The sequence below is a fragment of the Chryseobacterium sp. A321 genome, from assembly GCF_054489265.1.
The window spans coordinates 403701-461371 of the sequence record NZ_JBTMWZ010000001.1; the positions used below are offsets into that span (position 1 = coordinate 403701).

A 57671-nucleotide genomic window follows, 5' to 3' on the forward strand; every position below is an offset into this window, starting at 1 on the left:
AGCTTCGTAGGGCGTAGAAATAATTCCCGCATCTAACTCACCAGACTTTAATCCTTTAATGATTCCATCCGTGGTCATTTCTTTCACTTTCATTTCAATCTTTTCATGGGTAGAAAGAAAGTCAAAAATTTCTGTAGGCAGAATGTAGGTAGAAACCGTGGGGATAATTCCAAGCGTAATTTTCCCTCCTAACACATTGTTTAATAAATCGGCTTTGCTTCGTAGCTCATTGACTGCATCAATTACTTTCTTGGCTTGCACAATGATTTCAACGCCCACATCGGTCGTACGTATAGGATGGGTGGTTCGGTCAAAAACCTTCACGTCTAACTCGTCTTCGAACTTTTGAATCATCGCGCTTAAGGTAGGTTGCGTTATAAAACACGCCTGTGCGGCTTTTCCGAAATGTCGAAACTTATCTACGGCGATTAGGTACTCTAACTGTTGAATATTCATTGTGGATGTTTTAGCACTTGCAAATATAGTTGTTTTCTATGGAATCACGCCCAATTTAAGCTCGAAAAGAAGCGCTTCGAGCCTCGCCCTCGAGGCTCTTTATTTTCGACATTTATTACGCTATCGCCCTCAATTCATGATGGAATGGAAAGACTCATTTCGCTCATTTACAAGGCAAATTCACACCTCATATGAGAAAAAAATACTAATTTGCATGTTCAAACGAAAATCAGAATTTCCATGAGTACGTACGATACAATAAAACTATCAAAAAACGAGCATTACACACTTTTAACGGTCTCTCGCCCACAAAGTCTAAACGCGCTAAATTCCCAAACTATTGAAGAACTTTCGGCTGCACTGGATGAGCTCGATAAAGATTTGAATTGTCGCGTCGTTATTCTCACAGGCGAAGGCGAGAAAGCTTTTGTCGCCGGAGCGGACATCAAGGAGTTTAGTGATTTCACTACGAAGCAAGCACAAGAACTTGCGCAAAAAGGACAAGACCGTCTATTCAATAAAATTGAAAATCTTTCCAAACCCGTCCTTGCGGCTGTCAATGGTTTTGCACTAGGGGGAGGATTAGAACTTGCCATGGCCTGTCATATTCGATACGCATCCACCAATGCAAAACTAGGTCTCCCGGAAGTAACCCTTGGACTTATTCCTGGGTACGGTGGAACGCAAAGACTTCCGAAATTGGTGGGAAAAGGACATGCAAATGAACTTATTTTTTCAGCCAAAATGGTGAGCGCAGAAAAAGCAAAAGAAATTGGACTCGTGAATGAGGTTTTTTCCCAGGAAGATTTGCTTCCTCAGACGATCGCACTTGCGCAGACCATCGCGAAAAACTCGCCCCAAGGAATCTCTAGAGCCATTAAAGCGGTTAATTTATCGGACAGCTCGGAGGGGTTTGATTATGAAATCGAACAGTTTGGAGTGCTCTTCGAACTTAGCGACAAAAAAGAAGGCGTGAGTGCCTTTTTAGAGAAAAGAAAACCTAAATTTTAAATATTCTCAAACAGGAAGCTTTGGATAGAAATGAAACTATGGTAAGTTATAACAAATTTGATCTTGCATACCTTAAAATGGCACAGGAATGGGCGAAACTTTCCTACTGCCAACGCAAAAAAGTGGGCGCATTGGTGGTGAAGGACCGTATGATCATTTCGGACGGTTATAACGGTACACCCTCGGGGTCTGAAAATCAATGCGAAGATTGTGAGGGAAATACACACTGGTATGTGCTGCATGCCGAGGCGAATGCCATCCTTAAACTCGCAAGTTCGACCCAATCTGCAAAAGGTGCTACGCTTTACATTACCTTATCTCCTTGCAAAGAATGCAGTAAACTAGTCCTGCAGTCGGGCATTTCCCGAGTGGTCTACATGGACGCCTACTCCGACAACCAAGGCATTTCCTTTTTGAAAAGCCACGGCGTCGAAGTTTTACAAATTGAACGAAGCGAAATTATTAAATCTGAGTAAATGAAGTGGGAAGAGAGACTTAACGATTTTGAGCATTTTTTAAGATTCGAAAGGCAATTTTCGGACAATTCAGTCGATGCCTACCTTCGGGATTTAAAGAAGCTAAGTGATTTTGCTACGACCGAGCTCCAAGTTACTCCGGATTCGATCACCTATGCTCATCTTCAAGAGTTTTTGTACCATTTATCAAAAGAAAAATTAAGTGAGAGAACCCAGGCTCGCTGGGTCTCCTCCACGAAAGCATTTTTTAAATATTTGTTAGAAGAAGAACTTCGATCAGACAACCCGGCCACCCTCCTCGAGGGACCCAAACTAGGCCTCTATCTCCCCGACACACTTAGCTTTGAAGACGTAGAAAAAATCATGCAGGCCGTGGAACAACAAACTCCACTTGGACAGCGTAATTATTGCATTATTGAAGTTTTGTACGGATGTGGCCTACGTGTTTCTGAATTAATTGATCTCAAAATTTCAGCCATTAATTTTAAAGAAGGCTATCTAAAAGTGGTGGGAAAAGGAAGCAAAGTACGCTTCGTTCCATTGGCAGCGTACACCGCCAAACTCATTAAAAATTACATTCATGAGGTTCGCTCTACCTACAAAATCCACAAAAAATTTGAAGATCATCTCTTCCTTAATAGCAGAGGATCTTCCATGTCTAGAGTGATTGTATTTATCATCATTAAAGAACTTGCCGAAAAGGCTGGAATTCATAAAAAAATATCCCCTCACACCTTTCGACATTCTTTTGCCACTCACCTACTGCAAAACGGTGCAGACCTTCGCTTTATTCAAGAAATGCTTGGTCATTCCAGCATTACGACCACAGGAATATACACGCATCTAAAAACAGACGAATTACGGCAAGTGATTTTAGATTTCCATCCTAGAAATGCGAAATCATGAAAGGAGGGACTGAGTTTAAATATTGCCCGAATTGTGGAAACAGCAGTCTTACTTGGGATGGGGAAAAACGTTGGAGTTGTACGCAATGTCAATTTACGCTCTATCATAATTGTGCGGCCGCCGTGGCGGTCCTTATTCGCTGCGAAGATGAAATTTTAGTAACCAAAAGAAATTTGGAGCCCGGAAAAGGTTTGCTAGATTTACCCGGAGGGTTTGTCGATCCTAACGAAAGTGCAGAAGAAGCCTGCTCCCGTGAAGTGCGTGAAGAACTTAAAATCGAACTGGATCTAAATTCTCTGAAAATTCTTAAGTCGAGACCCAACGAGTATCCGTACAAAGGGATACTCTATCACACACTGGATCTTTTCGTAGAGTATCGGGTCAAAGAAAAGCCTCTATTTGCAATCGATCGGGGCGAAATTCATTCCGTGGAATGGATGAATCTACATCAATTAGACCTTACTAAGTGGGCCTTTGAATCGCAAAAAGAATTCCTGAGCACCTACATATAAATCAATTATGGCGTTTGTTCCAGTATACCTTGGAAATAATCTACAAGTAATTTCCTTTGCCTTGCATCAAGTCTGGCTTTTGGATGCTGAGCCACATACCCTGCAATAGGCATTTTACTCGCTTTTACCACTTCAATTGAATTTTCGAGCCTGTCCGTTTTCAGATCTTGATTGGCCGTCTCCCAGGTGGAGAAATTAAGGTGAGTCCTCGCTTTGTTTACATTATGCTTGATAGACCAAGAAAGAGGAGCCACGTACGCGACATTCGGATAGATAGTTTCGTTCGAATGACAGTCATAACAAGAAGTACGAAGAACGCTACGAACTTCTTTAGGTGTATTTAGAACGTGTACAAAATCTTCCGAAGCCTTCACGGGAGGATTCGTTCGGTCTACTGGAATAAACTGAATTAGTGCAAAGACAATAAGACCGTAATAAAGAATGTTTAGTAGAGTTTTTTTCATAAGGGTTGTACTCTCTGCTCTAAGGAATCGATAGGGACTTTAAGTGAGTCTGTAGTGGACTTTTCCACTGAGGGATCCAAGAGAGGGTCAGCCGGAATGTTCGGGGTCTCAGTTGACCCGGTCGTTAAATCCCAACTTTCTCGGTTCTCCCAAAGTCCTCGAATCTCGATTTGCTTCGGAAATACAAAAACGGGTTCGGCAAAGTCAAAGTTCGCAAAGTCAGCCGCATCCCAAACTCCATTTCCATTTTGATCCACTAAAATTCGCAATTGATAAGTGGCGGGTGGTATTTCTGTAAACCTATGCTCGGAGCCTTCTACCAAACGTTGGAACTTGACCACTTCGTTTTGATCAAGAAATTGAATCCAGAATTTAGACTGCGGTGCCCCCTGCAATTGAAGGACTAAGGTACCGTAATTTTCTTCCTTGTCTACTTCAAAATTAAATTGGTAGGCCTTCTCATTGGAGATATAATAAGAACTTACACTTTCTTTTGGAAGTGTTAAACTGTATTTTTTTCCGCTCTCAAAGTGGGCATCGATCTTTAATTTTTTCGGATTGATCTCATCGACAAGTGCTTTAAACTCTAGAGTCGTCATGCTGTCCACTTTTAAGGACCAATTCTGCGAATTCACAGTATCAATGGGATAATTTGAGATAATTTCAAAAGGAGAATTCGGTGGAACTACATTTCCTTTCGCATTGGAAAGTGTCATTTCATTTTGTGGATTCAATCGATAGAATAAGGAGGCTTCCCCGGTTTTATCGTCTGCCTGATAGGAAAATTTAATATTTTCACTTTGCGTAATTCCAATGTCTTCCTTACGAGCATCGAACCAGATATGGAGCGAATCCGAATAAGGCTTATAGGTGACTTTGTAATCCTTTATCCGATTGTCCAATTGAACAGAAACGGACCTTGGCTCCCCTTCAAAGAAAACAGTAAATCCACCTAGGGTTTCTTTTGTCTCTTTGTATCGGATGGGTTTCTTGCTTGGATAAAGCGTAATGGGAAGTCCTGAAATGCTTTCCTTCAAGTCAATCGTATCTTTTAGAAAAGCGACCTTTTCTTCCCCTGCGTCAAAGACTGAATTTTGATTCTCGTCTTCAAAAGCTAGCAATCGATAGATTCCTGGAGTTAGGTAGTTTAGCTCATAGTATCCGTCTGGATCTGCTTTGGTAATGTAGTAAGGCTTAGCTCGATAGTCCATAGAGTCTTTTTCTTGATAAAGACCTACCACGTAATCTGATTTTCGAGTCGGCTGAAGCTCGTCTTCCTCGCGCGTTCTAAGCATCCCATCTTTTACCTCTCCACTGATATAGGTTTCATCCAAATAATCTCCTGTAGAAAATGCATAATTAAAATAAGAAAGTACATTCCCTTCGTTTAGGTCGGTAATCGCATTTCCAAAATTCAGATTGTACGTTGTATTTTCTAGCAAGGGTTCTTCCCATTCGATAAGGACGTATTTATTTCCTAACATCGAAGGTAGAATCCTCTTGATCTTAATGGGAGGAGAAATTGTAAGGTTTCGTTGCACGTCCTTTAACGTCACGTATTCATCAAAATTAAGCTGAAGAGATTTAAGGGAAGTCGGAACGTTAATTCGGGTGGTGTCAATATTAGACCCCATAAATCGAGGTGCAAGCGAATCCTTCGCTCCTCCTACGGGGGATCCTACCCTAGCGCAGGAGGTTAGAATAAGGCTTAAACCTAAAAAGAAAAACAGCTTTTTCATGCAAATACTTTAGGCAAATTTAATCAATTATTGCTCACTTTCAACCGCCTTGCGGGGAGTCCTTATTCCCAGGGGAAATAGGCGCAATATCTTTCTTCAACTTTTCAGCTTCATAAGGGAAGTTTTCAAAGAGTGCAGATAGGGCAAGTGCGGAGTATACGCGCTGTGAAAACTTATTCCCAATAGCTATAATCGTGACTTTGGACTGAAGCAAGTGCCCAAACACAGAATTCGTTCCGTGCCACCAACCGTTGTGGTACGTGAGCTTGCTGTTTTCATCAAAAATCTTCATTCGAAAGCCAAACCCGTAATTATTCACACCCGGTCTTTCATTACTGTATGGAGAGAATACCGCATCCATTAACTCTTTGCTTAAAAAATTCTCCGCATAAAGTGCTTTGGAAAAATTTAGAAGATCTCGAGGCGTTGTATAAAGATTTTTATCCCCGTAAATTAGATCGAGACGATCGTATGGATGAACACTAGGTCCTCTCGCATAAAAAGACTTGGCCGCAGTTAGGGTATCCTTCTGCTGAAAAATATAAGAATCCTTCATTTCAAGGGGATCGAAAATCATTTCTTTCATGGCCTCGGGAAACTTCGTCTTGGTCACCTTTTCTACGACAAGGGCTAAGAGTGCATAATTGGTATTGCAATACATAAACCCGGTGTCAGGCTTTCTTGCCAAATCCGGTTTGTACTGAATCAATAAATTTAGGATGTCTTCGTTGTCCAAATACTCTTTGGCCAATTCTTTAGGCTCCGGCTTAATGCGCTCGATTACGTACTCGTATTTCGGCAGCCCACTCCGTTGATTCAAAAGCATTTTCACCGTAATCCCCGAGTAAGGAAACTGAGGGAAAATCGTTTTCAAATCTTGGTCTAGTGTTAACTTCTGCGCTTCGACGAGTCTGAGTACAGCCATCGCCGTCACGGATTTGCTTACAGAAGCGACATGAAGTGCGGTATGCTTGTCAATGGGCTCCACCTTATTCGCTTGTGCAAAACCTCGGTAATTCTCGTACAGAATATTGTCTCCTTTTGCTACAAGAAAACCTCCCCACAGGTTGCCTCTTTCCCAAACTCTTTGATAATACTGATCAAGGGTTTGTTCAATTTCTCCTTGCTGGGGAACCTTGTTGTCTTTGGCATGAAATACGTCCTCTAAATTTACATGGCTAAAGCTCGGTAGTGAATGCGTTGAACTTGATTCGTTGCTTTTTTGATTTTCTTTACAGCTTAGTAGTAAAGCGGGCAAAAGAACCCACCACATCATCCTCTGAAAAACTCTCATCTATTCCTCTTTTTCGTCTTTAATCGAGCGCAAGATAAGAGAATTTAAGAAATTTTAATAAGACTCAAATCATAAAGAAATGTTAACTAAACTGTGCTAAGATTTTATCCACGATAAATTGTGCTAATTTTTCCTTGCTCTGAATTGTCCATCCTGCAATGTGCGGGGTTAGCAGAACACGCGGAGAACTAGTAAGATACCCTAATGAAGAATCGCTTGAATCCAAATCCTCAAAGGAGGCTTTTTCCTGCTCCAAAACATCTAAGGCGGCGCAAATTACTTTTCCGGATTCTAGAGCGTTAACTAAATCTTTCGTTTTAACCGCTTTCCCTCTCGCTGTGTTGATCAAATAGAAAGGTTTATGCATGGCTGCAATAAAACCCTCATCGATCATGTGGTGGGTAAGCTCTGTGAAAGGAACATGAAGACTCACGATATCTGCTCTTTGTTGAAGTTCTTTCAAAGAAACTTGCTGTGCGTACTGATCTTCAATTCCAGACTTAAGGTCGTGAAAAATCACCTGCATTCCAAAGCCTGAAAGTCGCCGAGCTGTGGCTTTGCCCATGTTTCCATACCCAATAAGTCCAAAGGTTTTCCCAAGCAGTTCGTCTCCTCGGTTTTCTTCACGAAGCCAAATTCCTCTTTCGACCTCAAGCGACGCTATTTTAAGTCGGTGGGCTAAAAGAAGCAAGGAGCCAACCACATGTTCTGCTACCGCATCGCGATTCCCTTCTGGAGAATTGATAAGCGTGATGTTTAGTTCCTTTGCTTTCTCCACATCAATGTTCTCCATCCCAGCCCCCACTCTTGCAATGAACTTAAGATGAGAGGCAGAAGTTAAGAAATGGGCATCCAAAGGAATTCTACTTCGAATAATGAGTCCTTCGTACGCTCCAATTTTGGAAAGGATCTGTTCATAACTTGAAGTTGTGTCCTCCTCTATATCAAACCCTTTTGCGCTTAACTGACTTTTAATTAAGGGATGGTTGGTGTCAATCTGTAAGACTCGCATACCCTTTAGGATTGACTAAATAATTTTTTAAGCTCTACGGAATCTTGCGGTTTCATTCGGCCAGATAGAATTAAGGAAAGTTCTTTTCTTCGAAGAGCCGCATCAAATCGGGAAACCTCTAATTCGGTCTCTGGCTCCATTTGAGGAATCGGCACAGGTTTATTGAATTCATCTACAGCGACAAACGTGTAAATCCCTTCGTTCGTGTGAATTTTCTTTTGAGAAATGGGATCGTCAAGCCAAACATCGACGTAAATCTCCATGGAAGTCGAAAACGCTCTTGACACTTTGGATTCAAGTACCACGATTCCTCCTTCTGGAATTGGATGATTGAACGACACGTGATTCACAGAGGCTGTTACCACTCTACGCTCACAATGTCTACTTGCAGAAATCGAAGCACATCGATCCATTCGTGATAGCAATTCCCCACCAAATAAGTTTCGAAGGGAATTCGTTTCGTTTGGCAGTACAATGTTCGTCATTACGGTGAACGATGCACTTGCTTTTTTACTTTTAACCATGTAATAATATTAGGGATTAATGCCGGAGTTGTTTTTGGATAGAGTACTCTCTAGCTTTGGCCTATCCGCCTTGGGAGATTCGGTTGGGATTGTATCTTTTTTTGGGCTCGGTTTGGAAATTTGAGGCGGGGTTTCAAGGACCGAGTCTTTTCCAAACAAAAACTCTCTATTCATTAGCGCGAGCACCACCAATCCTGCAGCAGGTATTAGAAGTAAAAGCAGCCATCCAAACGATTTTTGAGTTTTATATTCGGTGAGACTGTCTCTATCCGAACTTTTCTTTTCCTTGAGTTTTTTTAAGTCAATTTCTTCTAGACCAAAATTGTCAGGACTGCTAATTTCAAGTCGTTCTCCTTTAAAGAGCACCTCACCTCCGTCAGAATAAAAAGTTCCAAGTCCCTCCAGCCTTAATTCTTTAGCCTCGCTCAATTGATTTTTCCAATACAGAGTATGGGTCGAGACTTCTTTTTGCACCTCAGGAAGAGAAAGCATCTTCCTTTCTGCTAATTCCTGCGAAAATCCTTTATCCGCCTGCTGGTAATCAAATTCCAACGCAATTTCTTTTGCCGGCGGAAGGATACGCGTGGTTTTTTCCAGAATTTTGGCTTCGGAATTTTTTAAATAAAACGTTCCGAATCCTTCAAGCGCTACGGAATGATCCGCTTTCAGTTTCTCTAAAATTTGGGTTTCAAGCTTCATATTGCCAGCAAATTTACTATTTTTAACGGACTTCAACCAAGCGTGAACGAAGAGTCAAACGAAAGAATATCTCCTAGCGAAACTCATAGCTAAATCCAAATAGGAAATTCGTGCCCGCTTGGGAAAAATAGAAGGGCTCAGAATCATACACATACCCATTGTTTATGTATTTCTGATTGAAAACATTATTCAGTAGCAATTTAAATTCTACTGCATTTCGAGCTAGCTCAAGTCGGTACCGAGCACTTAAATCACTAAGAAAATAGGAGTCTGTTCGAAGTGACTCTGTATGCGTATTGTCAAGGTATTGACTTCCGACAAATTGATTTTGGAATTCAAAGAAAAGCGAATCATTGGGTTTGAATCGAATCGAAAGATTTGCTATAAACTCAGGCGAAAAGGAAATCGGCGTATTGCCCAAATTGACAACCTCGTTTTCATCCTCTAGCTTAAAATCAACATTTCGGTTACGGCTAAGGGTTAAATTGGAATTGATTTCCCATTTTTTCGAAAGCTTGGCAAGAGCAGAAACTTCGAGCCCACTTCGAAATGATTTTCCAGAATTCGTACGAATGAATTCCCCTATGGAGTTGATTTGTCCGCTTAACACCAGTTGATTTACATAGTGCATATAGTAGAGATTTGCAGAAACCAAAAGGGAAGAACCTAGAGCGTATTCCCATCCTAATTCAAAATCATGCAAGGTTTCTTCTTTGACCTCTGGGTTTGCAAACAAATCGTCCCTGCTGGGTTCGCGGCTTGCTTTCGCATAGGATAGATAGAGTTTCCCACTTGGAATAGGGTAATTAAGTCCCACTTTGGGATTAAAGAAATTCCAGTTTTTCCTCAAATCCGCTCCTTCCTCATCACCGGGCTGCAGTATCTTTGTGTCGTATACGATGGAGCGCATCTGCAGGTCCCCGAAAACTTCCCATCTACCTACTTTAGCAATGGCCTTTCCAAACCCTGAAACTTCATTTTTTACCGAACGATTTCTATAGTATTCGTTGGAAACGGAATTCGCAGTCAAATAATCCTTTGCTTCTCCGAAATGGCGTCCAAAATATTGATTGGCTACAAGCCCAAAGTGCAAATCGATTCCGGATAGATCCCCGTACAAGTTCGAAGCCACCCCATAAAAATCATTGTCAAGCCACTTTTTTCGTATAAAATCGGAATAGGCATTGCCGTTGACAGGACTGAGACCATAGGTTTCATAGCTTTTGCCTTGTTTGTAATTTTCGTAGTACCCTTTTCCCTTTGTGTAATGCAACGTGGTTTGCAAATTCCAAGAATCGTTCAACTTCTCATCCCATAAAAATTGATAGTGATTTTGGCGATAATTGTCTGTCTCATTGTCATAAAACCCTACAATTTCGCTCCAATCGTCGTTGTATATAGCTCCCGATGAATTGAACTTGGGATAGGTTCTCCATGACTCTTTGTCAATTCCATTCCAGGCTTGATATGTTTTTTCAGCGCCCCCGAAGGCTAGCATACGCAAGGAAGTTGAACCTCTATGAAAACGAGCAGAAAGGTTGTAAGAATCTAAATCGGAAAACGCTCGATCGATATAGCCGTCCGAGTGAATTTTAGTGTATCGACCCATAACCGAGAGTTGGTCTTTCCAAAAAAGACCAGAACCTATTTCCGCAGAATATTTATACGTATTGAATGACCCATAACTATTGTCTGACCTCACGTAGAATTCTTCGGCAGGGTCCTTTGAAATCACATTTACACTGGCACCAAAAGCAGAAACTCCATTGGTTGAGGTTCCCACTCCTCTTTGAATCACAATTGCCGAGGCAGAACTAGTTAAATCCGGCACGTTGACAAAGAATGTACCTTGAGATTCAGAATCATTATAAGGCACCCCGTTCATCATTACATTGATGGAGGTTCCGCTCACACCTCGGATTCTTAGTCCAGTATACCCCACTCCGTTGCCTGCATCGGAACTTGAAACCACAGAAACCTGGTTCTTGAGCAGAATTGGCAAATCCTGACCTAAATTCTTCTGACTTAAGTCTTTCTCTACATTGAGAATTTCTTTCGAGACGGGCAGCCTCTTTGTAAAATGAACACTTTGAATTAGAGATTCTGAAATTGAATCCTCTTTGACTTGTTGCCCAAAGGCAAGCGGGCTTACCATTAGCCCTAAAAAAAATAATCCTTTCATTCTTTTAAATTGTTTAAAATTTATAGGAATAAAAGGGGTCGAAAAGTTATACGTGAATACTGCAAAATTGCATTTTAGCAGCTCCCTAAACAGCATTATCTGTTCCAGGTTCATCGGGTATAATCTCAGCCACTCTTTGGTAGCACCCCTTTACTTCTGGCGCAAATATAGCCATTTTAATTTGAGTCAGCCAACAAAAAAGACTCTTCCTAAGTTCATGACTTATGCTAAGCCCCTCTTTCCCCTTGCTAACTTCTTAATTTACAAAGGAAAAAGCATCTCGGTACCGATCGACTCGAAATTGCTTTACTGGAGATTTCATATCCTTGTAGAGCTCCTGAACTTCTCTATATTCTTTACTCTGAACAATCGAGCGCATTGCACTTCCAGAAGGAGAAAACAAAAGAGTGTAACGAACTGGACGACCAAAAGTGTCCATATCCAAAAACTCACGTTTGGCTCTCATCTCGCGGCTAATCTTCTGCTTTAATATCCCCTCATAAAACAATCGAAACGCACTATTCTTCCCGAAACTACTAGTGAAAAAAATTTGATTAATATCGGAGTTTGTAATTTGCTCCAAGAGATCTACGTTAAGTTCGATTTCGCTCATTGCACTGTCCAGGGCAGAATTGTTTAATCTAATACAACTTAAAACTGTGTCACTCATGGAAATTTCTCCTTTCTCCAGAAACGATACTATTTCATTTAAAGAAATCTCTTCTTGGCTTTTGGCCACAAATTGCTTTGGAAAAGCCTCGCGTAGAATACCCCAAATACTGTTCCGATTGCCATAAAAAAAAGGAGTAAGAAAACGATCAAGTCTCAAGGGATGAAAAGTACCTAATATAAGGCGTTTATGCTTTGGATTTATTGGATATTTCTCGAGAAAAAGATGTTGACTTCGACTTTCCATCTCTAATACCTGTTGTTGTAGCGATCTACAAAATAATACTCCTTTCCGTCTTTACTTACCTCAAATAAACGGGCAAGCTTCCAACTGAAATTTCGTTTTATGTCGGCATAACGAAACGGAATAATTATATTTCCTTCAATGTCAATAACTCCAAATCTATTGTCGTACGTGGCAATAATCATCGGGTTTTTCAAATCATCGCCTTCCATAATGTGAAGATACTGAAATTGTGGATAGATTATATACTGCCGATAGTCCATCTCATTTTCAAATTTGCTACGATCAATAACCCCGTAAAACCCACTACGAACATAAGAGTGATATAATTGAGCCTTATATTCATAAGGACATTTCCCAAGGTCCTGCTCTTTAAAACGGTAGACCTTTTTTCCCGATTTGTCAATTCTGTAATCCACGTTCTCCACTGTTCGAACAGAAGCATAAGCATCCGATCCATATTCTCGTACCTTTTCGTTGGGAGAATTTAAAAGCTTACAATCGGTCGTGAAAAAACCAACATTCTTGTATTGAGCCGGTATCACCATTTCGCCACTTTGATTGACATATCCGAATTTTCCCTCTGTCTTGCGAGGAATCAAACCCGGAATCGAATCGTTAATTTTCTCATATTGTGATTTTTGAGACTCGTTCGACGATTTGGGGCTTGTATTTTGTCCACTTATTCCTAGGGATATAAAAACCAAAATAAGGATAAGGTTTCTTACTAATAACTTCATAAAATTAACTACACTAAACGCTTGCCAAAGGTAACACTTCTGTTAGAAAATAGAAAAATAGATTTTTGATATCCAATTTATAACGAATATAAATTGCAATCTAAAGCAAACCCTTAAATTTTTCGTAAATTTGGGCTTTAACTATTATTTTTAAAATCAAAAACATTTTGCAATATGACTTTTGACATTGAAATGATCAAAAAGGTGTACGCGCGTTACCCGCAACGTATTGAAGCTGCGAGAAAAACAGTTGGAAAACCGCTTACCCTATCCGAAAAAATCCTATACTCCCACCTATGGGAAGGCGATACCAGCACGGCATACGAAAGAGGTAATTCTTATGTAGACTTTGCTCCAGATCGCGTGGCAATGCAAGATGCGACCGCGCAAATGGCATTACTCCAATTTATGCAAGCTGGAAAAAGCAAAGTTGCAGTACCTTCTACGGCGCATGCCGATCACCTTATTCAGGCGAAAGTAGGAGCGGAAAAAGACTTACAAGAATCCATCAATAAAAACTCAGAAGTATTTAACTTCTTAAGTTCTGTATGTGATAAATACGGAATTGGATTCTGGAAACCAGGCGCAGGTATTATTCACCAGGTAGTTTTGGAAAATTATGCATTCCCTGGGGGAATGATGATTGGAACCGACTCCCATACTGTGAATGCCGGTGGTCTTGGAATGGTGGCTATTGGTGTAGGAGGCGCAGACGCCGTCGACGTAATGGCAGGAATGCCATGGGAATTAAAAATGCCTAAATTAATTGGGGTTAAATTAACCGGGAAATTAAGTGGTTGGACCGCAGCAAAAGACGTGATTCTTAAAGTGGCTGGTATCCTTACTGTGAAAGGAGGAACAGGATGCATCGTCGAGTATTTCGGTGAAGGAGCTCAGAGCATGTCCGCTACTGGAAAAGGAACGATTTGTAACATGGGTGCTGAAATTGGAGCGACTACTTCTACATTTGGATACGACGATTCTATGCGTCGTTACCTAAGTGCAACAGGAAGGCAGGACGTTGTGGACGCTGCTGACCAAATCCAGGAGCATTTAACCGCTGACCCAGAAGTATATGCGAACCCAGAACAATATTTCGATCAAGTGATCGAAATCAATCTTTCCGAATTAACACCTCATCTAAACGGTCCGTTCACACCGGACTTGGCAACACCAGTCTCTGAATTCAAGGAGAAAGCAGAAGCAAACGGATGGCCATTAGATGTAGAATGGGCTCTTATCGGATCTTGTACGAACTCTTCGTATGAGGATTTATCACGCGCCGCTTCTATTGTAGAAGATGCGGTAGCAAAAGGAGTAAAACCGAAAGCAATCCTAGGAGTGAACCCAGGTTCTGAACAAGTGAAATTCACAGCAGAACGGGATGGATTCCTAGACAGCTTCCGCAAATTTGAAAATGCTAGAATCTTCACGAATGCCTGTGGTCCATGTATTGGGCAGTGGGACCGTGAAGGCGCTGAAAAAGGAGAAAAGAACTCAATTATTCACTCTTTCAACCGTAACTTTGCTAAAAGAGCAGACGGTAACCCAAATACTCATGCCTTTGTAGCCTCTCCAGAAATGGTGGCTGCCATTGCCATATCAGGACGTCTCGATTTCAACCCTCTAAGCGACACCTTAACGAACGAACAAGGTGAGCAAGTGAAGTTAGACGAACCGAAAGGAATTGAACTTCCTTCAAAAGGGTTCGATGTTGGAGATAACGGATACCAAGCTCCGTCTCATGATGGGTCTTCCGTTCAAGTGAATGTAGATCCAGAGTCTGACAGACTGCAACTTTTGGTTCCATTCACTCCATGGGATGGTAAAAACATTGAAGGAGCTAAAGTTCTTATCAAAGCGTACGGTAAATGTACCACAGACCACATTTCCATGGCAGGACCTTGGCTTAAGTATAGAGGTCACCTTGATAACATTTCGAACAACATGTTAATTGGAGCTGTAAATGCTTACAACATGGAAACGAACAAAGTGAAAAACCAACTTGACGGTTCTTTTGATGAAGTACCTAATGTGGCAAGAGCTTACAAAGCCGCTGGAATTCCTACCTTAGTGGTTGGAGACGAAAACTACGGTGAAGGATCTTCCCGTGAGCACGCAGCCATGGAACCTCGTCACCTAGGAGTTAGAGCCGTGCTTGTAAAATCATTTGCTCGTATTCACGAAACGAATCTTAAAAAGCAAGGAATGCTCGGAGTCACTTTCAACAACAAGGAAGATTACGATAAAATTCAAGAAAACGACACCGTGAACTTTGTAGATTTACAAGAATTTGCGGCAGGCAAACCCCTTACCCTTGAATTCCTTCATGAGGACGGAAGCAAGGATATCGTGGTTGCAAACCATACGTATAATGAACAACAAATCGGTTGGTTCAAAGCAGGTTCTGCTTTAAACTTGATCGCAGAAGAAGCAAGCAAAGGATAACATTCAAAGCTTAAGCGTATAGAAAAATGCCACGAGGAAATTCCTCGTGGCATTTTCTTTATTAACTCTTTAATATTCTCAGCTTATCGTTCGATGCAGGCTTGCCAAATGGGATCACCTTTTGGAACTTCTGCTGTGATCGTAACCTGTTCTTTTGTGACGGGATGGACAAATTCCAATTGACGTGCATGCAAATGAATTCCACCGTCAGGGTTCGATCTTGGAGACCCGTACTTTAAGTCCCCTTTTATAGGCACTCCAATTTTTGACAATTGCGCACGAATTTGGTGGTGGCGTCCCGTTTTCAAGTCTACTTCCAATAGCATATAATTGGCAAGTAGAGTATGGACACGATACGAGAGAATAGCTTCTTTTGCCCCAGGGGCTTCTCTAGGAAAAACAATAGCCTTGTTGTTCTTTTCGTTCTTTTTGAGATAGTGAATAAGCTCGCCTGAATCTTCAATCCCTGCCTTAGGCACCACAGCCCAATAGGTTTTGCGAATCTCTCGGTTCTTCACCATCTGAGTTAGCCTTGAGAGAGCTTTGGAAGTCTTGGCGTAAATCACTAATCCTGAGGTAGGACGATCGATACGATGCACCAAGCCTAAAAACACATTTCCAGGCTTATGATCGCGTACTTTGATAAAATTTTTGATAAGTTCAATAAGGGAATCGTCCTGAGTCTTGTCTCCTTGAACCAACTGACCTACATGCTTATTGATCACAAGCAAATGATTGTCCTCATACGCAATTTGGTCGGGACTAATTTGCGCTGCACTATTTTGCACCTTAACGTTTTGGGACTCTTGGTCGATTAAATAAGGAAATTAAAACTCCTGCAAACAATCCAATGGTTTTAAGAGCTGCCAAACGACTTTCGATTGGGAAAAAAATGCCAATCACACACAATGCCGCTGCAATATACATCGGAATCACAAATTTTGGATTGGTTAAAATCGGAGCCATGAGAACAAAACTAATTCCGATCAGCACATAAAAGAGCTTTTGGTATAAAAACTCATTGACTTCAGGACTGAAAAAATTGAACCATCCTGTCAGCAGACATAAAAGTGCACCTACCGATACGATAGCTTGCAGTTTGTTTAATTGACTTACATTATTCATTAATAACTTTCTTTTTCGTTAGGGAAATCAGCTGTTTTCACATCGCTGACAAATTGGGAAACAGCTCCCGATATTTGAGTGTACAGATCTAGGTAACGTCGCAAGAATTTAGGAGAAAACCCTTGGTTCATACCCACCATATCCTGGTAAACAAGCACTTGACCGTCGCAATCTGGACCGGCTCCAATCCCTATCGTGGGAATGGAAATACTCTCACTGACCTTTTTTGCAAGGTCTGCGGGAATTTTTTCTAAAACAAGAGCAAAACAACCTAGTTCTTCTACTAGTTTTGCATCCCTTAGTAGCTTTTCCGCTTCTTCATCTTCTTTTGCACGAACTTTATAGGTTCCAAATTGGTAAATAGACTGAGGGGTCAATCCTAAATGGGCCATCACAGGAATTCCTGCATTCACAATCTTACGAATGGATTTTTCGATTTCTACACCTCCTTCAATTTTAACTGCGTGAGCTCCACCCTCTTTCATCATTCGAACGGCTGACTCTAGGGCCTTCTCTGGGTTACTTTGGTAGCTTCCAAAAGGCAAATCTGCCACAATAAGTGCTCTATCCACACCTCGCACCACGCATTGCGTATGGTAAATCATTTGATCGAGTGTAATGGGCAATGTGGTTTCATGACCTGCCATCACGTTGGCTGCCGAGTCTCCCACCAAGATAGAATCCACACCTCCTGCATCCACCATTTTGGCAGTCGTAAAATCGTATGCGGTAAGCATCGTTATTTTTTCCTTGTCGAACTTCATTTTTCGCAAGGACTCTGTGGTTACTTTTTTAATTTCAGAATGAACCGACATAGACTTCTTTGGTTTTTGTATTTAGAAAAACAGAACCGATAAGCTTATGAATTATGCTTATCCTAATTTAGGGCCTGTTATTTACTCATCCTATAGGTTCACATGCCCTAGTTTAATGAGCTTATCATGATTTAGTATTTTAATATTTCTCCCCTCTGTTTCAATCAATTGATCGCTTTTAAATTCAGAAATGAGACGTATTGCACTTTCTGTGGCTGTGCCAATTAAATTCGCAACTTCCTCGCGGGTGAGAGCAATTTTGATAAATCCTTCAGGATCAGTTCCAAGTTTCTGTTCCAGCAGTAGAAGCACTTCCGCCAGACGTTCCCTAACTGTCTTTTGGGCAAGATACGTTACTGTATTAGAAGACTCGCCTAGTTCGTATGCAAACTTTTGAAGCATTGCAAAAGACAGCTTTGAATCTACTTTTAGCATATGAAGAAATACATCGCCTGGTACAAATACAGCAGTTACTTCTGACATAGCCTCTGCTTTCGCTTGAAAATTCTCTTCAATTAATAGAGATCTATATCCGATCAAATCTCCCTCTTTAATAAAGCGAAGGATCTGATCCTTCCCATACACCCCAGACTTAGAGAGCTTCACAGTACCTACTTTGATAAAATAAACACCGTGAGCGTTTTGATCTTCTTCAAATAGCAATTGTCCCTTATGGATGTGGATTTCTTTCTTTGCCTCCATATACTTTTTGAAGTCTTCATCAGAGAGTACTTCGCGAAAGGACTCTTCCTTAAAAACGTTCAAAAAATTCCGATCTATAAGCTCTAGTTTCTCAATCGACATACCAATGACATTTATCAGCAAAAATAGGTAAATTTACCACCAAGGGCAATTATTTTTATCATAATTTTGCAGGTCTAGGCAAAATGAAAGTGGAATATTGTTATCATTGTGGCGACGGAATTAAAAAGGAGCGGATAGCTTTCGATGAGAAGGTGTTTTGCTGTCATGGATGCCAGTCCGTTTATGAAATTTTAAGTTTCAATCAATTAGGAAATTTCTATGAGCTGAACAAAAGTTCTGGAATCCGTCCTGAAGACAATCTAGACCAATACAACTACTTAGACACACCTGAAATCTTTGATCGTGTGGTGGATTTCTCAGACGATAAGACCACGATAGTCACTTTCAAAATTCCTGTCATTCACTGTTCTTCTTGCATTTGGCTCCTGGAGAGCTTATCGAGTTTGAATCCTGGGATCTCGTACTCACAAGTGCATTTCACCAGAAAGACTTTGCAAATCTATTTCGATCCTGAAAAATTACCCCTAAGTGAACTTGCTAAATTTTTAGCCAATTTAGGCTACAAGCCTGTCATCAACTTAGAAACAGCAGATCGCATTGTTGAAAAATCCGACAAATCCCTTCTAATCAAATTAGCCATTGCGGGCTTTGCATTTGGCAACGGGATGCTTTTTAGTTTCCCAGAGTACGTAGAAATCGTTCTCGGTACCACAGACTATTGGATGCAGCAGTACAAGAATCTCTTTCGATTCATCATGTTCCTTCTTGCTACTCCGGTCGTGTTTTACTCGGCTTCTGATTATTTTAAATCTGCTTATTACGGACTGAAAAACAAGATCATCAACATTGATGTACCGATTGTACTCGGAATCCTAGTTCTTTATGGTCGAAGCATTTACGAGACCCTTACTGACTATGGCCCCGGATACTTCGACACCTTGTGTGGACTTTTATTTTTCATGTTACTCGGGAAAATATTTCAAAAGCGTACATACAGTTCCCTTTCTTACGATCGGGACTATAAATCCTTTTACCCCATTGCCGTGACCCGATTAGATTCGCAGGGCCAGCAAGAAAGCATTTTACTGTCGGAACTCTCCATTGGGGACCGAATCATGGTTCGAAACCAAGAAATCATCCCTGTAGATGCCATTCTAATTCGTGGGGAGGGACACATTGACAATAGTTTCATTACCGGAGAAAGCAACGCAGTCCCAAAGGAGGCAGGCGACCGCATCTATGCCGGAGGAAAGCAAGTGGGCGCCGTGCTGGAACTGGAAGTGATCAAGAATGTGGACCAAAGTTATCTAACTCAACTTTGGAACAAAGAAGCCTTTAAGAAAAAAGAAACTGGACTCGACAACCTTACCAACACCATAAGCAAGTACTTCACCATCGTAATCTTAGGGATCACCGTACTTGCCGGTATCTACTGGTCTCAGGTCGATATGGAAAAGATGTTCCAAGTGGTTTCTGCCATCTTGATTGTAGCATGTCCATGTGCTCTGGCTCTGTCTGCACCTTTTACCCTTGGGCATATCATGCGGATTTTGGGGAGAAACAAGTTCTATGTCAAAGACACACTGACGATTGAAAAACTAGCCAAAATTCAAACGCTGGTATTTGACAAAACAGGAACCATCACCCACAACGACGAATCTCAAATCCTTTACGAAGGCAGTCCAATCACCTCCTGGGATGTACAGAATCTCAAGTCTCTACTGAAAAACTCAAACCATCCTTTGTCTAAAACTCTTTACACTTTTCTAGAAGAGCCTGATTTGTATTTTCCGATCGAGAACTTTATCGACCAACCCGGAAAAGGCTATAGTGCAGTGGTAAGAGGCCACCACTATAAAATTGGTTCCGCATCATACAACTCTCAGAAGTCGACGAACCTAGAAACGGCGGTACACATCAGCAAAGACAATGAGTATTTAGGGAAATTTATATTTAAGAACGAGTATCGATCAGGACTAACTCTACTTTTCCAACATTTAGAGTCCTTCAACTTGCATGTGCTTAGTGGAGATAACGAATCTGAGAAAAACAAACTGAAGCAAACCATTCCCACTGCGATGGGAATGGCTTTTAATCAAGATCCAGAAAGCAAGTTAAATTACATCAAAGATTTGCAAGAGGAAGGTCAAAATGTCGCTATGATTGGGGATGGACTGAATGATGCCGGTGCTTTAAAACAAAGTGACATTGGAATTGCAGTGGCAGACGACACGAACTCTTTCACTCCTTCGTCCGATGTAATTATGGCGGGAGAAAAGATTCCAACCCTTCATCATTTTTTAAGTCTTTCCAAAGATGCAATGAGGATTGTGAAGTTCACCTTTGCGATCAGCTTACTTTACAATGTGATAGGGGTCACGATTGCAATTTTAGGATACATGTCTCCTTTGGTTGCCGCTATTTTAATGCCAATAAGCTCCATAACCGTCGTGGCATTCACCTCCCTAGCCACTTGGATGCGTAGCTTAAAATATTTTAAGATATAGGATTGTAGGAAAGGCTGCTATTTAGAAGGGTTTTAAATTAACAAAATTTAACACGAAATGACTTTTATCATTATTTTTCCATAAATTTGACGATCCTAAAAAATTAAATTTGCCTAAGAAATGGATATACTATATTTGATGATCATTTGCAGTGTATCTTTGGCAGTGGTTTTTTTGATAATCTTCATTATTAATGCCCGTCGAGGCCAGTTTGAAGACGACGAATCACCTGCAGTAAGGATACTCTTTGAAGATGAAATAAAGCCGGAGAAAAAAATAAAAACTCCAGAGGAAAATACAGAAACAACCGACGAAAAAAGTAATTAATTATATGGAAACACAAAAGTTTAGTTATGACAACAGCATTGTCCGCGCATTCCTATACGCCACCATCGGATTTGGTGTCTTAGGGTTCTTGTTTGGTCTTACTGCTGCCTTAATGCTATTCTATCCCGAGCTCCCTGAATTTTTCTTAGGGACCGACGACCCAACCATAAAAAGTCTCGCCGCGGGAAACATTGAAGGCTTAATCAATTCTAACGGTGCATTCGGGTTCGGAAGAATCAGAATGATTCACACCTCCTTAGTGATCTTTGCATTTGTATGTAACGGTGTGTTTGCAGGAGCGTACTACTCAATTCAAAGACTACTTAAGGCAAGAATGTACAGCGATTTTATTTCGTGGGCTCATTTTTGGACTTGGCAACTGATGATCGTGGCTGCAATAATCACTTTCTTTATGGGGATTAATACTTCGAAAGAATACGCAGAGCACGAATGGCCAATCGATATCTTAATCACCATCTCTTGGGTTTTGTTTGGACTCAACATGTTTGGAACGATTGCAAGAAGAAGAGTACGTCACTTATACGTAGCAATTTGGTTCTATTTAGGAACTTGGGTTGCTGTGGCTATGCTTCATATCTTCAACAATCTTGAAGTACCACTTACCATGTGGAAATCGTATTCTGCTTACGCAGGAGTAAAAGATGCCCTAGTACAATGGTGGTATGGACATAATGCGGTGGCCTTTATCTTAACAACCCCGGTTTTAGGACTTATGTACTACTTCCTTCCGAAGGCAGCGAACCGTCCCGTGTTTTCTTACAAACTGTCGATCATTCACTTTTGGTCACTCATTTTCGTTTACATTTGGGCAGGACCTCACCACCTTCAATACACTGCACTTCCAGCATGGGCGCAAGCACTTGCGACCGGATTCTCTATTATGCTTATCGCACCGTCTTGGGGAGGGATGCTTAATGGTCTCTTAACGTTAAGAGGTGCATGGGACAAAGTAAGGGAAGAACCTATCTTGAAATTCTTTGTTGTGGCCGTAACTTGTTACGGGATGGCTACTTTTGAAGGCCCAATTCTAGCCACAAAAACTTTAAATAAAATCGGTCACTTTACAGACTGGGTTATCGGACACGTTCACTTAGGAGCACTAGGCTGGAACGGGTTTATGACCTTCGGTATGATCTATTACGTAATTCCAATCCTTTGGAGAACGAAACTTTGGTCTACCAAACTTGCCAACTGGCACTTTTGGCTTGGAACCTTAGGGATTATTTTCTATGCTGTTCCTCTTTACATTGCAGGATTCACCCAAGGACTAATGTGGAAACAATTTAATCCAGACGGTACTCTACTTTGGAAAAACTGGTTGGATACGGTAACAGCAATCATCCCTTACTATATCATGCGATTTGTGGGAGGATCTCTCTACATTTCAGGGGCCATCCTAATGGTAGTGAACGTAATTGCTACTGTAAGAAAAGGTTCATTCCAAAAGAACGTACCTGCAGAAGCTCCGGCACTTGCTCGCATTGGAAAAGAAAGAAAACAAGGAGAAGGTGCTCACCTTTGGTTAGAAAGAATGCCGGTTTACCTTACAATCTTATCCTTTGTTGCAGTCGCTATTGGAGGAGCCGTACAGATCATCCCTACGTTAACTGTGAAAGAAAACGTACCTACAATTTCGGCTGTAAAACCATACACCCCACTTGAACTCGAAGGTCGAGATCTCTATATCCGTGAAGGATGTAACGCTTGTCACTCACAAATGATTAGACCGTTCCGAGACGAAGTCGTACGATTCAACGGAAAGAATGGTCAATACTCAAAAGCAGGAGAATTTGTCTACGACAGACCTTTCCTTTGGGGATCAAAACGTACAGGACCGGATTTACACCGTCAAGGAGGAAAGAACCCAAGTTCTTGGCACTACAAACACATGTACAACCCAAGATCTACTTCGGCAGGATCCATTATGCCTCGTTATCCATGGTTAATCGCGAACGATTTAGATCGCTCTCAAACCATCAACAAGTTAAACCTAATGAAAGACGTGTTTGATGTTCCGTACACAAGCGCTCAAATCGACACTGCTGATGCTTGGGTAGATAATCAAGCGAAGCACATCGTCTCTCAGATCTTAAGCGAAGCTCCGGATTTGAAACAGGCATATGCGTCTAGACCTGAAGGAGAACTTGAGAAAAAAGAAATCGTGGCTCTGATTGCTTACCTACAACGTTTGGGTACAGACATTAAAACCACGCAAGTACAAACAGCAAGTAATAACTAATTTAATCTAAGTATTAAAAAGTCATGATCCCACAAAACTTAAAAGACATCGTCTCTAGTGAACAGTATACAGGGTTTTACCAAACTCTTGCGCTACTGCTATTTTTGATGTTTTTTGTTGGATTGATTATGTATGTCTTCAGTCGTTCAAAGAAATACTACGATGAACAGGCACATGCGCCACTAGAAGACGATGACCAACCCTTTGATTTAAAAAATTAACCGTCATGAAACAAAGAACTCCCGCTATTATTAATATAGTCGTAATCCTTGCGATCACCTTTGTACTCTATTACATGTTTGTACAGAGTACTGCATTCCTCTCTTCACCCTACTATTGGGGGACGCTAGTGATCAGTATCATCTTGGCACTCATCCACTCTGCTCTAGGAGACTTAATTGAGAACAACACGTTTAAAGAATTATCTCCTGAAGCAAAAGCTCAATATCTTGAAACTAAGAAAACTCCTTACTTCAAGAGTCTTTGGAAAGCGGCCTTTGCAAAGCAATCTGCGAAGGAAGAAAAAGACATTCTTATCGACCACGGATTCGATGGAATTATGGAGCTAGACAACCAGCTACCAAGATGGTGGTTAGGCTTATTCTATTTTGGAGTGGTTTATTGTGTGGTGTACATGCTTGCTTTCTTCTTCACTGATTTTGCAGATCCAATTAAAGAATACGACGACGAATACAAGGCTCAAATTGCCTCGGTTGAAGAATACCTTAAAACAGCCCCTCAGGCTACAATCGAAAGTGCTGTATACAATGCAGATTATGTAGCAGAAGGAGAAGAGATCTTCAAAACAAGTTGCGTATCTTGCCATATGGATGGAGGCCGTGGTGGAATTGGACCCAACTTAACGGACAACCACTGGATCAACCAACCGGAGCAAACATTATTTAAAAACGTATTCCACGTAGTATGGAACGGTTCTCCAAACAACCCAACCATGGTTCCTTTTGGAGCAAACGGACAGTTATCAGGGAATGACATTGAAAAAGTAGCATCTTACATTTATCACATTAACCAAGAACAAAAGCCAATAACCGTCGCCGAAGGTGGTGCAGCTCCACAAGGAGACGAGGCGAACTGGCAAAAATAATTCAATTTGAATTCTTACAAAGAACATAGTTTACTACACCACCTTGTAGTAAGCTATGTTCTTTTTTAAATATATAGATTATGGCAATCCCAGAAGAAGATTATAGCTATCGTGGTGGACAGGGTCAAGTACTGGATCCAGAAACATTCCGTGACTCAGTCAACACGATGGACCAAACCGGAAAAAGAAAATGGGTTTTCCCACGTAAGCCTAAAGGAAGATACACTAATTATCGACTTTTAGTAAGTATCCTTTTGCTTGCGATCTTCTTTATCCTCCCTTTTTTAACGATCAATGGAAACCCAGTCCTTTTACTAAACATTTTAGATCGTGAGTTCTATATTTTAGGACAACCTTTTTATCCCCAGGACTTCTTTATTCTAGCGATAGGAGCCATTGCCTCTATTGTGTTTATCATTTTATTTACGGTTGTATTTGGTCGAATCTTTTGCGGATGGATTTGTCCACAGACCATCTTTATGGAAATGATATTTCGCAAAATTGAATACGCAATCGAAGGAGACCGAAACAAACAGATAAGACTAGAAAATCAACCTTGGAACGCAGAGAAAATTTGGAAGAAAGGACTAAAATGGACCATATTCCTTATTATCTCACTTATTGTCACCCATATAATGTATATGTACATCGTGGGTTACCAGAGGGTTTATGATATCATGCTAGAAGGACCGATGGTTTACCCGACGAACTTCATCGTCATGATTCTATTCGCCCTTGCTTTCTTCTTTGTGTTTGCATGGCTTAGAGAACAAGTTTGTACGCTCGTGTGTCCATACGGTCGTTTGCAAGGAGTCCTTATTGACAAGCAAACTATCAACGTTTACTACGACTTTAAAAGAGGAGAAAATCGTTCCAAATGGCGTAATGGCGAAGATCGAAAAGCAGAAGGCAAAGGAGACTGTATAGATTGTAACCAATGTGTGGTCGTTTGTCCTACCGGGATAGACATCCGTAACGGACAGCAATTAGAATGTGTGAACTGTACAGCTTGTATCGATGCCTGTGATGAGGTCATGGTAAAAGTAGGTCTTCCGAAAGGACTTATCCGTTATGCAACAGAAGATGAAATTGAACAGGAAAGACCGTTTGTATTCACTGGGAAGATGAAAGCTTACTCCCTTGTCCTGGTTCTTCTCTTTGGATTCCTAGGATTCTTATTAAACAACCGTGGAACCATGGAGGCCAAATTTATCAAACCGGCCGGATCTACATTCTTCCTTCGCGATGGGAAAATAACAAATATCTACAACTACACCTTCCTAAATAAATCCAATAAGGACCAAGTGGTTACTATTAAAGTGGTGGAACCAAAAGAAGGAACCATTACCTTTAGTAACACAGGCAAAATTAAATTAAAGAAAAATGAAATTTCGAAAGGAACTGTGAATGTAAGTTTCCCAGAAAAGAACATTAACCTGTCGAAACAAAATGTAACCATCGGGGTTTACAACGAACAGGGGGAACTTTTAGATTCGTTTGAAACCTATTTTGAAGGACCGTTTAAATTACAATTTTAAAAGACAACTATGCTAAAGAATTTTACATGGGGACATGGCGTTGTGGTCGCATTAGGAGCCTTTATGATCTTCATCTTATCGCTCGTCTTTATATATGGGCGTGGATGGCAAAATGCAGAAATGGTATCACGCGATTATTACGAGGATGAACTCCGCTACCAGGAAGTTATTGACGCGAAAAACAAAGCAGATTTGCTAACTGAGAAACCGATTTACAACCAAAATAGTCAAGGCATTACTCTCGAATTCCCAGCAAGTATATCCGTGGATCAAAATAGTGTCAATTTTCACTTATTTCGAACCGACGATGCGAACCTAGATGTAGAAAAAGATCTTCAATTTCAAAGTGGAAGAAAAATTCACATTCCGAAACAAATTCTTTTTCCAGGCTCTTACACCTTAAAAATTGCGTGGAAATCGAAAACGGTTCCGTATCAAGTGGATTACGATGTTCTATGGAAATAGCTCTAATTTTGACAGCCTTAGGCCTTGGCTTTGCTTCGGGATTTCACTGCATAGGTATGTGCGGTCCGATTGCTTTGTCCATGGGGCTCACCAAAAATGAAGCGATTCGATTTCAATTGCAGAACTTCACGTATAATTTTGGACGGGTAGTTACCTATAGTATTTTAGGAGCCTTCTTAGGTCTGATTGGACAAGGATTTCAAGTGGCAGGATTCCAAAAGTATTTAACCATCGCAGTGGGGGTACTTCTTATTTGCATGGCTCTATTTTCCTTTGGAGGAAACGATTTCGTTAGTAAGATTTCTTTCCTAAATAAGCCCCTATTAAAAGTGAAAATGGCCCTAGGCAAACTTTTACAACGTTCGGATTACAAATCTAGATTTACGACGGGATTACTAAATGGACTGCTTCCATGTGGAATGGTTTATATGGCACTTACCGCTTCTTTGGCCGCAGGAGGTGTATGGCAAGGGGCAACCTTTATGTTTCTCTTTGGCCTTGGAACCTTTCCCTTTATGTTTGCGGTGGTCTTTGCAGGAGGAATCATGACTCAGGCTTTTCGCCTTAGAGTTTTAAAATTAGTTCCTATCCTCATGCTTGTCATGGGCTCTCTATTTATCATCAGAGCATTAGAATTAGGCATACCCTATCTTTCGCCTCCATCTAGCGCGCTCCAAGTAGAGCATAATGGCTCCTTACAACACCAGCATGGAGATCATTCGACTTGTCATTAAATAGTGTACATAAAAGTCAAAAGCCAGATTCTTTCGAATCTGGCTTTGCTTTTTTAATCGATAGGCCTTTTGCCAAGTCCACTTACTTTATGAATTCAAAGCGAGTATATTTTGCAATCTTCTCTGGAATTCGAATTCCCTCGGCCGTTTGGTTGTTTTCAAGCAAGGCCGCCATAATTCTAGGTAAGGCCATCGCAGAACCATTTAACGTATGCACGAGTTGCGCTTTAGAATCCCCTGATTTGTAACGGCATTTAAGACGATTGGCTTGGAAGGTTTCAAAATTCGAAACCGAACTCACCTCTAACCATTTCTCCTGAGCAGCACTCCAAACCTCAAAATCGTAAGTCATTGCCGCTGTAAAGCCCATATCTCCCCCACAAAGACGAAGAATACGGTATGGTAGCTCTAAATCTTCTAAAATCGATTTTACATGCTCTACCATTCCTTCTAACGCCTCATAAGACTTTTCAGGATGCTCAATTCTAACTAATTCTACTTTTTCGAACTGATGAAGGCGATTCAGTCCCCGTACATGAGATCCGTAACTACCCGCTTCTCTACGATAGCATTGAGAGAACGCCGTATTTAGGATAGGCAATTGCTTTTCCTCTACGATCACATCGCGATATAGGTTGGTAACAGAAACTTCCGCTGTAGGAATCAGGTATAAATCATCAGCTCCGATATAATACATTTGTCCTTCCTTATCGGGAAGTTGTCCAGTTCCATATCCGGAGGCCTCATTCACAACATGAGGTGGGTTCACTTCTAAGTATCCTGCATCTACATTCTTATCTAAAAAATATTGAACCAGAGCGCGTTGAAGCCTTGCTCCTTGCCCAAAATAGACCGGAAACCCAGCGCCTGCCACCTTAACTCCTAATTCAAAATCAATAAGGTTGTACTTCTTTGCTAATTCCCAATGAGGAAGTGCTTCTTTAGGCATCGACTGCTCCTCTGCACTTTGAAAGATTACTTCATTCTCTTCTGGAGTTAGACCTGCCTTTACTTTCTCGTAGGGAATGTTTGGAATCAAATACAATCCTTCTAGAAGGTCTTTCTCAACAGACTCTAAATCTTTTTTAAGCTCTTGACTTTTTTCTTTAAAAGCTGTAGTTTTTTGTTTAGCTTCTTGGATTCCCTCCTTATTCCCTTCTTTTACAAACTGCGCGATCTCATTTGAAATTCGTCTGCTTTGCGCGAGATTCTCATCTAGCTCAAATTGAACAGCTCTACGTTTATCGTCCAAGTTCACCACCGTTTCCACAAGATCCAACTGCTTAAATCCTCTTTTTTTAAGTCCCTCTAGTACGAGCGCTTTATTCTCTTTGATAAAACTAATCTGTAGCATCCTTTTATTGTGATAATATTATTAAATCCATTCTAGTTTGTGATTGTGAGCTCTCTTTTAATCACAAGTTCATTCTGTTTATTCACGTCTCTTGTAAAGACAAGATCCTGATTGAGCCAAACCTGCTCTAAAGAAAAGAGTCTGGGTGTCAATCTATAATCGAAACGAAGCGTATCTTGGTCTATTTCAGAATCGAGCTCATTTTGAAAGCGAATCCCCAACGTTGAATAATAAGACTGAGCCTCGGCATCTTCCGACTCTAGTGTGCGTACGGCCCCTGAAATGTATTCATAATAATACCCTTTCAGACTGTCCTTCTTCTTCATTACGCTAACGGGTACATTCGCCGTACTGGCATCCAAGTCCACTAAATTTACACTGAATAAAGAAGTTTCTTCTTCCTTGTCAAGCAAATCATTTCCCGCCTCGTCTTGTACATAAATTCGAAGCACTTGGTCTATCGCTTGTACATCGTCTTCTCCTTGACGGCAAGAAGCCACTAGAAGTATGAAAACGAGAAGAAAAAGGTGTTTTTTGACGTTCATTAAGCAAAAATAGCATTATTTTAAGTGCTATGAAAATATCTAGTGGATTAACTTGATTCGCAAATGTGCACTTTTCCATCCATCAGGACCAAAAAAAGTCCTCATAATAAATAAGGACTAATTTTTAGAATCAAGACGTTCGCCTTTAACCCTATTATTCTCGTAAGTACTCTCTATTCGACGTAGATTCCTGCCCAGCTTCTTCTAAGGGGAAGCAAAAAATCCGATAAAAAACTAATGTAACTAGATTTTGAAAAGTCAAACACTTCAATTTCGTGCGAAATACTTCCATCCTTCAGGCCGGATCTAAATTCGCCTAATTTCAGGGTCTTAATTTCTCCGTTGTCGACATAAGAGGCTTTCATTCGATCAAAAAAACCAAGGGAAAACTCCTGATCCAATTCCCGAATTGCCTCTCCTAAAGTATCAATCGAACATCCCGAGGCCATTTCTTTCTCCTCATCTACAGCAATGACAAGAAACTGATTTTTTTCGATTTTAAATGACGCCGATAGTGGTTTTCCGTGGGCAGCCCAAGTTCCTAAAAAATCATATAACTTTTCCGTAATCCGTTTGCTTTCTTTTGGTAAGAAAGGTCTAGAAGCAGGATATATAAGTACTCGATAATCATTTGTTTCAATGACTTCAGATTCCTCTATTCTCATTTCTTTAATCTCTTTAATTTATGCAAAGTTAGTGAAAAACAAACTATTGCCTTCTTTACAAGTCTTCCGCCTCCGCTAAAAGCTCAGCAATATCTTTGACCTCTACAGTACTATTAAGATGCTTCACACCGTCGCTCATCATGGTCATGCAGAACGGACATCCTGTGGCAATCACATCCGGCTTTTCTTCCAATGCTTCCTCTGTTCTCTCTACATTGATGTCTTTCTTCCCGGCTTCAGGCTCTTTAAACATCTGTCCTCCTCCAGCGCCACAGCAAAGGCCGCTCTGCTTGCATCGCTTCATTTCCACTAGTTCTGCATCGAGTTTAGAGAGGAGATCTCGTGGAGCTTCATATTCTCCATTGGCTCTCCCTAAATAGCAAGGATCGTGAAAGGTAATTTTCTTTCCTTCGAATCGCCCCCCTTCAATTTTAAGCCTTCCCTCATTCATTAAATTCTTTAAAAATTGAGTGTGGTGCATCACTTCGTAATGTCCTCCCAAGCTTGGATACTCATTCTTAATCGTATTAAAACAGTGGGGGCAAGCGGTCACAATCTTTTTGACTTCGTAGGCATTCAAAACCTCGATGTTGGTCATGGCCATCATCTGGAATACGAATTCATTACCTGCTCTTTTCGCAGGATCTCCTGTACAACTTTCCTCTTGCCCTAAAACGGCAAATTCTACATTGATCTTATTTAGTATTTTGCAAAACGCACGCGTTATCTTCTTAGCTCGGTCATCAAAACTTCCTGCACAACCTACCCAGAAGAGCACCTCTGGCGCTTTTCCCTCGGCCGCGTATTCGGCCATGGTCTTTATTTTAAAATCCATACTCAGTTTTTGTTTTTGTTACATAAAGCTCACGCTTTACAAAGGCAGCACTCGGTTTATTGCGCCCAGTTTAAGCGGTCTGCTTGATTGTACTGCCAAGGCGCACCGTTGTTCTCGATATTGGCCATCATCAAATTCCATTCCTGTGGAGCGGAAGATTCCTCCATGATCATAAATCGTCTTAAATCAATAATAATGGACAAAGGATCGATGAGAACAGGACAGGCTTGTACACAAGCATTGCACGTAGTACATGCTCGCAATTCTTCTCGAGTGATATAATCGTCTAATAGTTTTTTACCGTCCGCTACAAATGTGCCATTCTTCTCCACATTTTTACCGACCTCTTCCAGCCTATCTCTTGTATCCATCATGATCTTTCTCGGAGAAAGTTTCTTGCCCGTTAAATTGGCAGGACACACGTCTGTGCATCGTCCACATTCTGTACATGTATACGCATTGAGCAGCTGCACCTGATTGAGTTCTAACACATCGCTAGCGCCAAACTTTTCTTCCGCTGCCTCTGCACTAGGCTCTTGAGCTGCATAGGGATCTGCATTGGGATCCATCATTAATTTAATCTCGCGTGTCACGGCAGGCAAATTGTTGAGTTCTCCCACCGGCTCGAGCTTAGCAAACCAAGTGTTTGGAAAGGCAAACAAAATATGCAAATGCTTAGAGTAATAAAGATAGTTCATAAAGAATAGCACTCCTACGAAATGGAACCACCACGCTCCACGTTCTGCAAAATGAAGAGCTTCACTGGAGAGTCCTAAAGAACTAAACAGGGGGCTTAGCGTCATTTCACTAATAGGGAAATACCCTAGAATTTGTTCTCCGCTCAGTTCTCGGATACGAAGATCTGCACCGTTCATGGTAAAAAAGGCCAGCATGAGCGCAAACTCAATGACAAGAATCCAATTTGCATCGCTTTTGGGCCATCCAAACAATTCTTTCATGGTGAGGCGGCGAACGCCATAGAAATTTCTACGAATAAAAAAGACGACTACGGCAATCAAAACAAGCAAGGCAAGGACCTCTAAAACTGCAGTAAATACTCCGTAGAGAGAAAGGCCAAGTACAGTGGCTAAAAATCGGTGCGTGCCAAAAAGACCGTCTACAATAATTTCAATAAGCTCTAGATTGATAATCACGAATCCCACATAAACAAGGATATGAAGGATTCCAGCCACAGGACGCGCACCCATCTTGCTTTGCCCTAAAGCGACCCTGGCCATTAATGCCCATCTCTCTTTTGGGCGATCCGAGCGATCCACCTTTTTGCCGAGTTTAATATTTCTCACTAGTTTTTGAAGACTTCGAACAAAAAGTCCAATCCCTAAAACAAGTAAGATTCCAAATAGAATATTATCAAGATACGACATCATAGGCGTGGGGTTTAGTTGCTGTTTTTACCAAATACGGAAAAATTCACATATCGTTTCGGATTTGCTTTCATGTCTTCCACCAAAGCATTCAGGTTTTCCGCTGTTTTATTCAAATTTTGATAAAGTTCCTCATCTTTTGTCAATTTACCAAGAGAACCTTCACCATTTTGTATTCCAGTAATAACATTATTTAACTGCGAGGTCGTTTTGTTAAGCGCATCGACGGTACTGTTGAGCTTATCCGTGTCGATTTGCTCTGCAATATTCCCATAATGATCGATCGCATCGCGAGCACTCAAGGTCGCTAGATTTGCATTGTCTAAAATCTTTTGGATTCTTGGATCGTTGTTGGTAAGCAATTGATTCGCTTGCGCAGAAGTCCTTTCAAAAGCCGCTACCGTACGATTCAAATTAATAAGAAGAGCTTTAATTTCTGCCTGGTTTTCCGCGCCAGTCATTAAATTGGCATTTATCATTAGAGAATCCACTCTTTTTAAGACGGTTTGCAATTGATCTTTCACGGGCCCTACTTGAGAGGAAATACTGTTCATCATAGAGTCTTTATATCCTCCACTTAAAGTATCGCCTGTCTTCGCCTCTTCTCCTCCGTACTCCAGATTCACTCGAACTTGCTTTCCAGACATTAGTCCAGGTTCAAAGATCTCGAGTGTGGAGTTTTTTGAAAATTTAAATTGATCGTCCACAATTACTTTCAAGACAAAATGAAGTTTTCCATCTTTTCCAGTCACTGGAACAATTTCATCCACCTGTCCAACTTTAAGTCCATTAATAGAGACATGCGAGGAAGGTTCAAGCCCTTCCACGTTATCGTATTTCGCATAGAAAACGTTATCAGACACGAAAAGACTTTTGCCTTTCATAAACTGAAATAATACTACAAATCCTATGATTGCTAAAGCAGCAATTAAGCCTGCTTTTAATTCTTTAGAAAATTTCACAAGTTCAAATTTTGAGTGACAAATATAGGATATTTTAAATTAAAAAAACTCGATTTATTGCGGATTGAAAAGCCAAAAAAGCGGCATTACTTGCCGCTTTTTCTATGATCTACAAAAGGATTTGTTATTTGCCTGTTTTATCCCAAACCTCAATTCTATAATCGTCAATGTCTGCATTGTCTACTAAACTCTTCATGAAGAGTTGACCGAACATCTGCGCATTTTGACCTGCAATAGCCTCGGCGATTTGTTTTTCGTCTCCTGGTTGTTTGTTAATGGTTTCCGATTTTTTCACCACTAGGTAGACACCGCTGATTCCTTCTACTGGTTGTGACAATTTGCCTTTTTGAACGCCGAATGCAGCTCCTGCAACTCTAGGCTCCATTGCCATTCCCACGACAGGGTTCAAAAGGTTCACGCTAGCAGAAGCTTTGGTTGCTCCAAATAATTTGGCCGCTTGATCAAGACCTGTGACGTTACCAGATTTGATTTTATCCATAATTTGCTTCGCAGCCAATTGGTTTTTCACGATCGGCTCAATCTGATCTCTTACCGTTTCAGGATCTGCTAGACCTTGGTCTTGTTTCCCGTTATAATAAGCCACAATACGATCTCCCGTTCCCTCCACAACAAAATACTCAGTTTCTCCTTTCTCTCTTTTCTTGTTAAATGCCCAAGAGATCACTACCTCGTCTTTGTCCGTACCTAATCCTTGAACATGTCCGTCAAAACGTTTCACCATTTTAGGATTCGTAAATTCAAACTTAGATTTCTTTGCTAGGTTAGCAAAATCGTTGAAAGATTTCCCTTGAACTTGTTGAATAAAGCGTCTTGCGTCTCTATCCACTGCGTTTTCCGTTTCTTCAGAAGGCTTAATTGTTTTCACAAGGTTAGCAACCTTGTAGCCCATCGCCCCTGTTTTCTTATCTTGAATATTTATAATATGATAGCCAAATTGCGTTTCGACAACGCCTGTTGCACCTTTTGCATGACTGCCTAAATAAGCTTGGAATTCAGGAACAAATGGAGTGTTCGGTGTAGTCCATCCTAAACTTCCCCCTTGCGCAGCAGAACCTGGGTCGTCGGATAAATTCACAAACTCAGCAAATTTGCCTGGGTTTGCTTGTACAATCGCACCAATCGAATCCGCTAGTTTCTTTGCCTCTTCTTTGGTTCTTTTGACTCCTTGCGCCGCTGGACTCGCACTGTGTGCGATTAGAATGTGACGAGACAAGGTAGAATCTGAAGTTTTCTTATCTAGTAATTTTGAAACCACATAAAGGTTTTGCTCTTTGTACGGTCCAAAGGTCTGACCAATGGCTGCACTTGCAACTTTATCTGAAATACTTGGTGGTAATTGCTCTTTAGAGAAATAGGTAGGATTGAACGGCAAGTCTGAATTCAGCATAACGAACATAGAGTCCTGCGTTGTATTAATGAAGTTTTCAGTTCCGCCCGAAGCGTCCGTTCCTTTGTTAAGTAACTTTTCAATTTCATCTTTCACTTTCGTGTCGTCCTGAAGTGTAGGTTTCGCTGGGAAATACACGACTCCAATGTTGCGACTTGCTTCAGATTTGTAAGTATTAGGTCTCTCTTTGATGTAGTTTGCTAAATCTTGGGTGCTAACTTTAATTGGATTTTTTTGAAGATACGTTGCGTAATCGATCTGAACATAGTCAATGTCTGCCACTTTATCTCTTTGAGAAATCATCTCACCGACTTCTTTTTTGCTCGCTGTGATTCCGGAAGATACATTCGCAAACAACTGTCTAGCCATCATACGGTATTCAACTCCGCGTCTGATTTTTAGCCACTGGTTGTGTTCTTGAATTTGTCCTGCCGCTTCGAGTCCTTCATAATACTGCTTAACTTCTTGTAATTTGAAGTTCCCCTTTTCGTCAAAGTAGTCAGGGACTTGTGCGAACATAGGGTCGTATTTCAGTTGGCTCCAGAAGTAATCGTCATTCAACTCCAGCCCCAGCTTGTCAAATTGCTGCTTGATCAATTTGGATTGAACCAACATTTGCCACGCTTGCTCTTCGAGTCCTGTGCTAGGCTGCCCTTGTTGTTGCGCCTGCTGCTGAAGTAGTAAAAGTTGGTCATTGTATTCGTCTCTAGTGATTTTGTCGCCATTGACTTGTCCTAATATATTAGGATTCTTGCCGAACACTTGATCGATACTATCTGGAGTCACTAAGAACGCAAAAAGCGCAAGTGCAATTACCCCAATCATTAACCAAGATCTTTTTCTAATTTCTCCTAAAACTGCCATTCTATATAAACTTTTTAATCAGTGTGCGAAAATACACATTTTTAACCTATTAGAAAAAAAATATTTCCACTTTGTTTTTGCGCGAAATACCGAGAATTTAGAAAAATTGGAAAATATGTCTACAATCCGCCTAGACATACTAATGGCATAAGAATTGAGCAGTCCTTCTTTAAAACCTATGCACGAGCGGTTTTCTGACAAACCTTGGTTTCCCCGCTACGGCACAATGCAATAACAATGACAATTTGTCATTTACAATAATATTATGATCGAATTTGAAGACATGAATTTAGAAGGACTATTGGAGGATGATTTTACTGTTTTCGCACAGGACTTAAGTATGATCGATTTCGAGGATAAAACTCAACTAGACACCCAGAAACTATACCCTATTCTTCCTGTCAGAAACCTCGTGATGTTTCCCCAGGTGATCATCCCGATTACAGCAGGACGAGAACAAAGCAAGAAACTCCTAGAAGACGCTCAAAAAAACGGGACCATTATTGGGATTATTAGTCAAAAAAATAGCAATTTAGAGAATCCTGAAACTTCTGATTTGTATCAAATTGGAACCCTTGCTAAAATCGTCAAGATTATCACTTTGCCCGAAGGAAATATTACGGCGATCACCAAAGGGATGCTTCGCTTTAAAATAAAAAATTACGTTCAACAGACGCCCTACATGACAGCGAACATTGAACAGCTGAATGAGTCGTCCAGTAGAGATAGTCATAAGTACGAAGCACTTCTAGACAACATTAAAGCCCTTGCACTCAAAATCATTCAGCTCGATCCGAACATTCCGAATGCAGCCAACTTTGCAATTAACAATTTAACGAAACATGAAGAGCTATTGAATTTCATTTGTACAAATGGTAACTTCAGTGTGCAAAACAAACAGGGCCTTCTCGAGGAAAAAAGTTTGATGAAACGAGCAAAGCGTTGCTATTCATATATGCATGAAGAATTTCGAAAATTGGAACTTCGAAATCAAATCCATCAAAAAACCTCCAAAGACCTCGACAAGCAACAAAGAGAATACTATTTAAACCAGCAGATACGCACCATTCAAGAAGAACTGGGTGGCGGCGCAGAAAGCGATGCAGAGGAATTACGTGAAAAAGCAAGCAAACTATCTTGGGACTCAAAAGTGGAGGAACATTTTGAAAAAGAACTTAATCGCTTGTCCCGTCAACATCCCAATTCGCCAGACTACAATGTACAGCGCAACTATTTAGACTTTTTCACCGATCTACCATGGAATACGTTTTCAAAAGATTCGGTTGAAATAAAAAAAGCGCAACGAATTTTAGACCGGGATCATTTTGGTCTTGAAGACATCAAAAAAAGAATCCTTGAGCACATGGCAGTTCTCAAATTAAAGGACAATATGAAGTCGCCAATCCTTTGTCTTACAGGCCCTCCAGGAGTGGGAAAAACCTCTTTAGGAAGATCCATCGCGAATGCGCTCGGAAGAAACTATGTACGTGTCTCACTTGGGGGTTTACATGAAGAAAGTGAAATTCGGGGACACCGTAAGACCTACATTGGTGCAATGGCGGGGAGAATCTTACAATCAATCAAAAAATCAGGTACCTCTAATCCTGTGGTCGTCCTTGACGAAATTGATAAGATAGGACAAGGCGTGCAAGGCGATCCAAGTTCTGCCTTGTTAGAGGTTTTAGATCCAGAGCAAAACCATAGTTTCTATGACAATTACTTAGAATATGGATACGACCTTTCAAAAGTGATGTTTATCGCCACTTCCAATACGCTTTCCACTATACAATCTCCTTTGTTAGACCGGATGGAAATCATTGAAATCACGGGATATACAACCGAAGAAAAGATAGAAATCGCCAAAAGACACCTTATCCAAAAGCAACAAGAAAATTCAGGACTGGATTCCAAGGCCTTTAGACTAGGGAACAGGGAGCTTAAGCATATAATTGACAGTCACACCTCTGAATCGGGAGTAAGAACATTAGAGAAAAGAATTGCTTCCATTGCACGCTGGGTTGCCTTGCAAATTGCCATGGAAAATGAATATGAGCCTAAATTAACCTTGAAGCAAATTGATCAAATCCTGGGTGTACCTAGGGAGAAAACGGCTTCTGAAATCTCTGGAGTTCCTGGAGTTGTCACGGGGCTAGCTTGGACCAGTGTCGGGGGAGATATTCTCTTTATTGAAAGTCTTTTAAGTGCCGGGAAAGGAAATTTGACCATGACGGGAAATTTAGGAAATGTAATGAAAGAATCGGCGACCATAGCTTTGGAATACATTAAAGCAAAGCATTTGGAATTAGGCCTAAAAGACGAAGATGTCAGTTCGTTTAACATACACGTGCACGTTCCTGAAGGAGCTACTCCAAAAGACGGACCCTCCGCTGGGATCGCGATGTTAACCTCAATGGTCTCGAGTTTCAAAAACAAGAAAGTGAAACCTCACATGGCCATGACCGGAGAGATCACACTAAGAGGAAAAGTACTCCCTGTGGGTGGAATCAAAGAGAAACTTCTTGCCGCGAACCGCGCTGGAATTCGGGAAGTCATACTTTGCGAGGCCAACCGAAAAGATGTGGATGAAATCAAAAAAGACTACCTCAAAAATCTTAAAATCCATTACGTGACGAAAATGAGCGAGGTGATCGATATTGCCATTATCTAGAGGAAAAAGTCTTATAATTTTGCCAGTACGAGAAGCCCTTGGAGAAACTTTGTTTTGCTGTGAGGACCTCACGCACTGGCAATTTAGTTTAGGGCGCAGAACCTTGGGCTTTGCCTCCCTTAGAATGATCACAAAAGAAAGGGGGGTGATTTTACAATATCACCTTCGTAAAATCTAGGCAAAAGGTGATAATTTGCGTAATTTTACCACCTCAAATACAATTCAACTAACAAAGTACCTTATGCTTTCAAAAATAAACCCTTCTCAAACCCAAGCATGGAAGGACCTACAAGCCCATTTTTCAGATCAAAACTTTGATTTACGCACCTTGTTTGCCTTAGACAGTACTCGTTTCGAGACATTCTCTGTTGCAAGCGATCATTTCCTCTTTGATTACTCGAAGAATTTAATTGACCAAAAAACCAAAGATTTACTTCTACAATTAGCGAATGAATGCGACTTAGAAAAGTCCATTCAAGCAATGTTTTCAGGAGAAAAAATCAACGAGACTGAGAACCGAGCCGTTCTTCATACCGCCCTTCGAGATTTTTCTTCGGATCCTATTTTGGTGGACGAGCAGAACATAAAACCGCAAATCCAAAAGGTTCTAGACCAAATGAAATCGTTTTCTGAAAATGTAATTTCAGGGAACCATAAAGGGTATACCCATCAACCCATTACGGACGTTGTAAATATCGGCATCGGAGGATCCGATTTAGGGCCTGTCATGGTGGTATCGGCACTAAAACACTACAAAACGAGATTAAATATCCATTTTGTTTCGAACGTGGATGGCAATCACATTGCGGAAGTACTAAAACCTTTAGACCCAGAAACGACCTTGTTTATTGTCGCTTCAAAAACCTTTACGACGCAAGAAACCATGACCAATGCAGAGTCTGCAAAACAATGGCTACTAGAAAGTGGTGCGACCACAAGTGATGTTGCGAAGCATTTTGTCGCTTTATCGACCAATACAAAAGCGGTTCAAGAATTTGGAATCTCTGCAGATTCAATCTTTGAATTCTGGGATTGGGTTGGAGGTCGTTATTCTCTTTGGAGCGCCATTGGACTGAGCATTGTACTTGCTGTAGGGTATGAAAATTTTGAATCTCTTTTAAAAGGGGCCAACAAAACTGACACTCACTTCAAAACGGCACCTTTAGATCAGAATGTCCCTGTTCTGATGGGGCTACTAGGAATTTGGTATCGCAATTTTTACGACGCATCATCGTATGCGATTCTTCCTTATTCCCAATATTTAGATCGCTTTGCAGCCTACTTACAACAAGGCGACATGGAAAGCAATGGAAAAAGTGTGGATCGAAATGGCAATTTTGTCGACTATGAAACGGGGCCCATTATTTGGGGCGAACCCGGCACCAATGGACAACACGCCTTTTATCAATTAATCCATCAAGGCACGGAACTTATCCCTTCAGATTTCATTGGCTATGTGGAGTCTTTAAACTCAGTTTCCGATCATCAACCTAAATTGATGGCAAATTACTTTGCACAGACCCAAGCTTTGGCTTTTGGTAAGACAAAAGAGGAAGTGGAAACCGAACTTCGACAAAGCGGCCAAGAGGAAAAACAAATTGAAAGCCTCGCAAATTTCAAAGTATTTAAAGGAAACATTCCCACCAACTCACTTTTGTTCAAGGAACTAACCCCTTTCACTCTAGGCGAACTAATTGCATTGTATGAACATAAAATCTTCGTACAAGGGGTGATTTGGAATGTGTTTAGCTTTGACCAGTTTGGCGTTGAACTTGGGAAAGTTCTTGCCAAAGGAATTCTTCCTGAACTACAGAGCAAGGAGAAGACCACTAGACTTGACAGTTCCACGAACGGATTACTTAATTACTACAAAGCAAACAATCAATAAAACATCTTTTTGCAAAAATCAGAATTATGGCTCAAATACTAGACGGACTCAAAGTTTCGAAAGACATCAAAAGCGAAATCAAAGTAGAGGTAGATAAAATTTTAGCTCAGGAGCTCCGTGCTCCGCATTTAGCAGCAATCCTTGTGGGCGAGAATGGCGCAAGCAAAGCATATGTAAATAGCAAAGTGAAAGACTGTAAAGAGGTAGGGTTCGAGTCCACTTTAATTCGCCTCTCGGACACAGTGACTGAGTCCGAACTACTTGCAGAAATTGAAAAGCTAAACCAAGATCCTGCGATCGATGGGTTTATCGTACAACTTCCTTTGCCAAAAGGAATTGATCAAGAACTTATCATTAATGCGATTGATCCCACAAAAGATGTAGACGGCTTTCATCCGGAAAACTTTGGTAGAATGGCCCTAGAAATGGAGGCATTCTTACCCGCAACCCCCTACGGGATCATGACTTTACTAGAGCGTTACAATGTAAGTACAAAAGGAAAAAATTGTGTGGTCATTGGAAGAAGTCGAATTGTTGGTCGTCCCATGAGCATTCTATTAAGCAGCAAAGGGGATCCTGGCGATGCAACCGTGACGGTTGTACATAGCCATACCCAAAACATAGAAGAATACACTCGCAAAGCAGACCTTATTGTGGTTGCCCTTGGCGCTCCGAAATACTTGAAAAAAGATATGGTGAAGGAAGGGGTTGTGATTATTGATGTCGGAATCACGCGCGTGGAAGATACAGGAGAACGTGGATTTCATTTAGAAGGAGACGTAGATTACGAAGGATGCAAAGAAAAGGCGAGCTGGATTACACCGGTTCCAGGAGGCGTTGGGCCCATGACTCGAGCTATGCTGATGAAAAACACTTTGCTAGCCTACAAACGTAGAGGCTAAGAACTAGATAAATAATATAGTGGAAATGGGTTTCCATATTTCAATACAAAATGATAGACGATCAGGAACAATTACTAAAAGAGGGTAAAATGCTCCCTGTCATGGAGCATTTTTACACCATCCAAGGAGAGGGTGCCCATACAGGAAAGGCGGCTTACTTTATCCGTCTTGGAGGATGTGACGTAGGGTGCCATTGGTGCGACGTGAAAGAGAGCTGGGACCCGAAAATCCATCCCTTGCTCGACGTAGAACAGGTGGCAGAAACGGCGGCAAACCACTGCAAAACAATCGTTTTAACAGGTGGAGAGCCCCTTATGTGGAATCTTGATCTTTTAACGGCAAAATTAAAAGAGCGAGGATGTACCGTTCATATTGAAACCTCTGGGGCCTATCCCCTAAGTGGGACGATCGATTGGATTACGCTTTCACCGAAAAAAACAGGTCTTCCCTTAGAGGAAATTTATCAAAAGGCAAGCGAACTAAAGATGATCGTTTTTAATCAAAATGATTTCAAGTTTGCCCAAAGCCAGGCTGAAAAAGTATCCGATATTTGCCGACTTTATTTGCAAAGCGAATGGGGAAAACGCGAGGAAATGTATCCAAAAATAACGGACTTTATTTTGGAAAACCCACAGTGGCAAGCCTCGGTCCAGACCCATAAATATTTAAATATTCCCTAGATAAGACATGCACAAGGTTCTACTCTGTTGTAGAGCATAATTAAAATATTAATATTACTTTCGCAGTATGACTAAAAAGTTTTTAACCGCATTTGGCGAGTATTTCATGCTTATGGGAAAAAGCATTCGCCGCCCCCAAAAAGCTGCCGTCTTTTGGAGGCTTTTGATGCGAGAAATACATGACCTAGGTGTGAACTCCTTTGGTCTTGTGGTATTTACCTCCATATTTGTCGGCGCGGTCGTTGCGATACAAATGTTTAATAACTTCAACGCCTCGTCCTTTCCAATTCCCGCAAGCTTTGTGGGGTATGCTACAAAAGCGGTTCTCGTATTGGAATTCTCCCCAACGATTATTGCCCTAGTACTTGCCGGAAAGGTCGGATCCTACATTGCCTCGAGTATTGGAACCATGAGAGTCTCAGAACAAATTGATGCCCTTGATATTATGGGGGTTAATTCCGCGAACTTTCTCATTCTTCCTAAAATAATTGCTTGCGTTTTGTTTAACCCATTGCTTATTGCATTAAGTATCACCGTGGGTATCTTTGGAGGATATCTAGCAGGTGAATTCACAAACAACTGGACTTCAGCAGAATATATCTCAGGAATCCAAATGTATATGCCCACTCTCTTTTATTATTATGCCTTCACCAAAACTATAGTGTTTGCATTTATTATAGCCACAGTGCCTGCCTATTTTGGATACAATGTAAAAGGAGGTTCCTTGGAAGTGGGTCGTGCAAGTACGCAGGCGGTAGTTTGGACTATGGTCTTTATTATCATCTCGGAGCTTATATTAACCCAAATGATCTTAAGCTAATGATAGAGGTTAAAAACTTAAAGAAACGCTTTGACGGTACGGAGGTACTTAAAGGTATCACGACTACTTTTGATACAGGAAAGGTCAATTTAATCATAGGGCAAAGTGGTTCAGGTAAAACCGTCTTTTTAAAGTCGCTACTCAATGTTCATGAACCTACGAGCGGAACGATCTTATTCGATGGGAGAGACATTATGAAAATGGGGCGAGACGAAAAACAAACCCTACGCTCTGAAATTGGAACTCTGTTTCAGGGAAGCGCTCTGTTTGACTCCTTAACGGTGGAGCAAAACATTACCTTTCCACTCGATATGTTTACAAACTTAACCTTCCGCGAGAAAAAAAGAAGAGCTTTTCAGGTCATGGGACTCGTGCGTCTAGACAACGCACAGCGAAAATATCCTGCAGAAATTTCCGGAGGGATGCAAAAAAGGGTGGCCATTGCACGGGCTATTGTCAACAATCCAAAGTACTTATTTTGCGACGAGCCCAATTCAGGGCTAGACCCTTATACTTCGAATGTTATCGATGATTTGATTCTTGAAATCACGAAGGAATACAATACGACAACCATCATAAATACGCACGATATGAATTCCGTAATGACTATTGGCGAGAAAATTGTATACCTAAGGGAAGGAATTTTGGAATGGGAGGGTGATAAAAACAATGTGATCACTGCAGGGAATAAAAACCTAATTGATTTTGTTTACTCCTCTGAACTCTTTAAGGAATTAAGAGAATACTTTTTGAGTACCAACAAAACCTCAATCGAAAATCAAATAACGAAACCTGAACAACAATGAAGAAATTAGTCAGTGCCGCTTTAATCGGTCTATCCGTGACGCTTTCTGCTCAAGTCTCTCTTGCAGCTAAAGCCAATTTATTATTTCCAACGGGCAAGCCAACGTGGGAAAACATTTCAAACTCTGCCACCGACGCATACAATTCGAGTGGTAAGAATAACACAGGATTCAATGTAGGACTGTCTGCAAAAATTGATTTGCCTACGGCTCTGTTTATTATGCCTGAGCTTTATTACACCACGTTCAAAAATGAATTCACCGATCCAACTACCAATACCACCATTGAAGCTAAAAGCAATCGTGTGGATTTGCCGGTTCTTGTAGGGTTAAATGTACTAGGAGATCAACTAGGTGTATTCGCAGGTCCTGTAGCAAGTTACAACCTTAGCACAGACAACCAATACAATGATTTTAAAGAAAATGCAGAATCAAACTTTACCGTAGGGTATCAATTTGGAGCGCAAGTGAAAGTGAGTAAACTACTGATTAATGCAAAATACGAAGGTGCATTCAACGAAGATCAGCGTGAGTTCATTAACAACAACGTTGCGGGTGAAAGCTACACAGTCCGTTATGACAACCGTCCAAGCTTATTTATGGTAGGACTTGGTTACGCATTCTAAGAAGCAAAGAACCTCTATTTAAATCCCCTGAATTAATAATAATTTGGGGGATTTATATTTTCATTCGGAGTTTCTTTTTGCTCCAGGGCTTTTTGCTGCAGTTCTTTTTCTTTTGCAAGCTCTTGTGCTTTGCGTTCAAGTTCTAATTTCTCTTTCTGCAGTTGTTTAAATTCGCGGCGTTTCTGTTCTTGTTTGAGCGCCGTTCCTTTGCTCACATAGCCCACCATTCCACCGAAAATCAACCCGAGCCCAATCCCAGCCATTATTCCCATAATATGGGAAAGTTTGATTTGTTCCACGGCAAAATCAGTGGTCAGATAAAATAAAAATGTGGCGATTACTAAAAGTATGACACCGACGAGACTTAGACTTTTCATAGTATATAAATTAAAACCTCTTCAAATTTAGTAAAATTTTGAAGAGGTTTAGGTTCTAATTAGATGGATTTAAATTTTACCACCTGCGTTTTTATAATATTCAAGGGCTTTTGGCAAATGTGCCGCTATTTGTGATTTCCTATTCTCCGGACTCGGGTGAGTAGAGAGGAATTCTGGAGGTCTATTGCCGCTTGTGGTCATAGACTCCATACGGTTCCAGAAAGGAGTCGCTCCTCTGGGGTCGTATCCTGCCATTGACATTAGGTAAAGTCCCATTTCATCCGCTTCTAATTCTTGTTTTCTACCGTACTTAAGTAAGGCTACTTGCGCTCCTACTGGGTAAATAGAGCCAAAAACTTGCGCTAATTGCCCATTAGAAATGGTACTTCCAAGAATCTGTCCTCCATACTGCGCTATCATGGCTTGAGATATTCTCTCGTTTCCGTGACCCGCCAAGGCATGGGATATTTCATGGCCTAACACCACCGCTAAACCGGTTTCATTCTGCGTAATGGGTAAAATCCCACTGTAAACGGCCACTTTTCCTCCAGGCATACACCATGCGTTTGCAGATGCATCTTGAATTAAATTATATTCCCAATTAAAAGCTGCTAAATCTTGCGAGCGCCCAATGGAATTATAATAGTTCTTGGCTGCATTTTGCAGTCGAAGACCCACATTCTTTACTTGATTAGCGGCTGTGGTGCCTTTGACAACTTTGGATTTTGCCAAAACTTCTTGGTATTGTTGAACCGCCATACTGGCAATTTGTGCGTCGCTCACTAATTGTACGGATTGACGTCCCGTAATGGGGTTCGTAGTACAGGCTACCATCAAAAGAGATGCAGCACCTACTGTAATTGCTTGTATAAATTTCATAGTTTTAAGTGTTATTAGATATCGTGGTTACAATATTTGTTCCAATTGTCAAAAATAATGTACCTTTAGTAGCCTTTGAGCACGAATTTTGTAAGAAACCTATAAAATATTGAAAAATGAAAAAATACATACTCCTATCGTTTGTCTTCGTATTGGCAATCCTCCAATCTTGTAGCTCTCAAGATTACCTTGATAAAACAACACTTGACAATTTGCTAGACTCTAAAGAATTTACCTTTATGGCAAAAAGAGCTGTACCTTCTTCGAGCGATATTTCAAGGGTAATGAGTGGTACTATGCAGGGGAGCTCTCGATTATTAGACCTCGATTACGGGTATACAATGGAAGTGACCAAAGGAAAGATTACTTCTACTCTTCCTTATTTTGGACGCATGTACACGCCTGCAACCGATCCTGACAAACAAAGCTATCGATTTACTTCCGAGAAGTTCAGCTACCAGGAATCTGTTGGAAAACGCAATGTGAATGTAATTACTCTTCGCCCACAGGATGTGACTCATGTTCAAAGAATGGTCTTGCAAGTGTATCCAAACGGCCGTGCCTACCTAACCATTGAAGCAAACGATCGTCAACTTATTTCGTACGATGGGTACTTAATGAAAAACGAAACTAAGAATTAGATTTAAAGAGTAAGTTCACAAAACTTTTTGCTTCGGAACTGGGTGTAGACTTAAGTTCGGATGCGTTTTGTTTGTGCCGCGCGTAATTTTCAGATAAATAGGCATCCGCTTCTGTACGTTCTATAAGGTAGTGTTTCACCCAATAGAAAAACCTTTTTTCTGCCTGCTCTTGCCTGCATTGAACAAAGCGATCCGATTGTTTCTTTTGATCAATGAACTTTTCAATTGAACTAAACACTTTATCAAGTCCTTGTTTTTCAAGCGCTGACCCTAAAAGAACTGGGACCTTCCAATTGGGCTCTTTTTCCGGCATAAAATAAAGTGCACGCAAGAGTTCCTGTTTGGTCTGTTTGGCGAGGGCTAAATTTTCGTTTTCCACTTTGTTGATAAAAATGAGATCGACCATTTCCATAATGCCTCGTTTGATCCCCTGCAATTCATCTCCACCTCCGGTAATTTTCAAAAACAAAAAGACATCGCTAAGTTCAGAAACCATCACCTCGCTTTGTCCCACGCCCACAGTTTCAATCAATATATAGTCGTATCCAGCTGCTTCACACAAAAGCATTGTTTCAAAAGTAGTGTTTGCTACGCCGCCCAAAAATCCAGAGCTAGGAGAAGGACGGATAAAGGCCATGGCGGATTTGCTTAACTCCTCCATCCTGGTTTTATCTCCTAATATAGATCCTTTGTTAAGTGTGGAACTTGGGTCGATCGCAAGGACTGCCACTTTCTTGCCTTTTTCTATCGCCAGAAGCCCAAAACTTTCGATGAAGGTGGATTTCCCAACGCCTGGAACCCCCGTAACGCCTACTCGAATGGCATTCCCAGTATACGGCATGATTTCCCTTAACAGGTCTTCGGCCTTCGCTCGATGCTCTGGCTTCTTGCTCTCCACCAAAGTGATAGCCTTGGCCAAAATTCTTTTGTCTCCCTCTCGAATTCCCTTTAAATACTCCTGTACCGATATCTCGTTCATCTTTTCTTCCTTATTAAGTTTTCATTTGAATGCCTAGTCCTGGCGATCTCTCTAATTGCAATTCACCTTGATAAACCTTACTCCCAACCGCATCATCATTTGCGATTAATTCGGCCCCATCAAGATCCGCATAATCACAAAGGGGCGCCAAGGCAATCCCTGCGGAAATTCCTACTGAGGACTCTGTCATGCACCCAATCATCACCCGAAACCCGTACTCTTTTGCTTTTTTGACCACCTCAAGCGCCGGGGTTAGACCACCGCATTTCATAAGCTTAAGATTTAAGGATGGATAATGGGGCTGCAAATCCGCCAATTGATCCATCGATTGAAAATCTTCATCGCCCATCCAGTTCACTTTTGAATTGCGTGATAAAACCTTATAATCGCCCACTTTTAAGGGCTGCTCTACATATACTAGTTTTTTAACGTTCAAACTTGCCTCTAGCCGCTTGCAATCCTCAGGTCCAAAACTAGTGTTTGCATCAATGGCAATCTTTTTTCCTGCCTCTAACAGAGCTACCAATTGTAAGGGATTCCATTCCACAAACTTTACTTTAAAGAAACTCCACTCTGAGCTTCTAATCTTTTGCACCTGCTCCCACGAACTTCCTCCACTAAGGGTTAAAGAGGAAATGGGGAGGGGACCTACAATCGAATTTAGTTCACCAAAAGATTTGCCCTCTAATTTTCCATACAAATCCCAATAGGCACAATCCAGAGCGCTACGTAAAAAGGAATTTTGAGCCCACTTCTTTAAAAGCAAATAAAACTCCTGCGGAGTCACCATAGAGACTTGTTTTACTAAACGTCTGATTCGACTCAATTCTTTTTCAAAATCAGAGAGGACGATGCCGTAATAAGTAATTTCGACACATTCCCCAAATCCCACGACGTCCTGCTCCGAAAGTTCCACAAGAAGTGCATTCCGATAGTCAAATTGCCCATACGCAATATGAAAAGGCTCTTTTAAAATTAATTTTCTAACTTTCCATCGTAATTCCATCTGATCTTTGGTTACTCATGTAAATTATTTAAATTTAACCAAAAATAACAACTAACAAAATTCTTTATGAAAAAAATGATCTTCGGTACCCTCACTTTAGGGCTAGTTCTCGCCTCTTGTACCCAGAGCGGCATGGCTGGAAGCAAACTTAAAAAAGAGCAGCAAATTGCAGAAGGCAAAACGATCTTTGAAAACTCTTGTCACAAATGCCACGCACTGCCAGAACCAAAATCTTTTACGGATGAACAGTGGGTAGGGCTCGTGAATGCGATGGCACCGAAAGCCAAACTAAGCGACGAGCAGGGGAAACTTGTATATGAGTATGTTTCTAACACGAACTAGAAAAAAATAAAAAAGCGGACTTTCCTTAGAGGCAAAGTCCGCTTTTTTTGTTTTTAATCGCTTATTCTTTTAAATACCCTTCCAGAATCTGACAAGCCGACTGCGGAAGACTTGTACCGGGTCCAAAAATATAATCGGCCCCGTTTTCATACAAATAGTCATAATCTTGTTTGGGGATTACCCCCCCAACTACGATTTTTATATCGGTGGCTCCCAGTTTTTTAAGTTCTTCTACGACTTTAGGCACGAGGGTTTTATGCCCTGCCGCAAGTGAGGAGATACCCAATACATGGACATCATTCTCGACGGCTTGAAGAGCTACTTCCATTGGGGTCTGAAACAAAGGCGCGACATCAACATCAAAGCCCATGTCGGCAAATGCAGTCGCTACTACTTTTGCGCCCCGATCGTGACCGTCTTGTCCCATTTTCGCAACCATAATACGGGGACGACGTCCAAAGTTATTCTCAAAGGTTTCGCATAAAGCGAGGGCTTTCGCGAAATATTCATTCTTAGTTGCACTCATCGCATACACTCCTTGAATCGTTCTAATGTTCGCTTTGTAACGACCGAAACTTTTTTCCATCGCATCACTCATTTCACCTAAGGTCACTCGCCTTCTGGCGGCTTCAATACAAAGTTCTAATAAATTTCCATTTCCGTTACTAGCAGTCTGTTCAATTTCTTGAAGGATCTCACTTACCTTTTGTGCATCGCGACTTCTTTTAAGACTCTCTAGTCTTTCAATTTGCTCTTTACGGACCTGTGAATTGTCGATATCAAGAATATCGAATCGGGGTTGTTCAAGTTCAGATTTGAAGGAATTGACTCCAATAATAAATTCCTCTCCGGAATCAATTTTGGCCTGTTTGCGGGCAGCGGCTTCCTCGATTCTCATCTTTGGAATTCCTTGTTCAATTGCTTTAGTCATCCCACCTTGCGATTCTACTTCTTCAATATACTTCATCCCTTCTGTAATCATCTGCTTGGTCAAAGCCTCGACTAGGTCACTACCCGCACAGGGATCCACCACGTCACAAATACCGCTCTCCTGTTGGAGAATAATTTGTGTATTTCTTGCAATTTTTGCAGAATAATCTGTGGGCAGTGCAATGGCTTCATCCAAAGCATTGGTATGCAAGGATTGCGTACCTCCTAAAGCTGCCGACAGGGCTTCAATAGCAGTTCTTGTTACATTATTAAAGGGTTCTTGCTCCGTAAGGCTCCAACCGGAAGTTTGAGAATGGGTACGAAGTGCAAGACTTTTAGGGTTTTTAGGTTCAAAGGGCTTGAGAAGCTCCGCCCATAAATAGCGGGCCGCTCGCATCTTAGCAATTTCCATAAAATGATTCATTCCTACGGCCCAGAAAAAGGAGAGACGAGGCGCGAAGGAATCGATTGACATCCCTGCTTTAATCCCTGTACGTACATACTCAAGTCCATCTGCAAGTGTGTAAGCCATTTCTAAAACAGGCGTAGCACCTGCTTCCTGCATATGGTAGCCTGAAATGGAAATCGAATTAAACTTGGGAATGTTTTGAGCGGTATACTCAAAAATATCCGCAATGATTTTCATGGACGGCTTGGGTGGATAGATATAGGTGTTCCTCACCATGAATTCCTTCAATATATCGTTCTGAATGGTCCCTGAGAGCTTCTCTTGACTCACGCCCTGCTCCTCGGCAGCCACGATATAAAAGGCCAAGATTGGCAGCACTGCTCCATTCATTGTCATAGAAACAGAAATCTCATCCAGTGGAATCTTATCAAAAAGAACTTTCATATCTTCCACCGAATCAATGGCTACCCCGGCTTTACCGACATCTCCTTCGACCCTAGGATGGTCTGAATCGTATCCTCGGTGGGTGGCTAAATCAAAGGCGACCGAAAGCCCCTTTTGCCCAGCTGCGAGGTTCTTTAAATAAAATGCATTGGACTCCTTCGCTGTGGAAAAACCGGCATATTGACGAATGGTCCACGGCTTTTGTACATACATAGTGGGATAGGGCCCTCGAAGGTAAGGAGCCACTCCTGCACTTACACTAGAGGTAAGAGAGGCATCCGTGTCCGCCTCTGTGTAATGAGATTTTAATTCCAATCCGTCCTTTTCAAAAAGAAAGGGAGTCTTTGGAAATGTAAGTATCTTAAATTCAGGATTTTGATTTTGAATTTTCCGGCGCATAACGGTAATTGAATTGAAAAAGTAAAGTTACAAATTTTTACGAGGTTTTTCGAGTGGCTCCAAAAGGTCTAGGAAAGGGAGATTTCAAGAGTGTATGAACAAAAAAACATGCCTTGGATAAGACATGCTTTTTTCTAATTTCTAAATTTATCACTTGTCGGAAACCGACTCTTTGACGTCCTTTGCTCCTTTTTCCACTGCAGAGGCTGCATCTGCGGTTACTTTCTTCGCTTCTCTTCTGAGATCTTTAGATCCTTCTTTAAGGGCATCTCCTACTTCGTTCAATTTCAGTTTAGCTTTCTCAGCTGCCTCTTGGGATTTCACTTTCAAGTTTTCTGCACTTGAATCTACTTTGAGCTTATCGATTCCGACGTGTTCAATTGTGGTGGTATCCCCGTCTTGTTGAATCACCGTTGTTTTTTCTTTTACGCAGGCGCCTAAAGTGAATAGACTTCCCATTAGACCTAGTAGAACCAATTTTTTCATCGTTTATGTGTTTTTTAATTAGGTAACAAATAACAAACCAAACTTCTAATACTCGTCCTCAGCTCCTTTCATCTTCTCGGCATTTTCCGCCATGATGACCGCATCAATCATTTCTTGAATATCCCCATTCATATAAGCGTCCAGGTTGTAAATGGATTTGTTAACTCGGTGGTCGGTGACTCTACCTTGAGGATAATTATAGGTTTTAATCTTTGCAGATCTATCTCCGGTCGAAACCATGGATTTACGCTGAGCAGCAACATCGCCTTGTACCTTTTGAAGTTCAATATCGTAAAGTTTTGCTCTTAGCATTTCCATTGCGAGTTCCCGGTTGGCTAACTGAGAACGAGCTTGTTGGCAAACGACCACAAGACCCGAGGGTTTATGGGTTAACTGCACCTTGGTTTCCACCTTATTCACATTTTGCCCTCCTGCCCCTCCGGAACGTGAAGTTTGCATCTCGATATCGGCAGGATTAATCTCTACGTCTACTTCTTCTGCTTCTGGCAAAACGGCCACGGTAATTGCTGAGGTATGCACTCTCCCTTGAGATTCCGTCTCAGGGACACGCTGTACCCGGTGAACACCGGATTCAAATTTCATAATACCGTAAATACCATCTCCCTCCACTTTCATGATGAGTTCCTTGTACCCTTTCGCAGCTTCGTTAGAGTCGGTAATTTCATGCTTCCACCCTTTGGTTTTGAAGTACATTGCGTACATTCTATAAATATCTTCGACAAAAATAGCGGCTTCGTCTCCTCCCGTTCCTGCACGAAGTTCCACAATGACATTTTTATCGTCCGTAGGATCTTTAGGAATCAGAAGGACCTTTAATGCCTCTTCGAATTCTGGCAACTTATCTTGGGCTTCTAATTTCTCCATTTTGGCCAAATCCACAAATTCCTTGTCGCTGCCGTCCGCAATGATTTCATCTGATTCCTTGATGGTATCAAGCGCGGATTTATATTCATCGTATACCTTCACGATCTTACCAAGATCGCTATACTCCTTATTTAGCTGAGAATAGCGTTTTTGATCCATGATCACATCGGGTTGGATGATAAGGTCGGCGACCTCATTGTAGCGTTGCTTGATTGCTTCAAGCTTAGGAATTAGGGATTTTGACATGGATAACTTTTTGTGCCTGCAAAGATAAAGAAAACTTGCAAAACCATAGAGGGAGCTTTAAGAAACTCTTTCTAAAACTATCAATCCACTCGAATGAGTGGATTGATAGGAATTTATTCTAAGATTTAATTTCCGGTTCGCTAGGTTCAACAATTCTCTTCTCATAGAGATTGATAAACATTTTCGAAATACGCATTAATACCGCCTGTATGTCCCTACTCTGTAAAAACACGTTCGTTTGAAGCACTCCTTCTTTTGTGGAAGGCTTGGTTCTGTTAATGTTGGCGATCTGATAATCCAATTTTTCATTGATATAAGCTCTCACCTTATCTCTCTCCGCTCGGATGTCATGAATATTCTCATCGGCCGTTTGCTCTAGAGAAACTAAAATGATATTGAAGAATTCACCCATTCTTGAATCCAGTTTCTTTAAGTCTTTCAAAAACTCTAAATCACTAACCACATGCAGATTCTTCACAAAATAGAGGGCCTCATTGCTTAAGGACCTAGTAGATTGAGCAAGGTCTTGAATGAAATCACTGCTTAGAACAATGGCTTGCGCCGTTTGCTTGTCATTAATACTTAACGACTTAATGTATTTTATACTTTTGACTCTTACTTGATGTCCGTGCTTCTCTAAATCGACTAGGGATTTGTTCGCACTTTCTAATTTCGCGATATTCCCTTCGATAAGCCCATCTAAGATAAGGTTGTAGTTGATTGCAATTTCAGAAACTGTCGAACTTACAATAGATTGGTACTTCTGAACTGTATTTAAGTCACTATCTCCTAAAACCTTAAGTCGATCCTCGTTTCTCTTCTTCTCCTTCACTTTCCTACTGAAACGAATATTGGATACCACAATAAAGGCAAAAACAACCCCCATAAGCGCATAGGTTCCCTCTCTACCCCCTTTGTACATAATTAAGGCAAACACAGCAGAAACGCTAAAAGCAATTAAGGCCGTAATAAACCAACCTCCAATCACGGAAAGTACACCTGCTACTCTATATACTGCGCTGTCTCTTCCCCATGCATTGTCTGCAAGGGAGCTTCCCATTGCGACCATAAAGGTAACATAGGTAGTGGACAAAGGGAGTTTCTCCGAAGTAGCCCAAGCAATGATACTAGAGGCAATTACCAAATTCACAGCCGCCCGAACTAAGTCGAACGAAGGAGCATCTTGCGATTCAGCTGCTTCAATTAATTTCTTTTCTTGTATCGTGTTTCGATAGCGTCTAGTAATCGACTGGGGAATAATAACGCCAAAGATCTTCCCAAACGTCAGCGATGAGTTCACAATGCTACGTGAGATTAAATTCGCTTTAAATCGCTCGTCTCCTTCGTCTTGTCGACCGAGACTTACTTCCGTTTCCGTCACGTTCTTTGCCTTTGCACTGAACCAAATAGTAAGACCCATGATGACCCCTGCTATTAACAACATATAATTAGGTACAATCACATCGTTGCCTGCCAAATAATCCATGAAATACTCATTTGCAGGAACTCCCGAACTAGCCCAATCTTGAAACGCTAAAAGTCCTGAAATCGGAACTCCAATAAAGTTGACTAAGTCGTTTCCAGCAAAAGCCATCGCAAGAGCGAAGGTTCCTAAAAGGACCACAACTTTTAGCGGGTTCACTTTATAGAATCGCTGCAAGAGGTAAAGTACAACCAAAGCTAACACAAACATACTCACCAAAATAGCACTGGTATTCGCTTGAATTAAAAGGGTGGTCTCCTGGTTTAATAGAGTAGTTCCTTTTAATCCTTTAATAAGGAGGAAATAGACGATCGAAGTGATTCCAATTGAGGAAAATAACACTCCGTAGGTGGCTAATTTTTTGTCAAAATTAAAGGTGAACAAAATTCTAACCAGGTACTGAATCAGAGCCCCGGCTGTAAACGCAATCAAAACCGAGAGAAATATACCGGAGATGATGTTATTTGTACTTTCAAAATTAATGTATTTCCATATCTCACTTATGGTCTCATTCTTCGACATTGAAAGTAAAAACCCAGCCATAAGCGAGGCACCTAAGAGTTCGAAAATAATAGAGACGGTGGTAGAGGTCGGCAAACCAAGACTGTTAAAGACATCTAATAGAATAATATCCGTGAGCATCACGGCTAAAAATACGATTAGAAGGACGTCAAAAGTAAAGTACTGCGGATAGAAAATTCCCTTTCGAGCAATTTCCATAATTCCACTTGAAAAAACGGAGCCAATAACTACACCCGCAATTGCAATTAAGATAATGGTCCGAAAAGAGGCTACTTTAGACCCGATGGCGGAATTTAAAAAATTCACCGCATCGTTACTTACGCCCACTACTAAATCAATAACGGCAAGTACCAGTAGAGCTCCTACCACAAAAATGAAATAATCCATGAAAATAGTTTGGTGCAAATTTACGATTATACTCAAGGGTACTCATCATATGTTAACGAAACTTAACATTGAAGTTTAGACCCAAAAAAAACCGACCCATTGGATCGGTTTATATATATAGTTTTGCTTTGAAAATGCAATTCACTCAGCTATAGAGCAAATTACACCATCATCCACTAGTGATGACCTTCGTGCAAAAAGGGACCTCGCCCTTTTGGATTGCTATAGATAACTTCTGCTCCTTGTTCTGGCAAAGTTTTACGTCTTATTTCTTCTGGATCAAAAGGTTTCGTTTTACCAAAGTACTCCATTAGCCCTTCCGTTAACCACAACGGAATCACCAGTCCGAAGAACATTAGGATACACCAGAATCCAATTAGCATCATGATTATAAAAAACACGAACCAAATAAATTGGTAAAATGGCCACAATTCTAATACTGTTAACATTTCTTTAGATTTTGAGCAAAAATAGTATTTTTAATTCTATTACTAAAATTCTAACCCCTCTTTTTAATTGTTTATTCTGATTCTAAACTTCTCAGCGGGTTAAAGACTGAAAAAAATCGTTCCCTTTGTCATCCGTAATGATAAAGGCTGGGAAATCTTTAACTTCGATTTTCCGTACCGCTTCCATACCGAGTTCAGGAAAATCAATAACTTCTACCGATTTTATGTTTTCTTTGGCTAGAATGGCCGCGGGTCCTCCAATTGACCCCAAATAAAATCCTCCGTACTTACCGCAAGCATTTGTAACACTGTCACTGCGATTTCCTTTTGCAAGCATCACCATACTTCCTCCATGAGACTGGAATTCATCTACGTAAACATCCATTCTACCTGCCGTTGTGGGTCCAAAACTACCGGAAGGAAGTCCTTCTGGAGTTTTTGCCGGACCTGCGTAGTAAACCGGATGGTTCTTAAAATACTCCGGCATCGCTTCTCCGCGATCGAGCATTTCTTTAATTTTTGCATGTGCGATGTCACGGGCCACAATAAGTGTTCCACTTAATTTAAGGCGGGTCTTGACTGGATACTTTGACAATTCAGCTCGGATCTCTTCCATTGGCTGATTCAAATCAATCTCCACGGCTTTTTCAAGATGGGGAGCGGTTTGCGGAAGGAAGCGTTTTGGATCCGCCTCTAGTTGTTCTAAAAAAAGTCCATCCTCCGTTATTTTCGCTTTGATGTTTCGGTCTGCAGAGCAGGAAACCCCCATTCCCACTGGACAAGAGGCTGCATGTCTAGGAAGTCGAATTACTCTGACGTCATGGGTTAAGTATTTCCCTCCAAACTGAGCACCAATTGCGGATTTTTGACAAATCTCTTGAATCTTCTTTTCCCATTCAATATCTCGAAACGCCTGACCTCCATCATTTCCCTCTGTAGGCAAATGATCAAAATACCCAGCACTTGCTTTTTTCACGGCTGCCAAATTTGCTTCTGCGGAAGTTCCTCCAATCACAAAAGCCAAATGATAAGGGGGACACGCTGCTGTCCCTAAATCCATAATCGCTTTGGAAACGAACTCCTCTAATGATTTTTCGTTCAGAAGTGATTTTGTCTTTTGGTATAAAAAAGTTTTGTTTGCAGACCCTCCTCCTTTTGCCAGAAACAAAAATTCATACTTCGCACCTTGGGTTGCATAAATATCAATTTGAGCGGGGAGATTCGATCCTGAATTCTTCTCGTCAAACATGTTAATAGGCACAATTTGGGAATAACGAAGGTTACGACTTTGGTACGTGTTGAAAATTCCTTTGGAAATCCACTCGGCATCCACACTGCCCGTGTACACATCCTCTCCTTTTTTAGCCATGCAAATCGCGGTTCCGGTATCTTGGCATGAAGGAAGTGCTCCTTCTATGGCCACAGCCGCATTCTGAAGTAAGTTGTAGGCAACAAACCGATCGTTATCCGTTGCTTCTGGGTCTTCAATAATATTCCTCAACTTTTGCAGGTGAGAACTACGAAGCATAAAGGAAACATCGGCAAGTGCGTTTTCCGCCAAAATTTCGAGCCCCTTTGGGTCCACGACCAAAATCTCGCGATCCCCCACTTTTTGAGTGGAAACATAGTTAGAGGTTAGTTTTTTGTAAGGAGTATCGTCTTTTAGAATCGGATACGGTTCTTGGTATTGAAAATCCATTGGTTTTAATTTTGAGCCGTAAAAATAAGCAAATTAATAGAGTCTAGAAAATTAGAATCCGCCTTCGTAAGCTTTACTAGGAGATGTATTTTTCGATCAAAGAACTTTCCCTTTTGAGCCTAATCCACAGAAAATTCGTAACTTTAAAATCATCAAATCATACTTTAATTAATACAATATACAATGAACTACCGTACGGAACATGATACGATGGGCACGGTTCAAGTGCCTGCAGACCGGTATTGGGGCGCTCAAACGGAGCGCTCAAGAACCAATTTTAAAATTGGGCCTAGCGCTTCCATGCCCAAAGAAATTATCGAGGCCTTTGCCATATTGAAAAAAGCAGCAGCCTTTACCAATGCAGATTTGGGAGTCTTATCGGCTGAAAAAAGAGACCTAATCAGCAACGTTTGTGAGGAAATCCTGGAGCAAAAATTGTGGGATGAATTTCCACTAGTCATTTGGCAGACAGGATCTGGGACACAGAGCAACATGAATGTGAACGAAGTCATTTCCAATCGAGCACACGTTCTCAATGGAGGGACACTTGGAGAAACCTCTATAGTACACCCAAACGACGATGTAAACAAGTCACAAAGTTCAAACGACACCTTTCCCACCGCGATGCACATTGCAGCCTATAAAATAGTAGTGGAATCGACCCTGCCCGCCGTGGAAAAACTTAAAACCACACTCGAATCAAAAGCCAAAGAATTTAATTCAATTGTCAAAATTGGCCGAACCCACCTAATGGATGCTACGCCCCTTACTTTGGGGCAGGAGTTTTCAGGGTACGCCGCACAACTCGGCTATGCGATCAAAGCCATCAAGCACACCCTTGCGCACCTTAAAGAAATTGCCTTAGGAGGAACCGCAGTGGGAACCGGACTCAACACACCCAAAGGATACAGCGAAAAAGTAGCGCAGTATATTGCAGAGTTCACGGGACAGCCCTTTGTTAGTGCACCTAACAAATTTGAAGCCCTTGCCGCCCACGATGCGATCGTAGAAAGCCATGGAGCTCTAAAACAACTTGCAGTGTCTCTTTTCAAAATCGGCCAAGACATTCGGATGCTTGCCTCTGGCCCCCGTTCTGGGATCGGCGAGCTTTTCATTCCGGAGAATGAACCCGGATCTTCCATTATGCCTGGGAAGGTCAACCCGACACAAAACGAAGCACTCACGATGGTTTGCGCTCAAGTATTAGGCAATGACACGACTATCTCATTTTCAGGAACTCAAGGAAATTATGAGCTGAACGTATTTAAACCGGTTATGGCTTATAATTTCTTGCAATCCGCAAGACTTCTGGCGGATGCGTGCCTTTCGTTTAACGAACATTGCGCCGTAGGCATTGAGGCAAACAAGGAAAGAATTGATCAACTTTTACACAATTCCCTTATGCTCGTGACGGCTCTAAACACGCACATCGGATATGAAAATGCAGCGAAAATCGCCAAAACAGCCCATAAAAATGGAACTACACTAAAACAAGAAGCGATCAATTTAGGCTTAGTAAGTGCAGAAGATTTTGATAAGTGGGTTCGCCCACAAGATATGGTGTAAGAAGCCACACTTGCTTAAGATCCATTAAAAAATCCCTCAGAAGAGGGATTTTTTAGTATTAGGTTATAGGCTTTGGGCCTGCGTCTCCATTTCGCCGACCGTAAAAAAGCTTTCAAGCTC

General features: G+C 41.2%; 55 protein-coding genes (2 of these 55 cut by a window edge). 23 read left to right on the forward strand and 32 right to left on the reverse strand.

Annotation, left to right across the window (positions count from 1 at the left end; genetic code table 11):
• Positions 1–456: the 5' end (the start) of a hydrogen peroxide-inducible genes activator gene (locus tag ACX3PZ_RS01950; RefSeq protein ID WP_459111873.1), read on the reverse strand. It extends 492 nt beyond the left edge of the window; the window shows 456 of its 948 coding nt (coding positions 1–456); it begins with the start codon at positions 454–456; the stop codon falls past the left edge of the window.
• A gap of 240 nt (positions 457–696) precedes the next feature.
• On the opposite strand from ACX3PZ_RS01950, the gene ACX3PZ_RS01955 reads away from it, so the two are divergent.
• From ACX3PZ_RS01955 to ACX3PZ_RS01970, 4 genes are read left to right on the forward strand one after another with little or no spacing between them, the layout of a single operon-like run.
• Positions 697–1467, forward strand: coding sequence for an enoyl-CoA hydratase/isomerase family protein (locus ACX3PZ_RS01955; RefSeq protein ID WP_459111874.1), 771 nt, complete (start codon positions 697–699; stop codon positions 1465–1467).
• A 38-nt stretch (positions 1468–1505) separates the two neighbouring features.
• Positions 1506–1943, forward strand: a complete 438-nt coding sequence (locus ACX3PZ_RS01960; protein WP_459082563.1) for a deoxycytidylate deaminase — start codon at positions 1506–1508, stop codon at positions 1941–1943.
• A complete protein-coding gene (gene xerD, locus ACX3PZ_RS01965) occupies positions 1944–2849 on the forward strand; it encodes a site-specific tyrosine recombinase XerD (RefSeq protein ID WP_459111875.1) in 906 nt (301 codons plus the stop codon).
• Positions 2846–3361 carry an NUDIX hydrolase gene (locus ACX3PZ_RS01970; protein WP_459111876.1) on the forward strand — a complete coding sequence of 172 codons (516 nt, stop codon included), beginning with the start codon at positions 2846–2848 and terminating at the stop codon, positions 3359–3361. Before xerD ends, ACX3PZ_RS01970 begins: the two co-directional genes overlap by 4 nt.
• Positions 3362–3366: 5 nt before the next feature.
• Here ACX3PZ_RS01970 and ACX3PZ_RS01975 read toward each other — a convergent pair whose 3' ends face one another.
• The 9 genes from ACX3PZ_RS01975 to ACX3PZ_RS02015 all read right to left on the reverse strand — a co-directional run bounded on the left by ACX3PZ_RS01975 (position 3367) and on the right by ACX3PZ_RS02015 (position 12928).
• The gene (locus ACX3PZ_RS01975) at positions 3367–3825 is read right to left on the reverse strand and encodes a heme-binding domain-containing protein (RefSeq protein WP_459111877.1); all 459 of its coding nucleotides are present in this window, start codon (positions 3823–3825) and stop codon (positions 3367–3369) included.
• Entirely contained in the window at positions 3822–5564 is a 1743-nt protein-coding gene (locus tag ACX3PZ_RS01980) for an Ig-like domain-containing domain (RefSeq protein ID WP_459111878.1), read from the reverse strand. Before ACX3PZ_RS01980 ends, ACX3PZ_RS01975 begins: the two co-directional genes overlap by 4 nt.
• A 40-nt stretch (positions 5565–5604) precedes the next feature.
• Positions 5605–6858: a serine hydrolase domain-containing protein gene (locus ACX3PZ_RS01985; protein ID WP_459111879.1), complete on the reverse strand. Its 1254-nt coding sequence runs from the start codon at positions 6856–6858 to the stop codon at positions 5605–5607.
• A gap of 82 nt (positions 6859–6940) precedes the next feature.
• Positions 6941–7870 carry an NAD(P)-dependent oxidoreductase gene (locus ACX3PZ_RS01990; protein WP_459111880.1) on the reverse strand — a complete coding sequence of 310 codons (930 nt, stop codon included), beginning with the start codon at positions 7868–7870 and terminating at the stop codon, positions 6941–6943.
• Between the two features lie 5 nt (positions 7871–7875).
• Positions 7876–8394 (reverse strand): acyl-CoA thioesterase, encoded by a 519-nt coding sequence (locus tag ACX3PZ_RS01995; protein WP_459111881.1) that lies wholly within the window; start codon positions 8392–8394, stop codon positions 7876–7878.
• Between the two features lie 9 nt (positions 8395–8403).
• Entirely contained in the window at positions 8404–9093 is a 690-nt protein-coding gene (locus ACX3PZ_RS02000) for a hypothetical protein (protein ID WP_459111882.1), read from the reverse strand.
• Positions 9094–9166: 73 nt separating this feature from the next.
• Complete coding sequence (locus ACX3PZ_RS02005) at positions 9167–11275, reverse strand: TonB-dependent receptor (protein WP_459111883.1); 2109 nt, start codon at positions 11273–11275, stop codon at positions 9167–9169.
• A 256-nt stretch (positions 11276–11531) separates the two neighbouring features.
• Complete coding sequence (locus ACX3PZ_RS02010; protein WP_459111884.1) at positions 11532–12014, reverse strand: hypothetical protein; 483 nt, start codon at positions 12012–12014, stop codon at positions 11532–11534.
• Positions 12015–12193: 179 nt separating this feature from the next.
• A complete protein-coding gene (locus ACX3PZ_RS02015) occupies positions 12194–12928 on the reverse strand; it encodes a WG repeat-containing protein (RefSeq protein WP_459082585.1) in 735 nt (244 codons plus the stop codon).
• A 174-nt stretch (positions 12929–13102) separates the two neighbouring features.
• Between ACX3PZ_RS02015 and ACX3PZ_RS02020 the strand changes: the two genes are divergently transcribed.
• Entirely contained in the window at positions 13103–15376 is a 2274-nt protein-coding gene (locus tag ACX3PZ_RS02020) for an aconitate hydratase (RefSeq protein WP_459111885.1), read from the forward strand.
• A gap of 83 nt (positions 15377–15459) precedes the next feature.
• Here the strand turns inward: ACX3PZ_RS02020 and ACX3PZ_RS02025 are convergent, their stop codons facing one another.
• From ACX3PZ_RS02025 to ACX3PZ_RS02040, 4 genes are all read right to left on the reverse strand, one after another.
• Entirely contained in the window at positions 15460–16143 is a 684-nt protein-coding gene (locus ACX3PZ_RS02025) for an RluA family pseudouridine synthase (protein WP_459083480.1), read from the reverse strand.
• A gap of 22 nt (positions 16144–16165) precedes the next feature.
• Complete coding sequence (locus ACX3PZ_RS02030) at positions 16166–16501, reverse strand: hypothetical protein (protein ID WP_459082589.1); 336 nt, start codon at positions 16499–16501, stop codon at positions 16166–16168.
• Positions 16501–17316: a 3-methyl-2-oxobutanoate hydroxymethyltransferase gene (panB, locus tag ACX3PZ_RS02035; RefSeq protein ID WP_459082591.1), complete on the reverse strand. Its 816-nt coding sequence runs from the start codon at positions 17314–17316 to the stop codon at positions 16501–16503. Before panB ends, ACX3PZ_RS02030 begins: the two co-directional genes overlap by 1 nt.
• A 90-nt stretch (positions 17317–17406) precedes the next feature.
• Entirely contained in the window at positions 17407–18120 is a 714-nt protein-coding gene (locus ACX3PZ_RS02040; protein WP_459082593.1) for a Crp/Fnr family transcriptional regulator, read from the reverse strand.
• 83 nt (positions 18121–18203) lie between these two features.
• Here ACX3PZ_RS02040 and ACX3PZ_RS02045 point away from each other — a divergent pair, with 83 nt between their 5' ends.
• The 8 genes from ACX3PZ_RS02045 (at position 18204) to ACX3PZ_RS02080 (ending at position 27017) form a co-directional block, all read left to right on the forward strand.
• On the forward strand, positions 18204–20588 hold the full coding sequence (locus tag ACX3PZ_RS02045) for a heavy metal translocating P-type ATPase (protein ID WP_459082595.1): 2385 nt from the start codon (positions 18204–18206) through the stop codon (positions 20586–20588).
• Between the two features lie 120 nt (positions 20589–20708).
• A complete protein-coding gene (gene ccoS, locus ACX3PZ_RS02050) occupies positions 20709–20915 on the forward strand; it encodes a cbb3-type cytochrome oxidase assembly protein CcoS (protein WP_459082597.1) in 207 nt (68 codons plus the stop codon).
• Between the two features lie 4 nt (positions 20916–20919).
• Positions 20920–23175 carry a cytochrome-c oxidase, cbb3-type subunit I gene (ccoN, locus tag ACX3PZ_RS02055; RefSeq protein WP_459082599.1) on the forward strand — a complete coding sequence of 752 codons (2256 nt, stop codon included), beginning with the start codon at positions 20920–20922 and terminating at the stop codon, positions 23173–23175.
• Between the two features lie 23 nt (positions 23176–23198).
• Entirely contained in the window at positions 23199–23396 is a 198-nt protein-coding gene (locus ACX3PZ_RS02060; protein WP_459082601.1) for a CcoQ/FixQ family Cbb3-type cytochrome c oxidase assembly chaperone, read from the forward strand.
• 5 nt (positions 23397–23401) lie between these two features.
• Positions 23402–24280: a c-type cytochrome gene (locus ACX3PZ_RS02065; protein ID WP_459082603.1), complete on the forward strand. Its 879-nt coding sequence runs from the start codon at positions 23402–23404 to the stop codon at positions 24278–24280.
• Between the two features lie 80 nt (positions 24281–24360).
• Positions 24361–25818 (forward strand): cytochrome c oxidase accessory protein CcoG, encoded by a 1458-nt coding sequence (gene ccoG / locus ACX3PZ_RS02070; protein WP_459082605.1) that lies wholly within the window; start codon positions 24361–24363, stop codon positions 25816–25818.
• 9 nt (positions 25819–25827) lie between these two features.
• The gene (locus tag ACX3PZ_RS02075) at positions 25828–26283 is read left to right on the forward strand and encodes a FixH family protein (RefSeq protein WP_459082607.1); all 456 of its coding nucleotides are present in this window, start codon (positions 25828–25830) and stop codon (positions 26281–26283) included.
• Positions 26274–27017 (forward strand): sulfite exporter TauE/SafE family protein, encoded by a 744-nt coding sequence (locus ACX3PZ_RS02080; RefSeq protein WP_459082609.1) that lies wholly within the window; start codon positions 26274–26276, stop codon positions 27015–27017. The genes ACX3PZ_RS02075 and ACX3PZ_RS02080 overlap by 10 nt, the downstream gene beginning before the upstream one ends.
• 82 nt (positions 27018–27099) lie before the next feature.
• Here ACX3PZ_RS02080 and serS read toward each other — a convergent pair whose 3' ends face one another.
• From serS to ACX3PZ_RS02115, 7 genes are all read right to left on the reverse strand, one after another.
• Positions 27100–28371, reverse strand: a complete 1272-nt coding sequence (gene serS, locus ACX3PZ_RS02085; RefSeq protein ID WP_459082611.1) for a serine--tRNA ligase — start codon at positions 28369–28371, stop codon at positions 27100–27102.
• 32 nt (positions 28372–28403) lie between these two features.
• Complete coding sequence (locus tag ACX3PZ_RS02090) at positions 28404–28916, reverse strand: hypothetical protein (protein WP_459082613.1); 513 nt, start codon at positions 28914–28916, stop codon at positions 28404–28406.
• A 173-nt stretch (positions 28917–29089) separates the two neighbouring features.
• Positions 29090–29581: a hypothetical protein gene (locus ACX3PZ_RS02095; protein WP_459082615.1), complete on the reverse strand. Its 492-nt coding sequence runs from the start codon at positions 29579–29581 to the stop codon at positions 29090–29092.
• 55 nt (positions 29582–29636) lie between these two features.
• Entirely contained in the window at positions 29637–30416 is a 780-nt protein-coding gene (locus ACX3PZ_RS02100; protein ID WP_459082617.1) for a (Fe-S)-binding protein, read from the reverse strand.
• A gap of 56 nt (positions 30417–30472) precedes the next feature.
• Entirely contained in the window at positions 30473–31801 is a 1329-nt protein-coding gene (locus ACX3PZ_RS02105; RefSeq protein WP_459083481.1) for a 4Fe-4S dicluster domain-containing protein, read from the reverse strand.
• Between the two features lie 14 nt (positions 31802–31815).
• Positions 31816–32763: an MlaD family protein gene (locus ACX3PZ_RS02110; RefSeq protein WP_459082619.1), complete on the reverse strand. Its 948-nt coding sequence runs from the start codon at positions 32761–32763 to the stop codon at positions 31816–31818.
• Positions 32764–32887: 124 nt separating this feature from the next.
• Complete coding sequence (locus ACX3PZ_RS02115; RefSeq protein WP_459111886.1) at positions 32888–35035, reverse strand: peptidylprolyl isomerase; 2148 nt, start codon at positions 35033–35035, stop codon at positions 32888–32890.
• Positions 35036–35300: 265 nt separating this feature from the next.
• Between ACX3PZ_RS02115 and lon the strand changes: the two genes are divergently transcribed.
• From lon to ACX3PZ_RS02150, 7 genes are all read left to right on the forward strand, one after another.
• Complete coding sequence (lon, locus tag ACX3PZ_RS02120; protein ID WP_459111887.1) at positions 35301–37703, forward strand: endopeptidase La; 2403 nt, start codon at positions 35301–35303, stop codon at positions 37701–37703.
• A gap of 241 nt (positions 37704–37944) precedes the next feature.
• The gene (gene pgi / locus ACX3PZ_RS02125; RefSeq protein ID WP_459082625.1) at positions 37945–39591 is read left to right on the forward strand and encodes a glucose-6-phosphate isomerase; all 1647 of its coding nucleotides are present in this window, start codon (positions 37945–37947) and stop codon (positions 39589–39591) included.
• 26 nt (positions 39592–39617) lie between these two features.
• Positions 39618–40493: a bifunctional 5,10-methylenetetrahydrofolate dehydrogenase/5,10-methenyltetrahydrofolate cyclohydrolase gene (locus tag ACX3PZ_RS02130; protein ID WP_459082627.1), complete on the forward strand. Its 876-nt coding sequence runs from the start codon at positions 39618–39620 to the stop codon at positions 40491–40493.
• Positions 40494–40543: 50 nt separating this feature from the next.
• A complete protein-coding gene (locus ACX3PZ_RS02135) occupies positions 40544–41173 on the forward strand; it encodes a 7-carboxy-7-deazaguanine synthase QueE (protein WP_459082629.1) in 630 nt (209 codons plus the stop codon).
• A 67-nt stretch (positions 41174–41240) separates the two neighbouring features.
• The gene (locus ACX3PZ_RS02140; RefSeq protein ID WP_459082631.1) at positions 41241–41993 is read left to right on the forward strand and encodes an MlaE family ABC transporter permease; all 753 of its coding nucleotides are present in this window, start codon (positions 41241–41243) and stop codon (positions 41991–41993) included.
• Positions 41993–42799, forward strand: a complete 807-nt coding sequence (locus ACX3PZ_RS02145) for an ABC transporter ATP-binding protein (protein ID WP_459082633.1) — start codon at positions 41993–41995, stop codon at positions 42797–42799. The genes ACX3PZ_RS02140 and ACX3PZ_RS02145 overlap by 1 nt, the downstream gene beginning before the upstream one ends.
• On the forward strand, positions 42796–43422 hold the full coding sequence (locus tag ACX3PZ_RS02150; protein WP_459082635.1) for an outer membrane beta-barrel protein: 627 nt from the start codon (positions 42796–42798) through the stop codon (positions 43420–43422). The genes ACX3PZ_RS02145 and ACX3PZ_RS02150 overlap by 4 nt, the downstream gene beginning before the upstream one ends.
• A gap of 32 nt (positions 43423–43454) precedes the next feature.
• On the opposite strand, the gene ACX3PZ_RS02155 is transcribed toward ACX3PZ_RS02150, so the two are convergent.
• Positions 43455–43799: a hypothetical protein gene (locus tag ACX3PZ_RS02155; protein ID WP_459111888.1), complete on the reverse strand. Its 345-nt coding sequence runs from the start codon at positions 43797–43799 to the stop codon at positions 43455–43457.
• A gap of 69 nt (positions 43800–43868) precedes the next feature.
• Positions 43869–44678: a M48 family metallopeptidase gene (locus ACX3PZ_RS02160; RefSeq protein WP_459111889.1), complete on the reverse strand. Its 810-nt coding sequence runs from the start codon at positions 44676–44678 to the stop codon at positions 43869–43871.
• Between the two features lie 116 nt (positions 44679–44794).
• Here ACX3PZ_RS02160 and ACX3PZ_RS02165 point away from each other — a divergent pair, with 116 nt between their 5' ends.
• On the forward strand, positions 44795–45319 hold the full coding sequence (locus tag ACX3PZ_RS02165; protein WP_459111890.1) for a DUF4251 domain-containing protein: 525 nt from the start codon (positions 44795–44797) through the stop codon (positions 45317–45319).
• Here the strand turns inward: ACX3PZ_RS02165 and meaB are convergent.
• Together meaB and ACX3PZ_RS02175 are read right to left on the reverse strand one after the other, a co-directional pair.
• Positions 45309–46298: a methylmalonyl Co-A mutase-associated GTPase MeaB gene (gene meaB / locus ACX3PZ_RS02170; protein ID WP_459111891.1), complete on the reverse strand. Its 990-nt coding sequence runs from the start codon at positions 46296–46298 to the stop codon at positions 45309–45311. The genes ACX3PZ_RS02165 and meaB overlap by 11 nt on opposite strands.
• A gap of 13 nt (positions 46299–46311) precedes the next feature.
• Positions 46312–47304, reverse strand: coding sequence for an enolase C-terminal domain-like protein (locus ACX3PZ_RS02175; protein ID WP_459111892.1), 993 nt, complete (start codon positions 47302–47304; stop codon positions 46312–46314).
• A gap of 66 nt (positions 47305–47370) precedes the next feature.
• Here ACX3PZ_RS02175 and ACX3PZ_RS02180 point away from each other — a divergent pair, with 66 nt between their 5' ends.
• Complete coding sequence (locus ACX3PZ_RS02180) at positions 47371–47646, forward strand: c-type cytochrome (protein ID WP_459082647.1); 276 nt, start codon at positions 47371–47373, stop codon at positions 47644–47646.
• A 61-nt stretch (positions 47647–47707) separates the two neighbouring features.
• Here the strand turns inward: ACX3PZ_RS02180 and scpA are convergent, their stop codons facing one another.
• From scpA to ACX3PZ_RS02210, 6 genes are all read right to left on the reverse strand, one after another.
• Positions 47708–49828: a methylmalonyl-CoA mutase gene (gene scpA, locus ACX3PZ_RS02185; protein ID WP_459111893.1), complete on the reverse strand. Its 2121-nt coding sequence runs from the start codon at positions 49826–49828 to the stop codon at positions 47708–47710.
• 150 nt (positions 49829–49978) lie between these two features.
• Entirely contained in the window at positions 49979–50314 is a 336-nt protein-coding gene (locus ACX3PZ_RS02190) for a hypothetical protein (protein WP_459082651.1), read from the reverse strand.
• 45 nt (positions 50315–50359) lie between these two features.
• Positions 50360–51445: a peptide chain release factor 1 gene (prfA, locus tag ACX3PZ_RS02195; protein ID WP_459082653.1), complete on the reverse strand. Its 1086-nt coding sequence runs from the start codon at positions 51443–51445 to the stop codon at positions 50360–50362.
• Positions 51446–51563: 118 nt separating this feature from the next.
• Positions 51564–53837, reverse strand: a complete 2274-nt coding sequence (locus ACX3PZ_RS02200) for an inorganic phosphate transporter (RefSeq protein ID WP_459111894.1) — start codon at positions 53835–53837, stop codon at positions 51564–51566.
• Between the two features lie 176 nt (positions 53838–54013).
• Positions 54014–54286: a hypothetical protein gene (locus ACX3PZ_RS02205; RefSeq protein WP_459082657.1), complete on the reverse strand. Its 273-nt coding sequence runs from the start codon at positions 54284–54286 to the stop codon at positions 54014–54016.
• A 91-nt stretch (positions 54287–54377) separates the two neighbouring features.
• Entirely contained in the window at positions 54378–55985 is a 1608-nt protein-coding gene (locus ACX3PZ_RS02210) for a fumarate hydratase (protein WP_459111895.1), read from the reverse strand.
• A 183-nt stretch (positions 55986–56168) separates the two neighbouring features.
• On the opposite strand from ACX3PZ_RS02210, the gene fumC reads away from it, so the two are divergent.
• The gene (gene fumC / locus ACX3PZ_RS02215) at positions 56169–57551 is read left to right on the forward strand and encodes a class II fumarate hydratase (protein WP_459111896.1); all 1383 of its coding nucleotides are present in this window, start codon (positions 56169–56171) and stop codon (positions 57549–57551) included.
• Between the two features lie 63 nt (positions 57552–57614).
• Here the strand turns inward: fumC and ACX3PZ_RS02220 are convergent, their stop codons facing one another.
• Positions 57615–57671, reverse strand: partial view of an ABC transporter ATP-binding protein gene (locus tag ACX3PZ_RS02220; RefSeq protein WP_459111897.1) — the 3' end only. The gene runs 669 nt beyond the window's last position; only the last 57 of its 726 coding nucleotides appear in the window; the start codon falls outside the window, past its right edge; its stop codon occupies positions 57615–57617.

Bases quoted from the DNA above. Each gene is read 5' to 3' on its own strand.
- ACX3PZ_RS01955 (WP_459111874.1), top strand. From the start codon at position 697: ATGAGTACGTACGATACAATAAAACTATCAAAAAACGAGCATTACACA.
- ACX3PZ_RS01960 (WP_459082563.1), top strand. From the start codon at position 1,506: ATGGTAAGTTATAACAAATTTGATCTTGCATACCTTAAAATGGCACAG.
- xerD (WP_459111875.1), top strand. From the start codon at position 1,944: ATGAAGTGGGAAGAGAGACTTAACGATTTTGAGCATTTTTTAAGATTC.
- ACX3PZ_RS01970 (WP_459111876.1), top strand. From the start codon at position 2,846: ATGAAAGGAGGGACTGAGTTTAAATATTGCCCGAATTGTGGAAACAGC.
- ACX3PZ_RS01975 (WP_459111877.1), bottom strand. From the start codon at position 3,825: ATGAAAAAAACTCTACTAAACATTCTTTATTACGGTCTTATTGTCTTT.
- ACX3PZ_RS01980 (WP_459111878.1), bottom strand. From the start codon at position 5,564: ATGAAAAAGCTGTTTTTCTTTTTAGGTTTAAGCCTTATTCTAACCTCC.
- ACX3PZ_RS01985 (WP_459111879.1), bottom strand. From the start codon at position 6,858: ATGAGAGTTTTTCAGAGGATGATGTGGTGGGTTCTTTTGCCCGCTTTA.
- ACX3PZ_RS01990 (WP_459111880.1), bottom strand. From the start codon at position 7,870: ATGCGAGTCTTACAGATTGACACCAACCATCCCTTAATTAAAAGTCAG.
- ACX3PZ_RS01995 (WP_459111881.1), bottom strand. From the start codon at position 8,394: ATGGTTAAAAGTAAAAAAGCAAGTGCATCGTTCACCGTAATGACGAAC.
- ACX3PZ_RS02000 (WP_459111882.1), bottom strand. From the start codon at position 9,093: ATGAAGCTTGAAACCCAAATTTTAGAGAAACTGAAAGCGGATCATTCC.
- ACX3PZ_RS02005 (WP_459111883.1), bottom strand. From the start codon at position 11,275: ATGAAAGGATTATTTTTTTTAGGGCTAATGGTAAGCCCGCTTGCCTTT.
- ACX3PZ_RS02015 (WP_459082585.1), bottom strand. From the start codon at position 12,928: ATGAAGTTATTAGTAAGAAACCTTATCCTTATTTTGGTTTTTATATCC.
- ACX3PZ_RS02020 (WP_459111885.1), top strand. From the start codon at position 13,103: ATGACTTTTGACATTGAAATGATCAAAAAGGTGTACGCGCGTTACCCG.
- ACX3PZ_RS02030 (WP_459082589.1), bottom strand. From the start codon at position 16,501: ATGAATAATGTAAGTCAATTAAACAAACTGCAAGCTATCGTATCGGTA.
- panB (WP_459082591.1), bottom strand. From the start codon at position 17,316: ATGTCGGTTCATTCTGAAATTAAAAAAGTAACCACAGAGTCCTTGCGA.
- ACX3PZ_RS02040 (WP_459082593.1), bottom strand. From the start codon at position 18,120: ATGTCGATTGAGAAACTAGAGCTTATAGATCGGAATTTTTTGAACGTT.
- ACX3PZ_RS02045 (WP_459082595.1), top strand. From the start codon at position 18,204: ATGAAAGTGGAATATTGTTATCATTGTGGCGACGGAATTAAAAAGGAG.
- ccoS (WP_459082597.1), top strand. From the start codon at position 20,709: ATGGATATACTATATTTGATGATCATTTGCAGTGTATCTTTGGCAGTG.
- ccoN (WP_459082599.1), top strand. From the start codon at position 20,920: ATGGAAACACAAAAGTTTAGTTATGACAACAGCATTGTCCGCGCATTC.
- ACX3PZ_RS02060 (WP_459082601.1), top strand. From the start codon at position 23,199: ATGATCCCACAAAACTTAAAAGACATCGTCTCTAGTGAACAGTATACA.
- ACX3PZ_RS02065 (WP_459082603.1), top strand. From the start codon at position 23,402: ATGAAACAAAGAACTCCCGCTATTATTAATATAGTCGTAATCCTTGCG.
- ccoG (WP_459082605.1), top strand. From the start codon at position 24,361: ATGGCAATCCCAGAAGAAGATTATAGCTATCGTGGTGGACAGGGTCAA.
- ACX3PZ_RS02075 (WP_459082607.1), top strand. From the start codon at position 25,828: ATGCTAAAGAATTTTACATGGGGACATGGCGTTGTGGTCGCATTAGGA.
- ACX3PZ_RS02080 (WP_459082609.1), top strand. From the start codon at position 26,274: ATGGAAATAGCTCTAATTTTGACAGCCTTAGGCCTTGGCTTTGCTTCG.
- serS (WP_459082611.1), bottom strand. From the start codon at position 28,371: ATGCTACAGATTAGTTTTATCAAAGAGAATAAAGCGCTCGTACTAGAG.
- ACX3PZ_RS02090 (WP_459082613.1), bottom strand. From the start codon at position 28,916: ATGAACGTCAAAAAACACCTTTTTCTTCTCGTTTTCATACTTCTAGTG.
- ACX3PZ_RS02095 (WP_459082615.1), bottom strand. From the start codon at position 29,581: ATGAGAATAGAGGAATCTGAAGTCATTGAAACAAATGATTATCGAGTA.
- ACX3PZ_RS02100 (WP_459082617.1), bottom strand. From the start codon at position 30,416: ATGGATTTTAAAATAAAGACCATGGCCGAATACGCGGCCGAGGGAAAA.
- ACX3PZ_RS02105 (WP_459083481.1), bottom strand. From the start codon at position 31,801: ATGTCGTATCTTGATAATATTCTATTTGGAATCTTACTTGTTTTAGGG.
- ACX3PZ_RS02115 (WP_459111886.1), bottom strand. From the start codon at position 35,035: ATGGCAGTTTTAGGAGAAATTAGAAAAAGATCTTGGTTAATGATTGGG.
- lon (WP_459111887.1), top strand. From the start codon at position 35,301: ATGATCGAATTTGAAGACATGAATTTAGAAGGACTATTGGAGGATGAT.
- pgi (WP_459082625.1), top strand. From the start codon at position 37,945: ATGCTTTCAAAAATAAACCCTTCTCAAACCCAAGCATGGAAGGACCTA.
- ACX3PZ_RS02130 (WP_459082627.1), top strand. From the start codon at position 39,618: ATGGCTCAAATACTAGACGGACTCAAAGTTTCGAAAGACATCAAAAGC.
- ACX3PZ_RS02135 (WP_459082629.1), top strand. From the start codon at position 40,544: ATGATAGACGATCAGGAACAATTACTAAAAGAGGGTAAAATGCTCCCT.
- ACX3PZ_RS02140 (WP_459082631.1), top strand. From the start codon at position 41,241: ATGACTAAAAAGTTTTTAACCGCATTTGGCGAGTATTTCATGCTTATG.
- ACX3PZ_RS02145 (WP_459082633.1), top strand. From the start codon at position 41,993: ATGATAGAGGTTAAAAACTTAAAGAAACGCTTTGACGGTACGGAGGTA.
- ACX3PZ_RS02150 (WP_459082635.1), top strand. From the start codon at position 42,796: ATGAAGAAATTAGTCAGTGCCGCTTTAATCGGTCTATCCGTGACGCTT.
- ACX3PZ_RS02155 (WP_459111888.1), bottom strand. From the start codon at position 43,799: ATGAAAAGTCTAAGTCTCGTCGGTGTCATACTTTTAGTAATCGCCACA.
- ACX3PZ_RS02160 (WP_459111889.1), bottom strand. From the start codon at position 44,678: ATGAAATTTATACAAGCAATTACAGTAGGTGCTGCATCTCTTTTGATG.
- ACX3PZ_RS02165 (WP_459111890.1), top strand. From the start codon at position 44,795: ATGAAAAAATACATACTCCTATCGTTTGTCTTCGTATTGGCAATCCTC.
- meaB (WP_459111891.1), bottom strand. From the start codon at position 46,298: ATGAACGAGATATCGGTACAGGAGTATTTAAAGGGAATTCGAGAGGGA.
- ACX3PZ_RS02175 (WP_459111892.1), bottom strand. From the start codon at position 47,304: ATGGAATTACGATGGAAAGTTAGAAAATTAATTTTAAAAGAGCCTTTT.
- ACX3PZ_RS02180 (WP_459082647.1), top strand. From the start codon at position 47,371: ATGAAAAAAATGATCTTCGGTACCCTCACTTTAGGGCTAGTTCTCGCC.
- scpA (WP_459111893.1), bottom strand. From the start codon at position 49,828: ATGCGCCGGAAAATTCAAAATCAAAATCCTGAATTTAAGATACTTACA.
- ACX3PZ_RS02190 (WP_459082651.1), bottom strand. From the start codon at position 50,314: ATGAAAAAATTGGTTCTACTAGGTCTAATGGGAAGTCTATTCACTTTA.
- prfA (WP_459082653.1), bottom strand. From the start codon at position 51,445: ATGTCAAAATCCCTAATTCCTAAGCTTGAAGCAATCAAGCAACGCTAC.
- ACX3PZ_RS02200 (WP_459111894.1), bottom strand. From the start codon at position 53,837: ATGGATTATTTCATTTTTGTGGTAGGAGCTCTACTGGTACTTGCCGTT.
- ACX3PZ_RS02205 (WP_459082657.1), bottom strand. From the start codon at position 54,286: ATGTTAACAGTATTAGAATTGTGGCCATTTTACCAATTTATTTGGTTC.
- ACX3PZ_RS02210 (WP_459111895.1), bottom strand. From the start codon at position 55,985: ATGGATTTTCAATACCAAGAACCGTATCCGATTCTAAAAGACGATACT.
- fumC (WP_459111896.1), top strand. From the start codon at position 56,169: ATGAACTACCGTACGGAACATGATACGATGGGCACGGTTCAAGTGCCT.